The organism is Streptomyces sp. NPDC093089, from assembly GCF_044754405.1.
GTDB lineage: Bacteria > Actinomycetota > Actinomycetes > Streptomycetales > Streptomycetaceae > Streptomyces.
Window position 1 is genome coordinate 421,999 of the sequence record NZ_JBIVPA010000001.1, and the last position, 56,482, is coordinate 478,480.

55 protein-coding genes and 3 tRNA genes (1 of these 58 cut by a window edge) are annotated in these 56,482 nt (G+C 70.7%); 27 read left to right on the forward strand and 31 right to left on the reverse strand.

Annotated features, from left to right (window positions below):
* Nucleotides 1-370, forward strand: the final stretch of a protein-coding gene (gene paaN / locus ACIQFX_RS02005; protein WP_402457877.1) for a phenylacetic acid degradation protein PaaN. The gene continues 1,328 nt to the left of window position 1, outside the view; the window shows 370 of its 1,698 coding nt (coding positions 1,329-1,698); its start codon lies off the left edge, out of view; the stop codon is at nt 368-370.
* Nucleotides 371-414: 44 nt separating this feature from the next.
* Here paaN and ACIQFX_RS02010 read toward each other — a convergent pair whose 3' ends face one another.
* The 3 genes from ACIQFX_RS02010 to ACIQFX_RS02020 are packed head-to-tail and all read right to left on the reverse strand — an operon-like array spanning nt 415 to nt 3,205.
* Nucleotides 415-1,101 (reverse strand): TrmH family RNA methyltransferase, encoded by a 687-nt coding sequence (locus tag ACIQFX_RS02010; RefSeq protein WP_402457882.1) that lies wholly within the window; start codon nt 1,099-1,101, stop codon nt 415-417.
* Nucleotides 1,098-2,441, reverse strand: coding sequence for an HTTM domain-containing protein (locus ACIQFX_RS02015; protein WP_402457885.1), 1,344 nt, complete (start codon nt 2,439-2,441; stop codon nt 1,098-1,100). The genes ACIQFX_RS02010 and ACIQFX_RS02015 overlap by 4 nt, the downstream gene beginning before the upstream one ends.
* Nucleotides 2,438-3,205, reverse strand: a complete 768-nt coding sequence (locus tag ACIQFX_RS02020) for a DUF5819 family protein (RefSeq protein ID WP_402457888.1) — start codon at nt 3,203-3,205, stop codon at nt 2,438-2,440. Before ACIQFX_RS02020 ends, ACIQFX_RS02015 begins: the two co-directional genes overlap by 4 nt.
* 112 nt (nt 3,206-3,317) lie before the next feature.
* Between ACIQFX_RS02020 and paaA the strand changes: the two genes are divergently transcribed.
* The 6 genes from paaA to ACIQFX_RS02050 all read left to right on the forward strand — a co-directional run bounded on the left by paaA (nt 3,318) and on the right by ACIQFX_RS02050 (nt 8,337).
* Nucleotides 3,318-4,334, forward strand: a complete 1,017-nt coding sequence (gene paaA / locus ACIQFX_RS02025; protein ID WP_033201485.1) for a 1,2-phenylacetyl-CoA epoxidase subunit PaaA — start codon at nt 3,318-3,320, stop codon at nt 4,332-4,334.
* Entirely contained in the window at nt 4,331-4,618 is a 288-nt protein-coding gene (paaB, locus tag ACIQFX_RS02030) for a 1,2-phenylacetyl-CoA epoxidase subunit PaaB (RefSeq protein ID WP_399223620.1), read from the forward strand. The genes paaA and paaB overlap by 4 nt, the downstream gene beginning before the upstream one ends.
* On the forward strand, nt 4,615-5,352 hold the full coding sequence (gene paaC, locus ACIQFX_RS02035; RefSeq protein ID WP_402457891.1) for a 1,2-phenylacetyl-CoA epoxidase subunit PaaC: 738 nt from the start codon (nt 4,615-4,617) through the stop codon (nt 5,350-5,352). The genes paaB and paaC overlap by 4 nt, the downstream gene beginning before the upstream one ends.
* Entirely contained in the window at nt 5,346-5,843 is a 498-nt protein-coding gene (gene paaD, locus ACIQFX_RS02040) for a 1,2-phenylacetyl-CoA epoxidase subunit PaaD (protein ID WP_402457894.1), read from the forward strand. The genes paaC and paaD overlap by 7 nt, the downstream gene beginning before the upstream one ends.
* Nucleotides 5,844-6,932: a 2Fe-2S iron-sulfur cluster-binding protein gene (locus ACIQFX_RS02045; protein WP_402457897.1), complete on the forward strand. Its 1,089-nt coding sequence runs from the start codon at nt 5,844-5,846 to the stop codon at nt 6,930-6,932.
* A 271-nt stretch (nt 6,933-7,203) separates the two neighbouring features.
* Nucleotides 7,204-8,337 carry an acyl-CoA dehydrogenase family protein gene (locus ACIQFX_RS02050; protein ID WP_402457900.1) on the forward strand — a complete coding sequence of 378 codons (1,134 nt, stop codon included), beginning with the start codon at nt 7,204-7,206 and terminating at the stop codon, nt 8,335-8,337.
* Nucleotides 8,338-8,496: 159 nt separating this feature from the next.
* Here the strand turns inward: ACIQFX_RS02050 and ACIQFX_RS02055 are convergent, their stop codons facing one another.
* The 4 genes from ACIQFX_RS02055 to ACIQFX_RS02070 form a co-directional block, all read right to left on the reverse strand.
* Nucleotides 8,497-8,841 carry a rhodanese-like domain-containing protein gene (locus tag ACIQFX_RS02055; RefSeq protein WP_402457903.1) on the reverse strand — a complete coding sequence of 115 codons (345 nt, stop codon included), beginning with the start codon at nt 8,839-8,841 and terminating at the stop codon, nt 8,497-8,499.
* A gap of 55 nt (nt 8,842-8,896) precedes the next feature.
* Complete coding sequence (locus ACIQFX_RS02060; protein ID WP_402457905.1) at nt 8,897-9,715, reverse strand: hypothetical protein; 819 nt, start codon at nt 9,713-9,715, stop codon at nt 8,897-8,899.
* Nucleotides 9,716-9,761: 46 nt separating this feature from the next.
* On the reverse strand, nt 9,762-11,234 hold the full coding sequence (locus tag ACIQFX_RS02065) for a DUF2252 domain-containing protein (protein WP_402457908.1): 1,473 nt from the start codon (nt 11,232-11,234) through the stop codon (nt 9,762-9,764).
* Nucleotides 11,235-11,350: 116 nt separating this feature from the next.
* Entirely contained in the window at nt 11,351-12,448 is a 1,098-nt protein-coding gene (locus ACIQFX_RS02070; RefSeq protein ID WP_402457911.1) for a hypothetical protein, read from the reverse strand.
* Between the two features lie 102 nt (nt 12,449-12,550).
* Here ACIQFX_RS02070 and ACIQFX_RS02075 point away from each other — a divergent pair, with 102 nt between their 5' ends.
* Nucleotides 12,551-13,021 carry a MarR family winged helix-turn-helix transcriptional regulator gene (locus tag ACIQFX_RS02075; RefSeq protein ID WP_402457914.1) on the forward strand — a complete coding sequence of 157 codons (471 nt, stop codon included), beginning with the start codon at nt 12,551-12,553 and terminating at the stop codon, nt 13,019-13,021.
* 18 nt (nt 13,022-13,039) lie between these two features.
* On the opposite strand, the gene ACIQFX_RS02080 is transcribed toward ACIQFX_RS02075, so the two are convergent.
* The 3 genes from ACIQFX_RS02080 to ACIQFX_RS02090 form a co-directional block, all read right to left on the reverse strand.
* Nucleotides 13,040-13,699, reverse strand: a complete 660-nt coding sequence (locus ACIQFX_RS02080) for a response regulator (RefSeq protein WP_402457917.1) — start codon at nt 13,697-13,699, stop codon at nt 13,040-13,042.
* A 37-nt stretch (nt 13,700-13,736) separates the two neighbouring features.
* Nucleotides 13,737-15,512 (reverse strand): sensor histidine kinase, encoded by a 1,776-nt coding sequence (locus ACIQFX_RS02085; protein ID WP_402458557.1) that lies wholly within the window; start codon nt 15,510-15,512, stop codon nt 13,737-13,739.
* A gap of 318 nt (nt 15,513-15,830) precedes the next feature.
* Nucleotides 15,831-15,917: transfer RNA gene (locus tag ACIQFX_RS02090), tRNA-Leu, on the reverse strand.
* Nucleotides 15,918-16,340: 423 nt separating this feature from the next.
* Here ACIQFX_RS02090 and ACIQFX_RS02095 point away from each other — a divergent pair.
* From ACIQFX_RS02095 to pknB, 6 genes are all read left to right on the forward strand, one after another.
* Complete coding sequence (locus tag ACIQFX_RS02095; RefSeq protein WP_402457919.1) at nt 16,341-17,186, forward strand: FhaA domain-containing protein; 846 nt, start codon at nt 16,341-16,343, stop codon at nt 17,184-17,186.
* Nucleotides 17,187-17,196: 10 nt separating this feature from the next.
* Nucleotides 17,197-17,715, forward strand: a complete 519-nt coding sequence (locus ACIQFX_RS02100) for an FHA domain-containing protein (protein WP_033201477.1) — start codon at nt 17,197-17,199, stop codon at nt 17,713-17,715.
* 179 nt (nt 17,716-17,894) lie between these two features.
* Entirely contained in the window at nt 17,895-19,391 is a 1,497-nt protein-coding gene (locus ACIQFX_RS02105; RefSeq protein WP_402457923.1) for a Stp1/IreP family PP2C-type Ser/Thr phosphatase, read from the forward strand.
* A gap of 26 nt (nt 19,392-19,417) precedes the next feature.
* Nucleotides 19,418-20,857 carry an FtsW/RodA/SpoVE family cell cycle protein gene (locus ACIQFX_RS02110; RefSeq protein WP_402457926.1) on the forward strand — a complete coding sequence of 480 codons (1,440 nt, stop codon included), beginning with the start codon at nt 19,418-19,420 and terminating at the stop codon, nt 20,855-20,857.
* Nucleotides 20,854-22,320, forward strand: a complete 1,467-nt coding sequence (locus tag ACIQFX_RS02115) for a peptidoglycan D,D-transpeptidase FtsI family protein (RefSeq protein ID WP_402457929.1) — start codon at nt 20,854-20,856, stop codon at nt 22,318-22,320. Before ACIQFX_RS02110 ends, ACIQFX_RS02115 begins: the two co-directional genes overlap by 4 nt.
* A 155-nt stretch (nt 22,321-22,475) precedes the next feature.
* Entirely contained in the window at nt 22,476-24,488 is a 2,013-nt protein-coding gene (gene pknB / locus ACIQFX_RS02120; RefSeq protein ID WP_402457932.1) for a Stk1 family PASTA domain-containing Ser/Thr kinase, read from the forward strand.
* A gap of 129 nt (nt 24,489-24,617) precedes the next feature.
* Here the strand turns inward: pknB and ACIQFX_RS02125 are convergent, their stop codons facing one another.
* The 6 genes from ACIQFX_RS02125 to ACIQFX_RS02150 form a co-directional block, all read right to left on the reverse strand.
* Nucleotides 24,618-25,295, reverse strand: a complete 678-nt coding sequence (locus ACIQFX_RS02125) for a class E sortase (RefSeq protein WP_402457935.1) — start codon at nt 25,293-25,295, stop codon at nt 24,618-24,620.
* A gap of 37 nt (nt 25,296-25,332) precedes the next feature.
* Nucleotides 25,333-26,631, reverse strand: coding sequence for a class E sortase (locus ACIQFX_RS02130; protein WP_402457938.1), 1,299 nt, complete (start codon nt 26,629-26,631; stop codon nt 25,333-25,335).
* Nucleotides 26,628-27,266: an aminodeoxychorismate/anthranilate synthase component II gene (locus ACIQFX_RS02135; protein WP_402457940.1), complete on the reverse strand. Its 639-nt coding sequence runs from the start codon at nt 27,264-27,266 to the stop codon at nt 26,628-26,630. Before ACIQFX_RS02135 ends, ACIQFX_RS02130 begins: the two co-directional genes overlap by 4 nt.
* Complete coding sequence (locus ACIQFX_RS02140; RefSeq protein ID WP_017240377.1) at nt 27,263-27,424, reverse strand: hypothetical protein; 162 nt, start codon at nt 27,422-27,424, stop codon at nt 27,263-27,265. The genes ACIQFX_RS02135 and ACIQFX_RS02140 overlap by 4 nt, the downstream gene beginning before the upstream one ends.
* Nucleotides 27,425-27,488: 64 nt before the next feature.
* Entirely contained in the window at nt 27,489-28,181 is a 693-nt protein-coding gene (locus tag ACIQFX_RS02145) for a class E sortase (protein ID WP_402457943.1), read from the reverse strand.
* Between the two features lie 23 nt (nt 28,182-28,204).
* Nucleotides 28,205-28,972, reverse strand: a complete 768-nt coding sequence (locus ACIQFX_RS02150; RefSeq protein ID WP_402457946.1) for a DUF881 domain-containing protein — start codon at nt 28,970-28,972, stop codon at nt 28,205-28,207.
* A 140-nt stretch (nt 28,973-29,112) separates the two neighbouring features.
* Between ACIQFX_RS02150 and crgA the strand changes: the two genes are divergently transcribed.
* The gene (crgA, locus tag ACIQFX_RS02155; RefSeq protein ID WP_376601051.1) at nt 29,113-29,367 is read left to right on the forward strand and encodes a cell division protein CrgA; all 255 of its coding nucleotides are present in this window, start codon (nt 29,113-29,115) and stop codon (nt 29,365-29,367) included.
* A 294-nt stretch (nt 29,368-29,661) separates the two neighbouring features.
* Here the strand turns inward: crgA and ACIQFX_RS02160 are convergent, their stop codons facing one another.
* Nucleotides 29,662-30,552: a rhomboid family intramembrane serine protease gene (locus ACIQFX_RS02160; RefSeq protein WP_402457949.1), complete on the reverse strand. Its 891-nt coding sequence runs from the start codon at nt 30,550-30,552 to the stop codon at nt 29,662-29,664.
* A 22-nt stretch (nt 30,553-30,574) separates the two neighbouring features.
* The gene (locus tag ACIQFX_RS02165; RefSeq protein ID WP_402457952.1) at nt 30,575-31,102 is read right to left on the reverse strand and encodes a peptidylprolyl isomerase; all 528 of its coding nucleotides are present in this window, start codon (nt 31,100-31,102) and stop codon (nt 30,575-30,577) included.
* Between the two features lie 195 nt (nt 31,103-31,297).
* On the opposite strand from ACIQFX_RS02165, the gene ACIQFX_RS02170 reads away from it, so the two are divergent.
* Nucleotides 31,298-32,026 carry a DUF5324 family protein gene (locus ACIQFX_RS02170; RefSeq protein WP_402457954.1) on the forward strand — a complete coding sequence of 243 codons (729 nt, stop codon included), beginning with the start codon at nt 31,298-31,300 and terminating at the stop codon, nt 32,024-32,026.
* Between the two features lie 144 nt (nt 32,027-32,170).
* Here ACIQFX_RS02170 and ACIQFX_RS02175 read toward each other — a convergent pair whose 3' ends face one another.
* A complete protein-coding gene (locus tag ACIQFX_RS02175) occupies nt 32,171-32,548 on the reverse strand; it encodes a DUF6344 domain-containing protein (RefSeq protein WP_402457957.1) in 378 nt (125 codons plus the stop codon).
* A 263-nt stretch (nt 32,549-32,811) separates the two neighbouring features.
* A tRNA-Ala gene (locus tag ACIQFX_RS02180) sits at nt 32,812-32,884 on the reverse strand.
* A 128-nt stretch (nt 32,885-33,012) separates the two neighbouring features.
* Here ACIQFX_RS02180 and ACIQFX_RS02185 point away from each other — a divergent pair.
* Both ACIQFX_RS02185 and ACIQFX_RS02190 read left to right on the forward strand, forming a co-directional pair.
* Nucleotides 33,013-33,561, forward strand: a complete 549-nt coding sequence (locus tag ACIQFX_RS02185; RefSeq protein WP_402457960.1) for a helix-turn-helix domain-containing protein — start codon at nt 33,013-33,015, stop codon at nt 33,559-33,561.
* 64 nt (nt 33,562-33,625) lie between these two features.
* A complete protein-coding gene (locus tag ACIQFX_RS02190; protein ID WP_402457962.1) occupies nt 33,626-34,930 on the forward strand; it encodes a protein kinase in 1,305 nt (434 codons plus the stop codon).
* Nucleotides 34,931-35,041: 111 nt separating this feature from the next.
* Here the strand turns inward: ACIQFX_RS02190 and ACIQFX_RS02195 are convergent, their stop codons facing one another.
* The 11 genes from ACIQFX_RS02195 to dnaA form a co-directional block, all read right to left on the reverse strand.
* Complete coding sequence (locus ACIQFX_RS02195) at nt 35,042-36,340, reverse strand: hypothetical protein (RefSeq protein ID WP_402457965.1); 1,299 nt, start codon at nt 36,338-36,340, stop codon at nt 35,042-35,044.
* 106 nt (nt 36,341-36,446) lie between these two features.
* Nucleotides 36,447-36,581 (reverse strand): DLW-39 family protein, encoded by a 135-nt coding sequence (locus tag ACIQFX_RS02200; protein WP_003958712.1) that lies wholly within the window; start codon nt 36,579-36,581, stop codon nt 36,447-36,449.
* A gap of 158 nt (nt 36,582-36,739) precedes the next feature.
* Nucleotides 36,740-36,813 (reverse strand) — tRNA-Ile (locus ACIQFX_RS02205).
* 99 nt (nt 36,814-36,912) lie between these two features.
* Nucleotides 36,913-37,494, reverse strand: a complete 582-nt coding sequence (locus ACIQFX_RS02210) for a DUF3566 domain-containing protein (protein WP_402457968.1) — start codon at nt 37,492-37,494, stop codon at nt 36,913-36,915.
* 106 nt (nt 37,495-37,600) lie between these two features.
* Nucleotides 37,601-40,213: a DNA gyrase subunit A gene (gene gyrA / locus ACIQFX_RS02215; protein WP_402457970.1), complete on the reverse strand. Its 2,613-nt coding sequence runs from the start codon at nt 40,211-40,213 to the stop codon at nt 37,601-37,603.
* Between the two features lie 41 nt (nt 40,214-40,254).
* Nucleotides 40,255-42,285 (reverse strand): DNA topoisomerase (ATP-hydrolyzing) subunit B, encoded by a 2,031-nt coding sequence (gene gyrB / locus ACIQFX_RS02220; RefSeq protein WP_402457973.1) that lies wholly within the window; start codon nt 42,283-42,285, stop codon nt 40,255-40,257.
* 555 nt (nt 42,286-42,840) lie between these two features.
* Nucleotides 42,841-43,392: a DUF721 domain-containing protein gene (locus ACIQFX_RS02225; protein ID WP_402457976.1), complete on the reverse strand. Its 552-nt coding sequence runs from the start codon at nt 43,390-43,392 to the stop codon at nt 42,841-42,843.
* Entirely contained in the window at nt 43,389-44,510 is a 1,122-nt protein-coding gene (gene recF / locus ACIQFX_RS02230; protein WP_402457978.1) for a DNA replication/repair protein RecF, read from the reverse strand. Before recF ends, ACIQFX_RS02225 begins: the two co-directional genes overlap by 4 nt.
* Nucleotides 44,511-44,568: 58 nt before the next feature.
* Nucleotides 44,569-45,447, reverse strand: coding sequence for a phosphogluconate dehydrogenase (NAD(+)-dependent, decarboxylating) (gene gnd / locus ACIQFX_RS02235; protein ID WP_026058396.1), 879 nt, complete (start codon nt 45,445-45,447; stop codon nt 44,569-44,571).
* Nucleotides 45,448-45,557: 110 nt separating this feature from the next.
* Nucleotides 45,558-46,688, reverse strand: coding sequence for a DNA polymerase III subunit beta (gene dnaN / locus ACIQFX_RS02240; protein WP_015034855.1), 1,131 nt, complete (start codon nt 46,686-46,688; stop codon nt 45,558-45,560).
* Between the two features lie 817 nt (nt 46,689-47,505).
* The gene (gene dnaA, locus ACIQFX_RS02245) at nt 47,506-49,281 is read right to left on the reverse strand and encodes a chromosomal replication initiator protein DnaA (protein ID WP_402457982.1); all 1,776 of its coding nucleotides are present in this window, start codon (nt 49,279-49,281) and stop codon (nt 47,506-47,508) included.
* A gap of 395 nt (nt 49,282-49,676) precedes the next feature.
* On the opposite strand from dnaA, the gene rpmH reads away from it, so the two are divergent.
* The 9 genes from rpmH to ACIQFX_RS02290 all read left to right on the forward strand — a co-directional run bounded on the left by rpmH (nt 49,677) and on the right by ACIQFX_RS02290 (nt 56,418).
* Nucleotides 49,677-49,814: a 50S ribosomal protein L34 gene (gene rpmH / locus ACIQFX_RS02250; protein WP_005482975.1), complete on the forward strand. Its 138-nt coding sequence runs from the start codon at nt 49,677-49,679 to the stop codon at nt 49,812-49,814.
* Nucleotides 49,815-49,835: 21 nt separating this feature from the next.
* Nucleotides 49,836-50,207, forward strand: a complete 372-nt coding sequence (rnpA, locus tag ACIQFX_RS02255; RefSeq protein WP_366303017.1) for a ribonuclease P protein component — start codon at nt 49,836-49,838, stop codon at nt 50,205-50,207.
* A complete protein-coding gene (yidD, locus tag ACIQFX_RS02260) occupies nt 50,204-50,530 on the forward strand; it encodes a membrane protein insertion efficiency factor YidD (RefSeq protein WP_352018112.1) in 327 nt (108 codons plus the stop codon). The genes rnpA and yidD overlap by 4 nt, the downstream gene beginning before the upstream one ends.
* A gap of 3 nt (nt 50,531-50,533) precedes the next feature.
* Entirely contained in the window at nt 50,534-51,835 is a 1,302-nt protein-coding gene (gene yidC / locus ACIQFX_RS02265) for a membrane protein insertase YidC (protein ID WP_402457986.1), read from the forward strand.
* A 29-nt stretch (nt 51,836-51,864) separates the two neighbouring features.
* Nucleotides 51,865-52,377, forward strand: coding sequence for a protein jag (locus ACIQFX_RS02270; protein WP_376483791.1), 513 nt, complete (start codon nt 51,865-51,867; stop codon nt 52,375-52,377).
* A 117-nt stretch (nt 52,378-52,494) separates the two neighbouring features.
* Nucleotides 52,495-53,211: a 16S rRNA (guanine(527)-N(7))-methyltransferase RsmG gene (gene rsmG, locus ACIQFX_RS02275; RefSeq protein ID WP_402457989.1), complete on the forward strand. Its 717-nt coding sequence runs from the start codon at nt 52,495-52,497 to the stop codon at nt 53,209-53,211.
* Between the two features lie 236 nt (nt 53,212-53,447).
* Nucleotides 53,448-54,554, forward strand: coding sequence for a ParA family protein (locus tag ACIQFX_RS02280; RefSeq protein WP_402457992.1), 1,107 nt, complete (start codon nt 53,448-53,450; stop codon nt 54,552-54,554).
* Nucleotides 54,551-55,639: a ParB/RepB/Spo0J family partition protein gene (locus tag ACIQFX_RS02285; RefSeq protein WP_402457995.1), complete on the forward strand. Its 1,089-nt coding sequence runs from the start codon at nt 54,551-54,553 to the stop codon at nt 55,637-55,639. Before ACIQFX_RS02280 ends, ACIQFX_RS02285 begins: the two co-directional genes overlap by 4 nt.
* A 161-nt stretch (nt 55,640-55,800) precedes the next feature.
* Nucleotides 55,801-56,418 (forward strand): GNAT family N-acetyltransferase, encoded by a 618-nt coding sequence (locus tag ACIQFX_RS02290; protein WP_402457997.1) that lies wholly within the window; start codon nt 55,801-55,803, stop codon nt 56,416-56,418.
* Nucleotides 56,419-56,482: the final 64 nt, after the last annotated feature.

Sequence of the window (56,482 nt, forward strand, 5' to 3'; positions counted from 1 at the left end):
GGACGGCTCCAAGCCGGACGCCCAGGCCGCGTACTTCTCGGAGTGCTTCGGCCCGGTCTCCTTCGCCGTCTCGGTGGACTCCACCGCAGACGCCCTGGAGCTGCTCCGCCGCACGGTCCGCGAGAAGGGCGCCATGACCGTCGGCGCCTACACGACCTCGGCGGACACCGAGCGTGCGGTGGAGGAGGTCTGCCTGGAGGAGTCGGCGCAGCTGTCGCTGAACCTCACGGGCGGCGTGTTCGTGAACCAGACGGCCGCGTTCTCCGACTTCCACGGCTCCGGCGGCAACCCGGCGGCGAACGCGGCGCTGTGCGACGGCGCCTTCGTCTCCAACCGCTTCCGGGTGGTGGAGGTCCGCCGCCAGGCCTGAACCGGCGGGCCGGTGCGGAGGCCCTCAGGGCCTCCGCACCGCCCTCAGGGGGTCTCGATCTCCGCGTACCGCTGCACCCAGGCGTGCATGGCGACGGCGGCGGCCGCCCCCGCGTTGATCGACCGGGTCGAACCGAACTGGGCGATCGAGCAGACCATCTCCACGTGCGCGCGGGCCTCCTCGGTGAGGCCGGGGCCCTCCTGCCCGAAGAGCAGCACACAGCGGCGAGGCAGCACGGTCCGCTCCAGCGGCACGGCGCCCGGCAGGTTGTCGATCCCGATGACGGGCAGGCCTTCGGCCGCCGCCCACGAGGTCAGCGACTCGGTGTCCGGGTGGTGCCGCACGTGCTGGTAGCGGTCGGTGACCATGGCACCGCGCCGGTTCCAGCGCCGGCGGCCCACGATGTGGACCTCCTTCGCCAGGAACGCGTTGGCGGTCCGCACCACCGACCCGATGTTGAAGTCGTGGCCCCAGTTCTCCACCGCCACGTGGAAGTCGTGGCGCCGGGTGTCCAGGTCGGCGACCACCGCTTCGTGCGTCCAGTACCGGTAGCGGTCCACGACGTTGCGCCGGTCGCCCCCGGCGAGCAGCTCGGGGTCGTACCGCTCGCCCTCGGGCCACGGGCGCGGGTGCGGCCCGACGCCGACCTCGGGGCCGAACCCCTCGTCGTACTGGACCGGCTCGGCGGTCCCGGCCCGCTCGGCTCCTGGCTGCTCTTCGGTGGTGCTCACCCGACGAGGGTACGGGGACCCCGGTCCTCACCCGTACGGCGCTGCTCGGGCACCGCCTCCGCGGGAGCCCGCTTCAGGAGCCGGTCCCGGCCCCGGGCCACCCGGGCGCCGAGCGCCACCAGGAAGGCCGTGGGCAGGAACACCGCGTCGGCGGAGATCATCGCGAGTGAGAAGACCGGCAGCCCGAGGAGCACGGCGATCCCGGCGTGCTCCAGCATCATCGCGACCAGCAGGACGTTCTTGACCCTGCGGTTGAAGAGCGTGAACGGGAAGGCGACCTGGACGACCACCGTGCCGTAGGTCAGCAGCATCACCATGATCCCGCTGGCGCCGAGCAGGCCGGAGAGGGCGGGCCACGGCGAGAAGTAGTCGAGGTGGAGCGGGTAGAACAGCGCGGTGCCGTCCTGCCAGCGCGAGCCCTGGATCTTGTACCAGCCGGCCGTGGCGTAGATCAGGCAGACCTCGGCCATGATCACGGCGAGGGTGGCGTTGTGCGCGAGGTGGGCGAGGGCGTCGAGCAGGACACGCGGCTCCCCGGGCGCGTTCCGGCACACCACCCACCAGAGCGCGTTCCCGAGCCACAGCACCCACATCAGCACCAGCAGCCACCACTCGCCGGTGACGTCCGCGAACCAGGTGGCGGCGAGGAGGAAGCCGCCGAGCACGGTCCACAGCAGCGGACCGACGAGATCGCGGCGCTCGGGTCCGCCGGCCTCGGCCACCCGTGCCTCGCGGGCCGCCCGCCGGGCGTCGAGGGACCAGACCTGGCCGCAGCGGGTCAGCACGAGGTAGATCGCGACGAGGTGGAGGACGTTGTCGCCGCCGTCGCCCACGAAGACGGAGCGGTTCTGCAGCGAGAGGACCCCGACCATGAACACCACGGACACGGCCCGGGTGCGCCAGCCCACCAGGAGCAGCCCGGCGGAGAGCACCGCGAGGCCGTAGACCACCTCGAACCAGATCCGCCCGTCCGACCACAGGAGCACGCTGAAGGCGTGGTTGCCGGACATCAGCCGGCGGGCCATGTCCCAGGACCACGGGCCGTCGGGCCCGTACAGCTCGTTCCGGTGCGGGATCTCACGCAGCAGGAAGAGCAGCCAGGTCAGCGAGAAGCCGATCCGCACGATCGCGGTCTGGTACGGGCCGAGGGAACGGCCCGTGACGGTCTGGACGGCCCGTGCGAGCCGCCGGTCGAAGGGTTCCCCCGTACGCGCGCGCGTGGCGACGGAAACGCCCGCCGACCCGCTCGCCGACATCGGCACGTCCGCCGACATCGGCCCATTCACCGGCGTCGGTCCGCTCACCGGCGTCGGCTCGTCGATCGGCGTCGGTTCGCTCATCGGCCCGTCTCCGTGCTGCTCCGGTCGGTTCCGGCGGGGCGGTCGGCGTCGGTGACCCGCCACCACGGGAGGTCGCGGTGGGACGGCGTGGCGTCGGTCTTCTCGCTGCTCCAGTCGGGGGCGGGCACGGGGCGGACGACGGTGCGCAGCTGGATGCGCCGCACGTCGGAACCGTGGAGCGACGGGTCGGAGTCCAGGCGGAGCAGCGCGATCCGGTGGATGTACCGCTCCGAGAGGCGGCCGCGCAGCCCGTTGGGGCGGTTGTCGTCGGAGTGCGAGCTCCGGTAGAAGTCCACCGCCCGGCGGAGCTCGTTCTGCTGTGAGTGGCTGGGGACCGGGTTGTAGCGGATCGCCGTGATGTCCTGGGCGGTCAGGTCGATCCAGTCGGTGGTGCGGAGCTCCCCGCCCTCGCCGGCGATCTCGGCGCGCACCTCCACGGCGAGGTTCTGCTGGAGCGGGTTCGGGGCGAAGAGCTTCCAGTTCTGTTCGAACTCGGGGTAGATCCAGTCGTCGACGGCCTGGCCGTGCCGCTGGGTCAGCGTGTTGGACGGCGCGACGTGCAGGAACACCATCGCCAGGTGGACGCAGGCGAACACCCCGACGACGGCGAGCGCCACGGCGACGACGACCTGGTACGGCAGGGACAGGGCCGTGATCCCGGTGCCAGGACCCGCCCCGGCACCGTCCTCCCGGCGTTCCGCTTCCTCGGGCCCGGGCCGGTCCTCGCCCGCCTCGACCGAGTCCATTTCCACGTACGGGTCCATCCCGATCCGACCCCCAACGGCCCACCTCGGTCCTTCACAGGGTTGACACCATACGGGCCGCCGACCCACCATTGAAGTGATTCAACCGAACGATCGGTCGGTAGGGGGTCCGATGACCGCAGTGACGGCAGGGACGGCAGAGAGCACGGGCGCGCCCGGCGGCTCGGACGCGGCCGTGGCGGCGGAGCAGGCCGCCTACGAGGCCGTGTTCGACGCCGCCGTAGCCGCCGACGAGCGGATCGAGCCGCGCGACTGGATGCCCGAGGCGTACCGCGCCTCGCTCGTCCGGCAGATCGCGCAGCACGCCCACTCCGAGATCATCGGCATGCAGCCGGAGGCCAACTGGATCACCCGCGCGCCCTCGCTGCGGCGCAAGGCGATCCTCATGGCCAAGGTCCAGGACGAGGCCGGCCACGGCCTGTACCTGTACAGCGCGGCGGAGACCCTCGGCACCAGCCGCGACGAGCTGCTCGACAAGCTCCACTCCGGCCGCCAGAAGTACTCCTCGATCTTCAACTACCCCACGCTGACCTGGGCCGACGTCGGCGCCATCGGCTGGCTGGTGGACGGCGCCGCGATCACCAACCAGGTCCCGCTGTGCCGCTGCTCCTACGGGCCGTACGCCCGCGCGATGGTCCGCGTCTGCAAGGAGGAGTCCTTCCACCAGCGGCAGGGGTACGAGGCCCTGCTCGCCCTCTCCCGCGGCACCGAGGCGCAGCACGCCATGGCGCAGGACGCGGTGGACCGCTGGTGGTGGCCCTCGCTGATGATGTTCGGCCCGCCGGACGCCGAGTCGACCCACACCGCCCAGGCCATGGCCTGGAAGATCAAGCGCCACTCCAACGACGAGCTGCGCCAGCGGTTCGTCGACATCGCCGTGCCCCAGGCGGAGGCCCTCGGACTCACCCTCCCGGACCCCGACCTGCGGTGGAACGAGGAGCGCGGGCACTACGACTTCGGACCGATCGACTGGACCGAGTTCTGGGACGTCCTCAAGGGGAACGGCCCCTGCAACGACCAGCGGCTGAGCAAGCGGCGCCAGGCCCACGAGGACGGCGCCTGGGTCAGGGAAGCAGCCGCGGCCTACGCGGAGAAGCACACCGGCACGCACGGAGAGGCACAGGCATGACGAGCGACGGTTGGCCGCTGTGGGAGGTGTTCGTGCGCTCGCGCCGCGGACTGTCCCACACCCACGCGGGCAGTCTCCACGCGCCCGACGCGGAGATGGCCCTGCGCAACGCCCGCGACCTGTACACCCGCAGGAGCGAGGGCGTGTCGATCTGGGTCGTCCCCTCCGCGGCGATCACCGCCTCCTCGCCGGACGAGAAGGACCCCTTCTTCGAGCCCGCCGCGGACAAGCCCTACCGCCACCCGACCTTCTACGAGATCCCGGAGGGGGTGAAGCACCTGTGAGCACCCCGACCACCCGCGAGGCCGCCGCGTTCACCGGAGCCGCCCTCGCCCTCGGCGACGACGCCCTCGTCCTCTCCCACCGCCTGGGGGAGTGGGCCGGCGCCGCCCCCGTCCTGGAGGAGGAGGTCGCCCTGGCCAACATCGCCCTCGACCTCCTCGGCCAGGCCCGCGTCCTGCTCTCCCTCGCCGGCGACGAGGACGAACTGGCGTACCTCCGCGAGGAGCGCTCCTTCCGGAACGTCCAGCTGGTCGAGCAGCCCAACGGCGACTTCGCCCACACCATCGCCCGGCAGCTGTACTTCTCCACCTACCAGCGGCTCCTGTACGGACAGCTCGCCGCCGGCGACGGCCCCTTCGCCGGCCTGGCCGCGAAGGCCGTCAAGGAGGTCGCCTACCACCAGGACCACGCCGAGCACTGGACCCTGCGCCTCGGCGACGGCACCGCCGAGAGCCACGACCGGATGCAGCGCGCCTGCGACGCCCTGTGGCGGTACACCGGCGAGCTGTTCCAGCCCGTCGACGGCATCGACCTGGACCACGCGGCCCTGGAGAGCGCCTGGCTCGCCTCGGTCACCGATGTCCTCGGCCGGGCCACGCTCACCGTGCCCGGCGGGCCGCGCACCGGCGCCTGGGCGGCCGGAGCGGGCCGGCAGGGCCTGCACACCGAGTCCTTCGGCCGGATGATCGCCGAGATGCAGCACCTGCACCGCAGCCACCCGGGTGCGTCGTGGTGACCACGACCGCCCTGGAGGAGGAGCTGGGCCGGATCGCCGGCGCGGTCCTCGACCCCGAGATGCCGGTCCTCACCCTGGAGGAGCTGGGCGTCATGCGGGGCGTCCAGGTCCTCGGCCCCGGACGCGTCGAGGTCTCCCTCACGCCGACCTACACGGGCTGCCCGGCGATCGAGGCGATGACCTCCGACATCGAGCGCGCGCTCCACGAGCACGGGGTGCCGGAGGTCTCCGTCGTCACCGTCCTCGCCCCCGCGTGGTCCACCGACGACATCAGCGAGGAAGGCCGGCGCAAGCTCGCCGAGTTCGGCATCGCACCGCCCCGCCCCCAGGGCCCCGCGGGCGGCCCGGTACCGCTGACCCTCGCGATCCGCTGCCCCCACTGCGGCTCCACCGAGACCGAGCTGCTCAGCCGCTTCTCGTCCACGGCGTGCAAGGCACTGCGCCGCTGCACCGCCTGCCGCGAACCGTTCGACCACTTCAAGGAGTTGTAGATGGCGTCCTCAGGCTCCGGGCGGGCCGGATTCCAGTCGCTCCGGGTGAGCGAGGTCGAGCAGCTCACGGACGACTCCGTGGCCGTCTCCTTCGCGGTCCCGCCCGAACTCCACGACACCTACCGCCACCTCCCCGGCCAGCACCTCGCCCTGCGGCGCACCGGCGAACAGGGCGAGGAGATCCGGCGCACGTACTCGATCTGCGCCCCCGCGGCCCCGGCCGGCGAAGCCCCCGTCCTGCGCGTCGGCATCCGGCTCGTCGACGGCGGCTCGTTCTCGACGTACGCGCTCAAGGAACTGGCCGTCGGCGACGTCGTCGAGGTCATGGAGCCCATGGGCCGCTTCACGCTCGCCCCGCGCCCCGGTCACTTCGCGGCCGTCGTCGGCGGCAGCGGCATCACCCCGGTCCTCTCGATGGCCGCCACCCTGCTCTCCCGTGAGCCGGAGGCCCGGTTCTGCCTGGTCCGGAGCGACCGCACCGCCTCGTCCACGATGTTCCTGGACGAGGTCGCCGACCTCAAGGACCGCTACCCGGACCGCTTCCAGCTGGTCACCGTCCTCTCCCGGGAGGAGCAGCAGGCGGGTCTGCCGTCCGGCCGCCTCGACCGCGAGCGGCTGGCCGGGCTGCTGCCCGCGCTGCTGCCGGTCGGCGAGATCGACGGCTGGTTCCTCTGCGGCCCGTTCGGGCTCGTCCAGGGAGCCGAGCAGGCCCTGCGCGGCCTCGGGGTGGACCGCTCCCGGATCCACCAGGAGATCTTCCACGTCGACGACGGCTCCGCGCCGGCCCCGGCCCCCGTGGCCGACGCCCCCGCGCACGCCACGCTCACCGCGACCCTCCACGGCCGCTCCGGCACCTGGCCGGTCGACCGGGGCGAGACGCTGCTCGACACGGTGCTCCGGGCCCGCGCCGACGCTCCGTACGCCTGCAAGGGCGGGGTGTGCGGCACCTGCCGGGCCTTCGTCGTCGGCGGAGAGGTGCGGATGGACCGCAACTTCGCCCTGGAACCGGACGAGACCGACGCCGGCTACGTCCTGGCCTGCCAGTCCCATCCCGTCACCCCGGACGTGGAGCTCGACTTCGACCGCTGACACCGGCCGCCACCACCGGCGGCCGCCATCACGGCGGTCGGCACCACCGGGGTCGGTACCACCGGCGACCGGCACCACCGGGGTCGGCACCACCGGCGACCGGCACCGCCTGTCGACACCACCCGCCGGCACCGCCGTCGGCGTCGGCCGCCGGTTCCGGCGGCCGACGAAGTCCCGCGCCGCCATTCCCTTCACCTAGAACCTGTTCTATCTTGACGGTCCGTCAGGACCGCCGGGGCGGCGGCAGGGACGGCAACGGAAGGGCAGGGCAGTGGACTTCACCTTCACCGAAGAGCAGCAGGCGGCCGCCGAGGCGGCCAAGGCGGTCTTCGCGGACGTCGTACCCGACGCGGTACCCAGCCCCGCCCTCACACCGGGCGCCGTGTCCGACGACCTCGACCGACCGCTCTGGTCCCGCCTCGCCGCCGCCGACCTGCTCGGCCTCGTCCTGGCCCCCGAGCACGGCGGCGCCGGCCTCGACGCCGTCGCGCTCTGCCTCGTCCTGCGCGAAGCCGGCCGCGTCCTCGCCCGCGTCCCGCTCCTGGAGACCAGCGCGGTCGCCATGACCGTCCAGCGGTACGCCGCCCCGGAGACGGCCGCCGCCCTGCTCCCCCGTGTCGGGCGCGGCGAACTCGTCCTCACCGCAGCCTCCCAGGGGCGCACCGGCCACGACTCCGCGGAACTGGCCGTCACCGCACACCGCGACGGCACCGACTGGCTCCTCGACGGCGTTCAGACCGCCGTCCCGTGGGCCCACGGCTGCGACCTCGTCGCCGTCCCCGCGCACACCTCCGACGGCCGCACCGTCCTCGCCCTGGTGCCCCGGACCCACGAAGGCCTCTGCCTCACCGAGCAGTACTCCACCAGCGGCGAACTCCTCGCCGAACTACGGCTCGACGAGGTCCGCCTCGCGGACGCGGACGTCATCGACGCCGACGGCGCCTGGGAACAGCTGCGCACGATCCTCACGACCGGCACCTGCGCGCTCGCCCTCGGCCTCGGCGAGGCCGTCCTCACCATGACGAGCCAGTACACCGGCAAGCGCGAGCAGTTCGGCCACCCCGTGGCGACCTTCCAGGCCGTCGCCGTCCAGACCGCCGACCGCTACATCGACCTGCGCGCCATGGAAGCCACCCTCTGGCAGGCCGCCTGGCGCGTCTCCACCGGGGCCGACGGGGCGCTCCCCGCCGCCGGGGACGTCGCCGTCGCGAAGATCTGGGCGTCCGAAGGCGTACGACGCGTCGTGCAGACCGCCCAGCACCTGCACGGGGGCTTCGGCGCCGACACCGACTACCCCCTGCACCGCTACCACGCCTGGGCCAAGCACCTCGAACTCTCCCTCGGCCCCGCCGCCGCCCACGAGGAGGCACTGGGCGACCTCCTGGCCGCCCACCCGCTCGGCTAGGGGCTGTCCGGCCCCGATCGCGGCACGGCTCCACCGGGGAGGCTCCCCCGGTGGAGCCCGCCGACCGGGTCAGAGCCGGACGGATGCCGGTGCCGACACCGGCACCAGGTCAGCGGACGGGCGCTTCCACGCGGTCGGTGGACGGGCGCCCGCAACGGGTCAGCGGACGAAGGCCGCGCCGCCGCCGTCCGAGACCATCGGGCGACCGGCGCCGGCCCAGTCGAGCATCCCGCCGTCGACGTTCACCGCGTCGATGCCCTGCTGCACCAGGTACTGCGTGACCTGGGCGGAACGGCCGCCGACCCGGCACATCACGTACGCGCGACCGCGCTCGGCCACGGCCTCGGTCACCTCACCGAAGCGGGCCACGAAGTCGCTCATGGGTACGTGCAGCGCACCCTCGACGTGACCGGCCTCCCACTCGTCGTCCTCCCTGACGTCCAGCACCAGGGCATCGACCGGCACGGAAGCCGCGTCCACCGAGGGCAGCGGGGAGAAATTCATGGGAACGGCCTTCTCTCGTCAGTACCGCCCGAGCGGTCTCGAGCGCACGGAAAACCTACTCCACCAGCCCCGTCAGCTGGGCCTCCCGCTCGGAAACCTGCGCGAGCAGCTGCTCGGCGATCTCCTCCAGGAGTCGGTCCGGATCGTCCGGCGCCATCCGGAGCATCGCGCCGATCGCGCTCTCCTCCAGTTCCCGCGCCAGCGCCGACAGCATGTCCTTGCGCTCCGCCAGCCACTCCAGGCGCGCGTACAGCTCCTCGCTCTCGCTGAGCCGCTCCTCGGCCGACGCCGGTCCGGCCTCCCACTCGGCGGAGAGCTCCCGCAGGAGCGCCTCGTCGCCCCGGGCGTAGGCGGCGTTCACCCGGGTGATGAACTCCTCGCGCCGCTTCCGCTCGTCCTCCTCGCGGGCCAGGTCGGGGTGGGCTTTGCGGGCCAGCTCGCGGTAGAGCCTGCGCGCCTCCTCACCGGGCCGGACCCGCTTCGGCGACTGCACGGGACGGTCGGTGAGCATCGCGGCGGCCTCGGGGGAGAGGCCGTCGGAGTCGATCCAGTCGTGGAACAGCTCCTCCACTCCCGGCATCGGCATGACCGCGGCCCGTGCCTCCTGCGCCTTCCGCAGGTCCTCCGGATCGCCGCTGCGCGCCGCCCGGGCCTCCGCGATCCGCGCGTCGAGCTCGTCGAGCCGCGCGTACATCGGACCGAGCTTCTGGTGGTGCAGCCGCGAGAAGTTGTCCACCTCGACCCGGAAGGTCTCGACGGCGATCTCGAACTCGATCAGCGCCTGCTCGGCCACCCGCACGGCCTGTTCGAGACGCGCCTCGGGCCGCTCGTCCCCGGGTTCCTCGTTCCTGCCCTGGTCCACGCTCACGTCCACGCCCGCCCAGTCCTCGTTCCGCCTCGTCCCGTCCAGCCTACGGTCCTCAGGCGCCCGGCTCCGCCACGATGCGACCGGTGCGGATCGCGGTGAGGAGATCGGCGTGATCGGCCTCGGTGCGGTCCGCGTATCCGACCGCGAAGGACGCGACGGCGTCGTCCAGCTCCTCGTTCTTCCCGCAGTAGCCGGCTATCAGGCGCGGGTCGGCACTGTGGGCGTGGGCCCGGGCGAGCAGGGCGCCGGTCATCCATCCGTAGTCGTCGACCTGGGCGGGAGTGAGGGCCGCGGGGTCGACGCTGCCCTTGCGGTTGCGGAACTGGCGCACCTGGAAGGGGCGCCCGTCGACGGTGGTCCAGCCGAGCAGGATGTCGCTCACGACCTGCATGCGCTTCTGTCCGAGGACCACCCGCCGTCCCTCGTGGCCGGGGTCGGGCGCGGTGAAGCCGGCGGCGGGCAGGTGGGGGAGCAGCGCCGACGGCCTGGCCTCCTTGACCTGGAGCACCAGCGGCTCGCCCCGGTGGTCGAGGAGCAGCACGACGTAGGAGCGGGTGCCGACGCTGCCGGTGCCGACGACCCGGAAGGCGACGTCGTGGACGGCGTACCGCGCGAGGAGCGGCAGCCGGTCCTCGGACACGGTCTCCAGGTACGCGCCGAGGGAGAGGGCGACCTCGGCCGCCTCGGCGTCGGGGATCCGGCGCAGCACGGGGGGCGCGTCGACGAACCGGCGGCCGCCGCCCTCCTCGTCGGTGACGGCCTCGGTCGACCGGGCGGCGAAGCGGGCGCTGGTGTTGTTGCGGGCCTTGGCGGAGACCCGCTCCAGGGTGCCGACGAGGTCGATGGCGTCGGTGTGGGAGACGAGCTCCTCGTCGGCGATGGCGTTCCAGGCGTCGTGTGCGGGGAGCCGGGCGAGCAGGCGCATGGTGCGCCGGTAGGCGCCGACGGTGTCGAAGGCGGCGGCCCGGCACGTCTCCTCGCTCGCGCCGACCTCGCGTCCGGCGAGGACGAGGGAGGTGGCGAGCCGCTTGAGGTCCCATTCCCAGGGGCCGACGACGGTCTCGTCGAAGTCGTTGAGGTCCATGACGAGCCGGCCGCGAGCGTCGCCGTAGAGGCCGAAGTTGGCCGCGTGGGCGTCGCCGCATATCTGGGCGGCCATGCCGGTGACGGGTGTGACGGCGAGGTCCTGGGCCATGAGTCCGGCGGAGCCGCGGAGGAAGGCGAAGGGGCTCGCCGCCATCCTGCCCACGCGCAGCGGCGCGAGCTCGGGGACGCGGCCCCGGTTCGACTCCTCGACGGCGCGGACGGCGTCGGGGCGGTCGGCGGCGAGGGCGGGCCGGTCGTGCGAGGAGCGCGGGACCGTCTCGCGCAGTCGCCTGCCCAGCTCCTTGGGGGAGGCCCCGCCGCTCGCGTCCGCGCCGACGGCGGCGCGGCGCGCGAATCCCGGCACGTGCGGGACGCGCGAGCCCGCGGGCCCTCCGTCCGTACCGCGCTGTTCCGGTACGACGACCCTGTTCTCGTCCATGGGACGCCCTCCCCCGATGCGATGGTCCAACATCATCCGGCCCTGACCGTACAGCCGTCCCCGATCGGCCGTCTCCCCCTGTGGACAAGGCCCTGTGGACAACGTGCGGGCGGTGCTCAGACCGCGACCGCCTCCGCCATCTCCTCCTCGGTCTCCTGCGCCGTCTCCCCCTCGGTCTCCGTCTCCGTCTCCGTCGCCTCCTCGGTCCCGGCCGGGCTCGCCGCGGCGTGCGGGCCGTTCGCGGGCTTCCGGCGGGCTTCCGCGAGGCCGGCAGCGACGACGAGGGCGATGCCGGCCAGCAGCCAGAGGGAGAGGGTGAGGAGGTGTCCGCCGACCGCGTGCCCGTCGAAGTGGACGTGGCCGCGGACGCCTTCGACGAAGCCGGCGCCGTTCCAGAAGGCGTGCAGTGCGCCGAAGAAGCCGGGCTGGAGTTCGGGCCGGTAGATGCCGCCGGAGCTCGTGAAGTTGAGCATGACGAAGAGGACCATGACGCCGAGGGTGGTCCAGCGGCGCAGGAAGGTGTGCAGGCCGACGCCGACGAGCAGGATGCCCGCCGCGTACAGCCAGGACATCGCCCACACCCCGCCGAGTCCGCGGTCGACGAGGTGGAAGACGGGTCCGGCGAAGAGGGTGCCGACGAGGCTGACGACGAGGGACGTCCCGGCGGCGAGGAGGGCCCTGATCCGCATGGGCAGGACGGCGCCGGCTCCGCCGATGACGGCGACCGAGGCGTACGCGCCGATGCTGAGGGCGACGAGCAGGAAGAAGACGCCCTGTCCCGTGGGGTCGCCGGAGGCGACGGGGGCGACGTCGGTGACCTTCAGCGGGGCGTCCTGGCCGGCCGCGACCTTGGTGAACACCTTCTCGACGGCCATGGCGGTGGTGTCGGAGGAGGCCGAGGCGACGAGCAGCTCGGGCTTCTCGCCGGGTATGTAGGCGCCGAAGCTGTCCTGTGTGCGCAGGGCGGTGACGGCGGTCGCCCGGTCGGCGACGGTGCGGACGTCGAGGGCGCCCGCGCCCTTGTCCTGGAGGGTCTGCGCGAGGACCTGGGTGGTGGGGCCCGAGCCGACGACGTCGACACGCAGATCGTGGGGTGCGGGGGCGTGGAAGGCGCCGAGGTAGGCGAGGCCCATGCCGACGCACATCAGCAGGGGGGTGAGCAGATGTCCGAGGACATGCCGCAACGCACCGGTGGTGTTCGGTCCTGCGGACACGAGACCTCCATGGTTGGCTTTTACAACTACACAACCGTTGTACTATACAACTGAAGGGGGAGGGCGGGCGAAAGCGCCCGTCCACGGCAGAGGGAGCGCATCATGACCGGCGGCGAAACACAGCCACCACGCGAGGAGTCGGTGGACGTCATCCAGCGCGAACTGACGGCCTTCGCACGCCGGGCCCGCGCCGCGGCGGCCCGGGTCCATCCCGAGCTCCCGCTCGTCTCGTACACGCTCCTCGCCCACATCGAGGAGCAGCGCGGCTGCCGGGCCACCGACCTAGCGGCCCACTACCTGCTGGACAAGTCGACGGTCAGCCGGCAGGTCGCCGGCCTGGAGAAGCTCGGCCTGGTCGAGCGCCGCCCGGCCCCCGAGGACCACCGCGTCCACGTCCTGCACCCCACCGAGGCGGGCTCCAGGATCCTCGACTCGGCCCGGACCAGCCGCCGCGCCGCCTACCAGGAGCGCCTCAAGGACTGGTCGGCCGACGACCTCGCCCACTTCGCCGCGTACCTGCTCCGCTACAACGCCGCGGGCACCGGCGGCCTCCCCGACGGCTCCCCGGGCTGAGGCGTCCCCGCGGGACGCCTACAGTCCGGCGTCCCGCGCCAGCAGCGCCGCCTGGACGCGGTTCTCGCAGTCCAGCTTGGCGAGGATCCGGCTCACGTACGTCTTCACCGTGGCCTCGCTCATGTGCAGCCGCTTGCCCGCGTCCGCGTTGGACAGCCCCTCGCCGAGCAGCGCCAGCACATCGCGCTCCTTCTCGCTCAGCGCCGCGACCCGCCCCCGCGCCTGCTCGGCGCGGACGGCCTCCCGGCCCGTGGCGAGCCGCTCCACGACGTGCCGGGTCGCCGCGGGCGACAGGTAGGCGTCCCCCGCCGCGGCCGCCCGCACCGCCCCGATCAGCTCGGCCGGCGCCGTGTCCTTGAGCAGGAAACCGGCACCCCCGTGCTCCAGCGCCCGCAGCACGTTCTCCCGCTCCCCGAAGGTCGTCAGGACGATCACCCGGGCCGCCGGCGCCGCCCGACGGAGCTCCGGCAGCGCCGAGAGGCCGTCGAGCACCGGCATCTGGATGTCGAGCAGCACCACGTCGGCGGCGTGCGCCCGCGCCGCCTCGACCGCCTCCCGGCCGTTGGCGGCCTCCGCGACGACCTCGATCTCCGGGTCCGAGATGAGGATCATCCGGATCCCGGCCCTGATCAGAGGCTCGTCGTCGGCGATCACGACCCTGATCGGCTGCCCTGCCACAGCTACTCCCCCACCACTCCGGTACGGGCGATCAGCGCTACCGCTGCGTGACCTCGTACGACTTCTTCTCGATCAGCTTGCCGTCCTTGAAGCAGAACCGGAAAACGGGCTCCTTTTCGAAGCTCTCGCCGACCGCCGAGGACATCAGCACGAGGCACGACGCGCCCTCCGGCCGCGCGGGCCCGTCCTTGTTCAGACCCACCGTGGCTATCGAGTCGCCCGACGGCAGCTGATCCCTGACCTCCTTCTCGGGCATCCCGACCTCCACCGCGTCGTACTGCTCGGGATCCATCATCCCGTCCTGCACGGAGCCCATCAGGAAGTAGAGGCCGAAGCCCGCCGCGACCACCAGCAGGACGAGCGCGGCGAGCGCTATCCCGCAGCCCAGCGCGATCGCACCGCCCGTGCTGCTGCTCTTTCCCCCGCGTACCGCCATCGCCAACTCCCGCTCCGTGACAGTCCAGTCGACCGGTCCGACCGCGACCGGACGACCATCCCCCGCGAGCGGCCTCGTGGTCTGCTGCCGGAAGTCGTCGGCCTCGTCGACCAAAGGCGCTGCCTCCGCGACCGGCGCCGCCCCGTACGGCAGCATCCCGGCCACCCGGAACCCACCGCCGTCGGCCGGACCCGCGTGGCACATGCCGCCGACCAGGCGGGCCCGCTCGGCGAGCCCGGTCAGCCCCTGGCCGCCGCTCACCACGTCCGCGGCGGGACCCTCCGACGGCTCCTCGTTGAGGATCTCCACGACGAACGTGTCCGGCTCGTAGCGCAGTTCGACGCCGATCGACGCCCCCGGCGCATGCTTGTAGGCGTTGGTGAGGGCCTCCTGCACGATCCGGTACGCGGCGTGGTCGGCGGCGGGCGCCAAGGACCGCTCCTCCCCGATCCGGCGCAGCCCGACCGCGGTGCCGGCCGCCCGCGCCGCCTCCACGAGCCCTTCGATGCCAGCGATGCCCCGCGCCGCCCTGCCCGTCTCGTCCCCGACCCGGGCGGGCGCCGCCGGACCGCTCGGGGCCTCGATGCCGTCGCGGAGTATCCCGACGACCTCCCGCAGTTCGTGCATCGCGGTCACCGACGCGTTCCGCAGGACGCCGACCACCTCGCGCTGCCGCTCGCCGAGCTCCCGGTCGACCTCCAGGGCGCCCGTGTGCACGGCGATCAGGGCCAGTTGGTGCCCGAGGCTGTCGTGCATGTCCTGGGCGATCCGCTGCCGCTCCCACAGCCGGGCCTGCCAGGCCACCATGGTCCGCTCGCGCAGCAGTTGGGCGTTGCGCTCCTGAAGCGCGTGCAGCAGGGTCCGCCGCTGGGTCCAGTAGCGGTGGGCGAGGCCGGGGGCCAGCGTGGTGCCCAGGTAGTAGAGGGTCGCGATGAAGGCGACGATGAGCATCCGCTGCCGGTCCCCGGACTCCAGGAGCGTCCCCCCGACGTTCAGGACGAAGGCGGCGATGTACGCCGTCAGCGCGTGCCCGGCACCCACGATGTACCGGCCGGACGACCAGCCGACCACCAGCAGCAGCGGCCCCAGACCGGGCACGAAGGGCGTGAGTCCGGCGGCCACGACCAGCGTGCTCGCGGGGAGTCTGCGCCGCACCAGCGACAGTACGGCGGAACCGGCGGCGACCGCGGCCAGCCGCCATCCCTCGCCGCCCAGGAGCTCCTCGGTACCGGCGGCAAGCAGCGCCACGACCACGGCGAGCGCCACCTCACCGGTGGTCCTGCGCCCCGACCACTGCCCGGGCACCAGGAACCAGGCCCACCCGTCGGCGACCCGGGCCCCGATCGTGCCCGCGCCCCGACTCCCCGACTTCGCCATCTCGTCCACGCTCGCACCCTAGGCATCGAGCCCCGGCCCCGGCTCCACTCTTTCGTCGCCCCTGCCGACGACCAAAGTCTCACCCTCGCACCCGGCCCCGCGGCCCCGCGGCCCCGCGGTCTCCGGCCCTCGGCCCTCGGCCCTCGGCCCTCGGGAGCACCGGACCACCGAACCACCGGACCGCCGGACCACCGGGCCACCGGGCCACCGGACCACCGGAAGCGGCGTACGTCACACCTCGCGGCCCGGAGGACCTGCGGACCTGCGTATACAAAGCGAGACGGTCGGCATCGTGTTCACGATGCCGACCGTCTCGACTGGTGCGCGAGGGGGGAGTTGAACCCCCACGCCCTTTCGGGCACTGGAACCTGAATCCAGCGCGTCTGCCTATTCCGCCACCCGCGCATTGGGTGTGCTCCGGGCCCTCTCGCTTTTCAGCGGGACTGCCTGGCGACATCTGAAGATTAGCACGTCGGAGACCGTGGATTCACATCCGTTGTTTCGGCTCCACTCGCGCAGAACAAGGTGAGGTGCGTGGAGGGAGGGGAAGCCGGGGAAGGAGAGGGAGCGGAAGGCAGGGGAGAAGGGTGGAGGAGGAGGGACGAAGGGGATGGACAGCACCGTCGTCCCGCACGGACCTCGGGACCGCGCCCCGGTAACGCCGCCGGGTGCGGGACACTGTCCACAGGCCGCCTCTACGATCCTTGGGGGAAGCCTGTGAGAGGTGACACTCGTCCACAGGGCAGAGAAGGGGAACCAGCCGATTTCCCGACGCGTGGATACGATCAGTAAGCAGTACCAGGACGACAACGACGGAGGAGGTGCCCCATGGGAGTCCTGAAGCGATTCGAGCAGCGCCTCGAAGGTCTGGTCAACGGCACCTTCGCCAAGGTCTTCAAGTCCGAGGTCCAGCCCGTCGAGATCGCCGGCGCGCTCCAGCGCGAGTGCGACAACAACGCGACGATCTGGAACCGCGAGCGGACCGTCGTCCCCAACGACTTCATCGTGGAGCTGAGCACGCCGGACTTCGAGCGTCTCAGCCCCTACTCGGGCCAGCTCGGCGACGAGCTCGCCGGCCTGGTCAGGGACTACGCCAAGCAGCAGCGGTACACCTTCATGGGCCCGATCAAGGTCCACCTGGAGAAGGCCGAGGACCTCGACACCGGCCTGTACCGCGTCCGGAGCCGCACGCTGGCGTCGAGTACGTCACAGCAGCAGCCCCCGGCGGGACAGCAGCAGGGCCAGGGACGCGGCGGTTACGGGTACCCCCCGGCCGGCGCCCCGCCCATGCCCGCCTCCCCGCCGCCCGGCGCTCCCGGCCACCGGCCGACCGCGCCCGGCGGCCGCCCCCAGGGCGGTCCCGTCGCCGTGCCCGGCACCGGTGCGGGCGCCGGGACGCGCCGCTGGATCGAGATCAACGGCAACCGCCACCAGATCTCCCGCCCGACCCTGGTCCTCGGCCGCAGCACCGACGCGGACGTGAGGATCGACGATCCCGGCGTCTCCCGCCGGCACTGCGAGATCCGGACCGGAACGCCCTCGACGATCCAGGATCTCGGATCCACCAACGGCATCGTGGTGGACGGGCAGCACACCACCCGCGCTACGCTCCGCGACGGCTCGCGGATCGTCGTGGGCAGCACCACCATCGTTTACCGGCAAGCCGAAGGGTGAAGCGGGGGCAATGTCAGAGCTGACCCTGACGGTCATGCGGTTGGGTTTCCTGGCCGTTCTGTGGCTGTTCGTCATCGTGGCCGTCCAGGTCATCCGCAGCGACCTCTTCGGTACGCGGGTCACCCAGCGCGGTTCGCGGCGCCAGGAGGCGCGGCCGCAGCAGGCCGCGCGCCAGGCCGCCGCTCCTCCGCAGCAGCGCGGCCAGCAGAGCGCTGGCGGCCGCCAGCGCCGAGGCGCCCCGACCAAGCTGGTCGTCTCCGAGGGCACCCTCACCGGCACGACCGTCGCCCTCCAGGGCCAGACGATCACGCTGGGCCGGGCGCACGACTCGACGATCGTGCTGGACGACGACTACGCCTCCAGCCGTCACGCCCGGATCTACCCGGACCGCGACGGCCAGTGGATCGTCGAGGACCTCGGGTCCACGAACGGCACCTACCTCGACCGGACCCGACTCACCACCGCCACGCCGATTCCGCTGGGCGCGCCGATCCGCATCGGCAAGACCGTCATCGAGCTTCGGAAGTAGTGCTACATCATGGATAGGCACGAGCGGAGCGAGCGAGCCGGGACGGTCCCCGCCAAAGGCCGTGCCGCGCTCCCGACCGGAGCGACTGAAGCGACCGGCGTGACCGGAGCGACCGGAGGGTGGGCAGTGTGGGTCGAGACCGGCTGTACCCCGATGCAGCGGCGACAGGGCAGGTGCGCATGACTCTGTCCCTGCGATTCGCCGCGGGCTCGCACAAGGGCATGATCCGCGAGGGCAACGAGGACTCGGGCTACGCCGGTCCCCGGCTGCTCGCCATCGCCGACGGCATGGGCGGCCAGGCCGCCGGCGAGGTCGCCTCCTCCGAGGTGATCTCCACCCTGGTCACCCTCGACGACGACGTCCCCGGCTCCGACATCCTCACCTCGCTCGGTACGGCCGTGCAGCGCGCCAACGACCAGCTCCGGATGATGGTCGAGGAGGACCCGCAGCTGGAGGGCATGGGCACCACGCTCACCGCCCTGCTGTGGACGGGCCAGCGGCTCGGCCTCGTGCACGTCGGAGACTCGCGCGCCTACCTGCTCCGCGACGGCGTCCTGACCCAGATCACCCAGGACCACACCTGGGTCCAGCGCCTCGTCGACGAGGGCCGGATCACCGAGGAAGAGGCCACCACCCACCCGCAGCGCTCGCTCCTCATGCGCGCGCTCGGCAGCGGCGACCACGTCGAACCCGACCTCTCCATCCGCGAGGTCCGGGCCGGCGACCGCTACCTGATCTGCTCCGACGGCCTGTCCGGCGTGGTCTCGCACCAGACCCTCGAGGACACCCTCGCGAGCTACCAGGGCCCCCAGGAGACCGTGCAGGAGCTGATCCAGCTCGCACTGCGCGGCGGCGGCCCCGACAACATCACGGTGATCGTCGCCGACGTCCTCGACGTCGACGGCGGCGACACCCTCGCCGGTCACCTCAGCGACACCCCGGTCATCGTGGGCGCGGTCGCCGAGAACCAGGCCGTCCAGCTGAACGACGGCGGCGCGATGCAGACCCCGGCCGGCCGCGCCTCCGGCCTCGGCCGCACCGCACCCCACCAGCAGCCGCCCGCCGGCGGCTTCGGCCCGCCCGGCAGCGGGGACGACCACGGGTACGGCGGCATGCCGCCGCAGGGCTCCTTCGACGCGTACACGGACGACGACTTCCAGAAGCCGCGCACCGGCCGCAAGTGGCTCAAGCGCTCCTTCTTCCTCCTCCTGATCCTCGCCGTCGTCGGCGGCGGGGCCTACGGCGGCTGGCGCTGGACGCAGACGCAGTACTTCGTCGGCGCCAAGGACCAGCACGTCGCGCTGTACCAGGGCATCAGCCAGGACCTGGCGTGGATCTCGCTCTCGAAGGTCGAGAAGGACCACCCCGAGATCGAACTCAAGTACCTGCCCGCCTACCAGCAGAAGCAGGTCGAGGACACGATCGCGGGCGGCAGCCTCGCCAAGGCCCAGACGAAGATCGCCGAGCTCTCCGTGCAGGCCACGGCCTGCAAGAAGACCGAGCAGCGCCGTGAGGCCGCGGAGAAGGCCGCCGCCGACCGCGCGGCCAAGCCGCCGACCCAGAAGCCCGGCGAGCCCGCCGCCCCCGACTCCAAGCCCACCACAGCCGCTCCCTCCCCGGGTCCCACCCTCACCGCCGAGGAGCAGAAGCTGGCCTCGAACTGCGGCAAGCAGTAAGCACCCGTAGGGGGCCTTTCACCACCATGAGCGTTGTCACCAACACGACCACCATCGGCGCCATCGAGGCGCCGAGCCGCCGCAACACCGAACTGGCGCTGCTCGGCTTCGCCGTCATCATCCCGGTGTTCGCGTACCTCAACGTGGGCTTGGCCATGGACGGCAAGGTCCCGGCCGGCATGCTGGGATACGGACTCGGCCTGGGGCTGCTCGCCGCCGTCGCCCACCTCGTGGTGCGCAAGTGGGCCCCGTACGCGGACCCGCTGCTGCTGCCCCTGGCGACCCTGCTCAACGGCATGGGCCTGGTGCTGATCTGGCGACTCGACCAGTCGCCTCGGCTGATCGCCACGTCGATGAACCGCTTCGGCAGCTTCAGCCCCGACGCGCCCAGTCAGATGATGTACTCGGCAATCGGCATCGCCATGTTCGTGGGCGTGCTGCTGCTCCTGAAGGACCACCGCGTCCTGCAGCGCTACACGTACATCTCCATGGTGGTCTCGCTCATCCTGCTGCTGCTCCCACTCGTCCCGGGCCTCGGCGCGGATGTCTTCGGCGCCAAGATCTGGATCCGTATCGGCGGCTTCTCGATCCAGCCCGGTGAGTTCGCCAAGCTGGTCCTGGCGGTGTTCTTCTCCGGCTACCTGATGGTGAAGCGGGACGCGCTGGCCCTGGCCAGCCGCCGCTTCATGGGGCTCTACCTGCCGCGCGGCCGCGACCTCGGCCCGATCCTCACGATCTGGGCGGTCAGCCTCCTCATCCTGGTCTTCGAGAACGACCTCGGTACGTCGATGCTGTTCTTCGGCATGTTCGTGATCATGCTGTACGTGGCGACGGAGCGGACCAGCTGGATCGTCATGGGTCTGCTGATGGCAGTCGCCGGTGCGGCGGTCGTCGGCTCCACGGCCAGCCACGTGAAGTCCCGTGTGGCGGCCTGGCTCGACCCCTTCGGCTGTCTGGAGACGGCCACCGACCAGAACATGCTGAACGCCTGTGACCAGATGACGCAGGTGCTGATGTCCTTCGGCTCCGGCGGCATCCTCGGCACCGGTCTCGGCCAGGGCAACTCCGACCTGATCCAGTTCGCCGCCAACTCCGACTTCATCTTCGCCACCGTCGGCGAGGAGCTCGGACTGGCCGGCGTCATGGTCTTCCTGCTCCTCTACGGACTGATCGTCGAGCGCGGCATCCGCACCTCCCTCGCCGCCCGCGACCCCTTCGGCAAGCTGCTCGCGATGGGTCTCTCCGGCGCGTTCGCGCTCCAGATCTTCGTCGTCGCCGGCGGTGTGATGGGGCTCATCCCGCTCACCGGTATGACGATGCCGTTCCTCGCGTACGGCGGATCCTCGGTGATCGCCAACTGGGCTCTGATCGGCATCCTGATCCGGATCAGCGACACCGCGCGCCGCCCGGCGCCCGCGCCCGCCCCGTCCCCCGACGCCGAGATGACCCAGGTGGTCCGTCCGTGAACAAGCCGCTTCGCCGGGTCGCGATCTTCTGCGGCCTGCTCATCTTCGCCCTGCTCGTGCGCGACAACTGGCTCCAGTTCGTCCGTGCTGACGAGTTGAACGCCCACCCGAAGAACACGCGCGTCCGGATCGAGCGCTACGCCAACGAGCGCGGCAACATCATCGCCGACGGCAAGCCGATCACCGGCTCGGTCGACTCCGGCGACGAGTACTTCAAGTTCAAGCGCACCTACACCGACGGCCCCATGTGGGCCCCCGTCACCGGTTACGCCTCGCAGGCCTACGACGCCAACCAGATCGAGAAGATCGAGGACGGCATCCTCACCGGCAACGACGACCGGCTGTTCTTCGACCGGACGCTCGCGATGTTCACCGGTGAGAAGAAGAAGGGCGGCGACGTCGTCACCACCCTGAGCGGCGCGGCGCAGAAGGCCGCGTTCGAGGGCCTCGGGAGCAAGACCGGTGCCGTCGTGGCGATCGAGCCGAAGACCGGCAAGATCCTGGCGATGGCGTCGACGCCCTCGTACGACCCCTCCTCGTTCGCCGGCTACTCCCGCAAGGACGAGAAGGCCTGGGTCGCGCTCGAGAAGGACAAGAACAAGCCGAAGCTGAACCGCGCGATCCGTGAGATCTACCCGCCCGGTTCCGTCTTCAAGGTCGTGACCGCCGCCGCGGCGCTGGAGAACGGCAAGGTCACCGACATCAACGCGCCGACCGACACCCCCGACGGCTGGAAGATCCCCCTCTCCACCAAGGAGATGGTCAACCACGCCCAGGGCTGCGCGAAGGCCAGCCTCAACCGGGCGCTGGAGATCTCCTGCAACTCGGTGTTCGCGAAGCTCGGCGACGACGTCGGCCGCGAGAAGATGGTCGAGATGGCCGAGAAGTTCGGCTTCAACGCCGAGCAGTTCACCCCGGTTCGCTCCGCCGCCTCCGTCTACGACAAGAAGGCCGACCGCGGCGGCAACGCACTCTCCTCGATCGGCCAGTTCAACACGGCGACCACCCCGCTCCAGATGGCGATGGTCACGGCCGCGATCGCGAACGACGGCAAGCTGATGAAGCCGTACATGATCGACGAGCTGCGTGCTCCGAACCTCGATCTGATCAAGAAGAACGAGCCGGAGGAGATGAGCCAGCCGGTCTCTCCGAAGAACGCGCAGCTGCTCCAGGAGATGATGGAGCAGGTCGTCTCCACCGGCACCGGCGGCAAGGCCGACCTGAACATGGACGGCGTGAAGGTCGGCGGCAAGACGGGTACGGCCCAGCACGGCGAGAAGAACGCCAAGCGTCCGTACGCGTGGTTCATCTCGTACGCGAAGACCTCCGAGGGCTCTCCCGTCGCGGTCGCCGTGATCGTCGAGGACTCGGCGGGCACCGACCGCGAGGACATCAGCGGTGGCGGTCTGGCGGCCCCGATCGCGAAGGCCGTCATGAAGGCGGTCGTGAAGAGCCGGGGCTGATCTCCGGACCCGGTACGCGTCAGGTACCGGTCGGGTATCAGCTGGCGGCCCCGGGCGGAACACATTCCCGGGGCCGGTACCGTATCCGCGAACAGCACACACCGCCGGACCACCCATGGGTGCGGTCGGGACAGACGGAGAGGGCTGGATTAGCTATGGAAGAGCCGCGTCGCCTCGGCGGCCGGTACGAGCTGGGCTCGGTGCTCGGCCGTGGTGGCATGGCCGAGGTGTACCTCGCCCAGGACACCCGGCTCGGCCGCACCGTCGCCGTGAAGACGCTGCGGGTCGACCTGGCCCGCGACCCGTCCTTCCAAGCCCGGTTCCGCCGTGAGGCACAGTCCGCCGCCTCGCTGAACCACCCGGCGATCGTCGCCGTGTACGACACCGGCGAGGACTACGTCGACGGGGTCTCCATCCCGTACATCGTGATGGAGTACGTCGACGGGTCGACCCTGCGTGAGCTGTTGCACTCCGGGCGCAAGCTGCTGCCCGAGCGCACCCTCGAGATGACGGTCGGCATCCTCCAGGCGCTGGAGTACTCGCACCGCGCCGGCATCGTGCACCGCGACATCAAGCCGGCGAACGTCATGCTGACGCGCACCGGCCAGGTCAAGGTCATGGACTTCGGCATCGCGCGCGCCATGGGCGACGCGGGCATGACCATGACGCAGACCGCCGCGGTGATCGGCACGGCCCAGTACCTCTCCCCCGAGCAGGCCAAGGGCGAGCAGGTCGACGCCCGCTCCGACCTGTACTCCACCGGCTGCCTGCTGTACGAGCTCCTCACGGTCCGGCCCCCCTTCATCGGTGACTCCCCGGTCGCGGTCGCGTACCAGCACGTCCGCGAGGAGCCGCAGCCGCCGAGCAACTTCGACGGTGAGATCACGCCCGAGATGGACGCCATCGTCCTGAAGGCGCTGGTCAAGGACCCCGACTACCGCTACCAGTCCGCCGACGAGATGCGCGCGGACATCGAGGCCTGCCTCGACGGCCAGCCGGTCGCCGCGGCCGCCGCGATGGGCATGGGGATGGGCATGGCGGGCGCGCCCGCGTACGGCGGGGGCTACGGCGGCTATCCGCCGGAGGACCAGCCGACCACGGCCCTGCGCCAGGCCGACCCGGCCGGCCAGACGTCGATGATGCCGCCGATCAACGCGGACGACAACGGCGGCGGCTACGGCTACGACGACCGCCCGGACCGCCGTCGCGGTGGCCAGAAGAAGTCGAACACCTCGACGATCCTGCTGGTCCTCGCGGGCGTCCTGGTGCTCGTCGGCGCGATCTTCATCGGCGTCTCGCTCTTCGACAAGCAGGAGGGCACGCAGCAGGTCACCGTGCCCCAGCTGGTCGGCCAGGACATGAAGTCGGCGACGACGCTCGTGGGCAATGCCCAGGTGAAGGTCCAGCAGGCCGGCACCGAGCGCTGCGACCAGCCCAAGGGCCTGATCTGCCGGCAGAACCCGGTCGCGGACAACGTGGCCAAGATGGACGTCGGCGGCACGGTCCAGGTGTACGTCTCCGAGGGTGCACCCCTCGTGGAGGTCCCGGACGTCGTCGAGCAGTCCGCGGAGCGCGCCCGGGAGAGCCTGGAGAGCAAGGGCTTCAAGGTCAAGGTCGAGCAGCAGGAGTCGGACGAGGACCCGGGCACGGTCCTCAGCCAGAACCCGCAGAGCAACACCAAGGCGGAGAAGAACTCCGAGGTGACGATCACCGTCGCGAAGCAGAACCAGGTCACGGTTCCGCCGGTCGTCGGCAACCAGCTCGCCCAGGCCGAGCAGCAGCTCAAGGACCTCAAGTTCGTCGTGGTCACCGAGTACATCGACTCCGACCAGCCCAAGGACCAGGTCCTCTCCCAGACCCCCGACGGCAACGGCAAGGCCGCCGAGGGCTCCGAGGTCAAGCTGCGCGTCTCCAAGGGCCCGCAGCAGACCCAGGTCCAGATCCCCGCGGGTCTGACCGGCAAGAAGTTCAAGGAGGTCAGGGACCAGCTCCAGGGCCTGGGCCTGACGGTCATCCAGCAGAACTCCGACAAGGAGGACGCCATCGTCCTCGGCACCACCCCGCCGGAGGGGTCGATGGTGAACACCACCGACCCGGTCACCGTCATCACGGTGGGCGGCGGCGACGGCCGCAACGGGGACGGCCGGGACGGCGGCTTCTTCGGCTGACGGCCGGGCGCCCCGCGGGTCGTCCCGCGCACGAGAACGGGAGAGCCCCGGCATCCAGGACGGATGCCGGGGCTCTCCCGTCGGCGCGTCGGGCGCGTTCTCCGCGCCCGCCCGCCCGCTCGACTCGGCTCAGCTCAGCTCCGCCGGCGGGGTGCGGTCGCGGTCGACCTTCTCCGCACGCTCCAGCTCGCCCCAGACGATGTAGCGGTAGTCCGAGGTGTACATGGGGGTGCAGGTGGTCAGCGTGATGTAGCGGCCGGGCTTGGTCCTGCCCGACTCCTCGGGGACGGGCTGGAGGACGTCGACGTTGTACTTCGTCGTCTCGGGCAGGGTCTTGTAGACCTTGTAGACGTACCAGGTGTCCTTGGTCTCGAAGACGATCGGGTCCCCGGCCTTGAGCTTGTGGATGTTGTGGAACTTGGCGCCGTGGCCGTCCCGGTGCGCGGCCAGCGTGAAGTTGCCCTGCTTGTCCTGCGGGAGCGCGGACTTGATCGGGTCGGTGTAGTAGCCGGCGACGCCGTGGTTGAGGACGTCGGTGCCGGTGCCCCGCTTCACCAGGACCTCGCCGTTGTCCATGGCGGGGACGTGGAGGAAGCCGATGCCGTCCTTGGTGTCGAGCGCGCCGGGACCCTGGTCGGCCCACTGGTCGCGGACCTGGGCGCCGTCCTTGTCGGCGGCGCGGTCGGCGAGGACGTTGGTCCACCACAGCGAGTAGACGACGAACAGTCCGAGCACCAGGCCCGCTGTGATGAGGAGTTCGCCGAAGGCGCTGATGAGCCCGGCGATCCGGTTGCGCGCGCGTGCCACTAGGTCGTCCCGTCGTCCCGTCCGGAGGTGTGGGGTCTCAGCCTACGAGCGCTTCCGGCTTTCCCTTGCTGCGCGGGCGTTCCTCGACCAGCTTGCCCCACACGATCATGCGGTACGTGCTGGTGAACTCGGGCGTGCAGGTGGTCAGCGTGATGTAGCGGCCGGGCTCGGTGAAGCCCGAGCCCTTCGGGACCGGTTCGATGACCGAGATGTTCGACGGCGAGGTCTGCGGCAGGATGCTCGCCATCTCGTACGTGTAGTACGCGTCCCGGGTCTCGACGACGATCGGGTCGCCGGGGTTCAGGCGGTTGATGTAGCGGAACGGTTCACCGTGCGTGTTGCGGTGGCCGGCGACGGCGAAGTTGCCCTGCTCGTCGCCGGGCATGGCCGTCTTGAGCTTGCCCTCGCCGTAGTGGCCGACCATGCCCTTGTCGAGGACCTTGGCCTTGTCGATGCCCTCGGCGATGGGGGCGACGACGTCCAGCTTGGGGATGTACATGATGGCGAAGCCCTCGCCGGCCTCGAACGCCCCGGGCTTGTCGTCGTCCTTCTTCTTGTCGGCGTCGCCCTTGGCCCAGGTGTCCTCGATCTGCGCCTTGGCCCGGTCGGTCTCCTGGCCGGCGAGGACGTTCGTCCACCACAGCTGGTAGGTGACGAAGAGGAGCATGACGACGCCGAGGGTGATGAAGAGCTCGCCGACGACCCGGCTGGCGACGACGCCGACGCTTTCCTTGGCGGCGCGGGCGGCGCGGCGGGCCTCGACGCGGGAGAGCGGCCGGGCCTCGGCGGGTGCCTCCGCGGCGGCGGGGGCGGCGCCCCGGCTCCTGCCGCGACCGCCCTTGGCGGCGGCACGGCGCCGCTCGGCCCGCCCGGGCCCGGGAAGGGGCTCCACGGCCCGTAGGGGCATCGTCTCGTCGCGCCGGGCCCGCGGGGGCTCCGCGGGCTCCTCCGCCGCGTACGGCTCGTCCACGGGCGCGCGCGGGGCCTCGTAGCCGGCCTCCGCCTCGTACCCGTCCCCGTAACCGGCCCGCGGCTCGCGCGGGGCTTCGTGCGGGACCTCGTGAGCGGGCTCGTACGGGGTCGCCGGCTGGGGTGCGTACGGAGTCACCGGCTCGGGCGCGTACGCCTGCTCGTAGGCCGAAGGCTGCGACTCGTAGGCCGACGGCTGCGGATGCGCCTCGTAGGCCGACGGCTGCGGCTGCGGCTCGTAGGCCGAAGGGTGGGGCTGGGGCTGGGGCTCGTACGGGGCGGGCTGTCCGTACCCGTACGGGTCAGCTGGTATCGGCTCGGGTTCCGGCGCGTCCGACGCGCGGAACCACGGCGAGCCCGTCGTCACGCGACGGCCTTGCCCACCACCGGCGCGAGCCCTGCCGACCGGCCGACCGCCCCCTTGTCGCCGCACTGCTCCAGCCAGTTGGCGAGCATCAGGTGACCGTGCTCGGTGAGGACCGACTCGGGGTGGAACTGGACGCCTTCGACGGGGAGTTCGCGGTGGCGCAGGCCCATGATGATGCCGTCCTCGGTCCGCGCGGTGACCTCGAGCTCGGCCGGCAGCGCGGCGGGCTCGGCGGCCAGCGAGTGGTAGCGGGTCGCGGTGAACGGCGACGGCAGGCCGGTGAAGACGCCCAGGCCCTCGTGCGTGACGAGCGAGGTCTTGCCGTGCAGCAGCTCGGGGGCCCGGTCGACGACACCTCCGTACGCCACGGCCATCGACTGCATGCCGAGGCAGACGCCGAAGACGGGCACACCGGTGGCGGCGCAGTGCCTGACCATGTCGATGCAGACCCCGGCCTGCTCCGGGGCGCCCGGGCCCGGCGAGAGCAGGACGCCGTCGAAGCCGTCCTGGGCGTGGCTCAGCTCGACCTCGTCGTTGCGGAGGACCTCGCACTCGGCGCCGAGCTGGTAGAGGTACTGAACGAGGTTGAAGACGAAGCTGTCGTAGTTGTCGACGACGAGAATTCGCGCGCTCACTGGCCGTCCACCGTCACATCGTTGAACGGAAGCAGCGGCTCCGCCCAGGGGAACACGTACTGGAAGAGGACGTAGACGACCGCGAGGACCAGCACGATCGAGAGCAGCGCACGTACCCACGCGTTGCCCGGCAGATGCCGCCAGATCCAGCCGTACATGACGTCGACCGCCCCTTCCGTTCGTTACGGGGACCAGAGTACGGGTCGCCGGGGCCGTCCAGGGTCAGCTGTCCAAAGCCTGTGGACGACCGTCGGTCACCGGCTGGGTGGCGTCGAGGTGCGCCCAGACGACCAGCCGGTGGCTGCTGCCCCACTCGGGGTCGCAGGTGGTGAGGGTGAGGTAGCGGCCGGGCCCGTCGAAGCCGGACTTCGCGGGGACGGGGTCGACGACGGCCACGTCGCCGGGCACGGTCCGGTAGGGGCCTCGGTCGATCCGGTACGTGAACCAGGTCGTCCCGTCGGTGAGGACGACCGCGTCGCCGGCGCGCAGCCGCGGGAAGTCCTTGAAGGGATCGCCGTAGGTGCGGCGGTGGCCGGCGACCGCGAAGTTGCCGGTCGCGCCGAGTCGCCCGGCGGCCGCGTAGTGCCCGAGGCCCTTCTTGAGGACGGCGGTCCCGGTGCCTTCGAGGACGGGCCACTTCCAGTCCGCGCCGAGCCGGGGGACGTACATGACGGCGATGCCCTTGCCGGGGACGTACGGCGGCGCCACGCGCGCGGGTGCGGGGGCGGCCGGGGCGGCGCCGACCGGGACCGGGAGGGGAGCGGCCGCCCATTCCCGCTGGAGGGTGTCGATCTGGGCGGCGCCGGCGATGCCGGCCTGGACGCCGGTCCAGTACAGGACGTACGCGACGAAGAGGACGATGAGGGTGCCGACGGTCAGGCACAGCTCGCTGAAGGTCCTCACGACGAGACGCAAGCGGCCCTCCCGCTCTCCCGCTGTCAGCTCACCGGCTGCGCGTAGTGGAGGTCCACTGTGCCCGAGTAGCCGGGAAGAGTCACCGCCCTGTGCTCGTCGACTTTCCAGCCGAGCCCGTACGCCTTCACGTACAGCTGGTAGTTCTGGATCGCCGGGGACTCCGCGAGCGCCTTCGTCAGCTTCCCGCGGTCGCCGACGGCGGTGACCTTGTACGGGGGCGAGTAGACGCGGCCCTGGAGGATCAGGGTGTTGCCGACGCAGCGCACCGCGCTGGTGGAGATGAGCCGCTGGTCCATGACGCGGATGCCCCTGGCGCCGCCCTGCCACAGGGCGTTGACGACGGCCTGGAGGTCCTGCTGGTGGATGACCAGGTCGTTCGCCTGCGGCTCGGGGTAGCCGGGGGCGGCCTGGGCGTTGGGCGGGGCGTCGTTGAGGGTGACGGTGAGACCGGAGCCGGAGACCGGGGTGGTCCCCGCGGCCGCTTCGAGGGCGCGGAGTCTCGCGTCCTCCGCGCGGGTGGATCCGTCGTCGCGTGCGGCGAGGGCGTCGACCTCGGAGCGGAGGGCGGCGGTGGAGTCGTCGAGGCCGGCGTTCTTGTGGCTGCGTTCCTCGATCAGGTCGGACAGCCTGAGCAGGGAGGCGTCCGTGCGGATGTTGGTGCCCTTGGCGGTGTTGAAGCTGGTGACGAAGATCAGTCCGGCCAGGGCGAAAACGGCAAGGGTCAGCACCCGGACGGGGCGCCACCTCGAGGTGCGACCCGGCCTTTCGGGAGTGTCGGCGGAATTGCTCAACGTACCCTGATCCCCTTCGGTGCCGCGGAACCACTACGCTAACGGACGCCCGGGGGACGCAGTCGTCCTCCTTCGTCACATCCCGGCGCCAGCCACAGTTCCCTGCGCGGTCACGCAGCGCATCGACAGGAGAGTTCCTCGTGCCGAAGTCACGGATCCGCAAGAAGGCCGACTTCACGCCCCCGCCCGCCAAGCAGGCGACCAACATCAAGCTGACGAACCGCAGCTGGGTGGCGCCTGTGATGTTGGCGCTGTTCGCCATCGGACTGGTGTGGATCGTGGTCTTCTACGTCACCGACGGCTCCCTGCCGATCGAGTCGATCCGGAACTGGAACATCGTGGTGGGCTTCGGCTTCATCGCGGCCGGCTTCGGCGTCTCCACGCAGTGGAAGTAGCGGCGATCTAGCGGCCGTACCGGCTGCTCGTCAAGCTCTCCCCTGAACTTATCCACAGCGTTGTGCACAGCACTGGATAACTTACGAAGATCTGTGGATAACTCACACGAGGTTGACGCCGGTATGACCGGAATCACCCCCTGTGTAATGCGCCGCGCCCCTCGCCTCTCTGGAGAAACGCCAGGTCAGAGCCGAGGGGCGCAGTCTTTCCCCATGACGGGGGATAGATTCGCCACACACTGTGGATAACTCTGGGGAAAGCTCACGGAAGAGCTCGTCCACAGCCCTGTGCGCTCAGGTGAGCGCCGCTGAACGGGCGAGCACGATCCCCAGGTCGAGCACCAGCACCGCGCCGCAGGCCGCGTACTGCACGAGGTCCCGGCGGGCCCGGGGCGCGTGCACCATCGCGTACGTGACGAGGGCGCCGGCGACCAGGCCGCCGACGTGCGCCTCCCAGGAGATCCCCGGACGGGTGAAGGTCATCAGCAGCGACAGGGCCACGATCAGGACCACCGGCCGCATGTCGTGGCGCCGCCGGCGGGCGAGCACCACCCAGGCGCCGATCAGGCCGTAGACGACGCCGGAGGCGCCGAGCGAGGGCTGGTTGGGCTCGGCGAGCAGATAGGCCAGGACACAGCCCGAGAGCCCGGAGAGCAGGCACAGCGCCGCGAACCGGATCCGGCCGAGCTCGGGCTCGACGATCCCGCCGATCACCCACAGCCCGATCACGTTGAAGAGGATGTGCCAGACCGCCTGGTGCAGGACGGCCGCGGTCAGCAGCCGGTACCACTCGCCGTCCGCGACGCCGACGACCTCGCCGAGCACCGGGCTGTAGGCGTAGCCGATGAGCTCCAGCTCGGCGACGAGCCGGTCCCCGACCAGCAGCACCGCCAGGAAGACCGCGAGGTTGATCCCGATGAGGATCTTGGTGACGAGGCGGTCGTCCGCGTCCGCCGCCACCCGGCCGCCCGCGAGCGTCCGGGGCTGGTTGGCGTCGGCCGCGTGACCGGTCCCCGAACCGTTGCGCACACAGTCGGGGCACTGGAAGCCGACGGAGGCGGAGATCATGCACTGCGGGCAGATCGGCTTCTCGCAGCGCGTGCAGCGGATGCCGGTCTCGGTCTCCGGATGGCGGTAGCAGCGCGGCAGGCCGGCGTGCGGTGTCCCGGAAGGTCGCGGGTCCATGGGAGGTGCCGTCCCTTCCGCCTCAGCGCTTCTCGATCACCACGGACTCGACGACCACGTCCTGGAGCGGACGCTCGGTGTGCGGGTCGGTCGCGGTGGCCGCGATCGCGTCCACGACCTTCCGGCTCTCCTTGTCCACGACCTCTCCGAAGATGGTGTGCTTGCGGTTCAGCCAGGTCGCGGGGGCGACGGTGACGAAGAACTGCGAGCCGTTGGTGCCGGGGCCGGCGTTGGCCATGGCGAGCAGGTAGGGGCGGTCGAAGAAGAGCTCCGGGTGGAACTCGTCGGCGAACTCGTAGCCGGGGCCGCCGGTGCCGTTCCCCAGCGGGTCGCCGCCCTGGATCATGAAGCCCTTGATCACCCGGTGGAAGGCCGTGCCGTCGTAGAGCGGGTCCGAGGAGACCGTGCCGGTGGCGGGGTGTGTCCACTCGCGCCCGCCGGTGGCGAGCTCGACGAAGTTCCGGACCGTCTTCGGGGCGTGGAACGGCATCAGCCGCACCTCGATGTCGCCCAGGCTCGTCTTGAGGATCGCGTACTGCTGCTCGGCCACGGTCGCCTTCCGTCCACATCGGGTCGCGTCATGTCACGTCTGTCTCGCGACTCCGATCCTCGCATGCCCCGGTCGCCCGGCAGCCATGCCCCGGATGCCCGCCCCGCATGCCGGACCACGATCCGGGGGGCATGATTCCAAAAAGGATGGAAAGGTGAAAAACCGACATCGTCGCCACCGAGGAGGAGGAATCCCGTGACCCGCATGGAGAGCGTGCGCGCCGCGACAGATTCGGCGAAGGAGAGCGCCCTGCACGCCGCGGAAGTGGTGGCGCCGTACGCCGGCACGGCCAAGGACCAGGCCACGCACTACGCGCACGAGGCGCGTGCCGCGCTCGCGCCGAAGGTCTCGAAGGCCGCTCGGGTGTGCCGAACACAGGCCCGTGCGCAGTACGACTCGTATGTCGCACCGCACGTACCGCCGCGGGTCGACGCGGCCGCACAGCGTGCGGCGGTCAAGACCCGCCAGGCCGCCCGTCAGGCAGCCGACTACACCGTTCCGCGTGTCGAGCACGCGGTCGCCGCGACCGGTCCCGTCCTCGAGGAGGCCGGGGCGCGTTCCACGGCCGCCTGGGCCGCGCTGCGCGGTCAGGTGACGCCGAGGGAAATCCAGAAGATCGTGAGGAAGCACGAGCGCCGGGCCAAGGCCGGACGCCTCGCCAAGGGAGTGCTCGTCCTCGGCGTGGTGGTCGGCGGCATCGTCGCCGCCTGGATGTGGTGGGACAAGCAGGCCAATCCCGACTGGCTGGTCGAACCGCCCGCTCCCACCGAGGTGGACGAGGAGGGGGCCGTACTGACGTCCGTCGAGGACAGTGGCAGTTCTCTCGACCCCGAGGTGGAGGCCAAGGAGACCGAGGCCGCGGCCGAGGCCGAGGCGGAGGCGGAGGCGGAGGCGGAAGGCACCGAGCGCGACAAGCGCCGCTGACCGACCGGGTTCCTGTCGGGTGTTGCCGAGATCCCGCGAGGCGAGATCCTGCGAAGCCGGGTCCTGCGAGGTACCGCTGGTCCTGCCGGAGCGAGGTCGAGCGGAGTACGGGTGCGGGGAGTACGCGTGTCGTCTCCCCGCACCTCACGCCGCCGCTGCGGCGAGGGCCAGGTCCGTCAGCGCGGCCGGGTCGGCCTCGGTCACGGCCGTGGCGGACGACCGCTGGCGCGCGGAGGGGGAGGAACCGTGGGCCTCGGCCGCGATGCGCTGCTTGATGGTGGGCGGCAGCGAACGGTCGCCGACGAGCGGCCACAGGTGCGTCCGCTGTGCCGGTACGGAGGCGAGAGCCCGTTCGCCCGTGGCGGCGGGTGCGGGGGCGGCGGGGCCGGCCGGCTCCTCCGGCTGCTGCACGGCGGGCTGCTGGGCCGCGGCGGCGGTGCCCGCCAGGCCGACGGAGGCGAGCAGGGCGAAGAGGACGGAGATGAAGGCGGTCCAGAACTGCTTGACCTTGGCGGTGGCCATGGCCCCTCACTTTCGTGATGGTCTCGGATGGTTCATTTCGGATTGCGCGCTTTCCGTACTTTCCTCATGATGTGGATGCGCGCCCGTTTTCCGTGGACCGACGCCGTCGCTGCGCAGTTCTTCCGATGAACACCACCCGTACGGACCAGCACGGGCCCCTGGGCACGGGGCGCCGCCGCCACCCGCCGTCGGGCCGCCCCGGAGAACAGGGCAAAAAAATACCCCCCGACCGCGTTCCCGCAGGTCAAGGGGGTTTTTCCGAGTGGAGCCTAGGGGAGTCGAACCCCTGACATCTGCCATGCAAAGACAGCGCTCTACCAACTGAGCTAAGGCCCCGGAACGAGGACAGCGTACCCGGTCACCCCCCATGTCCGGCAAAAGGATTGGGACTCCCGGTCGGCGACCACTCTCCGTAAGATGCTGACCAGGTTCGCAGTGGCGAACCGCAGGGATGGGGAGAAGTGATGGACGCAGCGCAGCAGGAAGCCACGGCAAGAGCCAGAGAGCTTCAGCGCAGTTGGTACGGGGAGCCGTTGGGGGCGCTCTTCCGCCGGCTGATCGACGACCTCGGGCTCAACCAGGCCAGGCTCGCGGCCGTGCTCGGGCTCTCCGCGCCCATGCTGTCCCAGCTGATGAGCGGCCAGCGGGCCAAGATCGGCAATCCCGCCGTCGTCCAGCGTGTCCAGGCCCTCCAGGAACTCGCCGTCCAGGTCGCCGACGGCAGCGTCAGCGCCGCCGAGGCCACCGACCGGATGGACGAGATCAAGAAGTCCCAGGGCGGCTCCGTGCTCACCAGCACTAATCAGCCCACCCCCGGTGCGGGCGCTCCGACCGTCCGCCGGGTGGTCCGCGAGATCCAGTCCCTGCTGCGCTCCGTGGCCGCCGCGGGCGACATCATCGACGCGGCCGACTCCCTCGCCCCCGCCCACCCGGAACTGGCAGAGTTCCTGCGGGTGTACGGCGCCGGGCGCACCGGGGACGCGGTCGCGCACTACGAGTCGCACCAGAACTGACGCGGTTCCCGGCAACCGGGCCGGCACCGCCGAGAGACGACGTACGGGGAGCGGGCGCAGCGCGATGGGTGAGGTCTTCGCGGGTCGGTACGAGCTGATCGACCCGATCGGACGCGGTGGGGCGGGCGCGGTGTGGCGGGCCTGGGACCACCGGCGCCGCCGATACGTGGCGGCCAAGGTGCTCCTCCAGAGCGACGCACACACGCTGCTGCGCTTCGTCCGCGAGCAGGCGCTGCGGATCGACCATCCGCACGTCCTCGCCCCGGCCAGCTGGGCCGCCGACGACGACAAGGTCCTCTTCACCATGGACCTGGTGGCCGGCGGCTCCCTGGCGCACGTGATCAACGACTGCGGCGCGCTGCCGCCCCGTCTCGTCTGCACCCTGCTCGACCAGCTGCTCTCGGGTCTGGCCACGGTGCACGCCGAAGGCGTCGTCCACCGGGACATCAAGCCCGCGAACATCCTCATGGAGGTCACGGGGACGGGCCGACCGCACCTGCGGCTGTCCGACTTCGGCATCTCCATGCGCAAGGGCGAGCCGCGGCTCACCGAGACCAACTACGTGGTGGGGACGCCCGGTTATTTCGCGCCCGAGCAACTCATGGGCGCCGAGCCGGACTTCACCGCCGACCTGTTCGCCGTCGGCCTGGTCGCGCTCTATCTGCTCCAGGGCCGCAGGCCGGACTCCCAGGCCCTGGTCGAGTACTTCGTCGCCCACGGCACCCCGGGTGCCCCCGAGGGCATTCCGGAACCCCTGTGGCAGGTGCTCGCCGGGCTGCTCCAGCCCGACCCCCAGGCCCGGTTCAGGACGGCCACGGGCGCGCGCAAGGCGCTGAGCGCCGCCGTCGAGATGCTCCCCGAGCCCGCTCACGGCGAGCAGCCGATCGAGATCCGCGACCAGCTCGGCCCGCTGCCCGCCGGCTTCGGCCCGCTGGGTCCGACGGGCCCCGCCGGACCCGAGACCCCCGTCGTGCCGGCCGGCAGGGCGGACGCGCCTCCCGTCCCGGCGACCGTGCCCGGCCCCGTACAGGCTCCGCAGCAGCCCTACCAGCAGCCCCAGGCCCCGCTCCAGCCCCCGCAGCAGCCGCTGGGAGGTGCCTCCGAGACGGGCAGCTTCCACCTGCCCCCGCCGGTCACGCATCCGACCCCCTCCTTGGACCAGGCCCCCACGTCCGCGGCGCCGTACGGACGAACAGCCCCTACTCATCCATACACCGCTCGACCCGTTCAGGTTCCCGGTCCGCCGGCCGAGCCCGCGCCCCTCGCCCCCGCACGCCGACCGGGACCGCCCCCGAAGGTGACGGTCCCGGTGCTGCTGCTCGCCCTGGTCTGCTTCGCGGTCGGCTTCTGGGCCCTCGCCCAGACCTGAGGCCCACCGGACGGGCTCGGGGAGCCGGACGGGCTCGGGGAGCCGCCCTGAGCCTTCCAGAGCCGTTCAGAGCCGCCTGGTGGGCCGCTCCGAGCAGCCCCAGGAGGGCCGCTAAGCCGCCGTCCGCCTCCGCGCCGCCAGCGTCCACGTGCCGAGCCCGAGGAGCAGGACGGTCCCGCTGCCGATGCCGGCCGCCGCGACGAGCCGCATGGAGGCGCTGTCCTCCGCCGCGAGGGCCCCGCTGGAGCCGTTCACGGCCGCTTCCCGGTCGTCGGCGGTCACCGCGAACGGCCCGGCGTCGCCGTCGTACCCGGGCTCGGCCTTCTTGGTCCCCGTGAGGTTCACCCGCAGCGTCAGCGGCACCGGCTTGTCCCCGTAATCCTGGGCGATCTCCGGGTTGAGCGTGGCCGACAGGTAGTACCAGCCGGCGAAGCGCATGCCGCTCGTGGAGTCGTCGGACGCGGTCCGGTTCTCGTGGGCCACCGGCCGCTGCGGGCCCAGGTCGACCGTCGCGGGCTTCCCGTTGTAGCTCCCGGTGTTCTCGTCGACGTGCCCGAGCGCCGGGTTCTCCAGGGAGAGCACGAGCGCGTAGCTGACGTACTCGTCGCCGGCGGCACTGCTGCCGAGCTCGGCGGTGGCGTAGAGCTGCTGCCCCCAGTCGACGGGCACCCGGTAGAAGAGCGTCTGGCCGGGCCGGATGTCGGACCGCCACTCGCCCTGCGTGAGCGAGGTGGCGTCGTACATGCCGGAGCCGCCCTTCCGCGGCTTGGGGCCGCCCGTCGGGGGCGCGGGCGTGGCCGAGGGCCAGGAGGACGGGAGGGAGGTCGGCCCGGCCTTCTTGAGGGGCGGTTCGGACAGGTGCCGGATCTCCAGCTCCCAGTCGTCCGCTGAGGACGTCGCCTTGGAGTCCCGCTCGACGAGCACGTAGAAGGCGCCCGCCTTCTGGCAGGTGGAGCTGTCCGCGTCGATGATGCGGCGGGAGGCGTACGCGGCGAGGGGGCGCGGGTAGGCCGCCGACGAGAAGGACACCTGCTGGTAGCCGCACTCGGTGCCGGTGCCGTCCTGCAGGCTCACCCGGAAGCCGTCGCTGTACTCGACCTTGCCGCCGACCTTCGGGACGGCGACCACGGAGACGTACGCGTTCCGCTTGTCGTCGAGGTCGACCCGGTAATAGACCTTGCCGTCCTTCTTGAGGGTGCCGCGGTAGGTCCGGCCGGTCTGCAGCTGTGCCGCGTCCGAGCTGGAGAGGGCTCCCTGGACCCGCTGGGCGGTGCTGTCGAAGGTGTACGGCGGCAGTGCGGGCCCTTCGGCCGCCTGCGCCTGCCCGGGCAGCGCCGCCACGGCGCCCACCGCGGTGGCCGCCGTGAGCAGGGCCCCCGCCCTCCGGCCGAAGCCGGCCTGCGTCTTCACACGAGCTCCTTCTCTTCACTCAAGCAAGTGATCGCATTGCTCAGGCAAAGCAAAGCCCCGGCCCGCTCTCGCGCGGCCGGGGCGTCACCCACAGACGGTCTTCGTCTCAGACACCGGAACCTGCGGGCACGGAGTCGGTCGCCTCCGTCCACAGGTCCTGCTCGGCGCGATCCGCCTGGATCTGGCGGTACACGAGGAGCCCGCCGATGGCGGCCAGTGCGACCAGGAGAAGCTTCTTCACCGCGCGACCTCGTCTTTCGTTGACGTAGGAGACTTCTGACGCCCACTCTACACATCGACCGATACCGATCGGTGACCTGTGGGAGCTTCAAACCTCCGACCGGCCCCGGACAAACAAATCGGCCCGGACGGAGTAACCGTCCGGGCCGATCTTCATTGTGGGGCTAACAGGATTTGAACCTGTGGCCTCATCCTTATCAGGGATGCGCTCTAACCAACTGAGCTATAGCCCCGCCGCGCTTTGCGGTGTGTGTCCCGCGCGCTGACTCCTGAACATTAGCGCACGTGGGGGCCAGTCCCAAAATCCGAATCCCGGGACGGCCCCCCGCGGCCTATTCGTCCTCGGCGAGCGTGAGCTCGACACCGCCCACGAAGCCGGCCGACAGGTTGTAGATGAACGCGCCCAGCGTCGCCAGGGCGGTCATCAGGACCACGTCGATCACGGCGATCACCGAGGTGAACATCAGCACCCGCGGCAGCGACAGGAACGACTGCAGGTCGAAGCCGTTGGACTCGTTCGAGCCCGTGGCCTCGCTGATCGTGCCGCCGACCGTCGAGAAGACGCCCATGGCGTCCATGACCATCCACAGCACGGCCGCGGCCACGACCGTGCAGATGCCCAGCGCGATGGAGAGCAGGAAGCTCACCTTCATCACCGACCACGGGTCGGCCTTGGCCACCCGCAGCCGCGCCTTGCGCGTACGGGGCGTGGTGCGCGCCCCCGTGCGCGGCCGGCGCACGGCACCGGTCTGGCCGCCCGCCGTACCGCCCGGCCGCCCGGCCGGCGCCGGAGCGCCGTACGCCTGCGGAGGGTGGTAGGCGCCGCCCTGCTGCTGCGCTCCCGCGCGCTCGCCGGGCAGCGGCCCGTTGTACGTCTCGTACGACGAGGGCTGCTGCCCCCGAGTGTCCGTCACCGCAACCCCCTGGGAGTCCGTGGCGGGGCCACGGGCGCCGTTCGCTCCAGCACCAGCAGAAGCTCCGGCGGCCGCCGATCCGGCGCCCGTGGCTCCACTCACGCTCTTACTCCTCGTGCTCCCCGGCGGAGGGCTCCGTGCCCTCTGCCTCGCCTGCCTCGGCTTCGACCACCGCTGCCTCGGTCGCCTCGACGGCGCCCTCGGCATCGTCGTCGACGTCATCGTCGCCGCCGGCCTCGGCGTTCCGTGCGATGCCGACGACGGCATCGCGCTTGCCCAGGTTGATCAGCTGGACGCCCATGGTGTCACGGCCGGTCTCCCTGACTTCGTTGACTCGCGTACGAATCACACCGCCGGACAGCGTGATGGCGAGGATCTCGTCGGTCTCCTCGACCACCAGCGCGCCCACGAGCGAACCACGGTCCTCCACGATCTTGGCGGCCTTGATACCCAGGCCGCCTCGGCCCTGGACGCGGTACTCGTCGACGGGGGTGCGCTTCGCGTACCCGCCGTCGGTCGCGGTGAAGACGAAAGTACCGGGCCGGACGACATTCATCGAGAGCAGTTCGTCGTCCTCGCGGAAACTCATGCCCTTGACGCCCGACGTGGCACGTCCCATCGGACGCAGCGCGTCGTCCGTGGCGGTGAAGCGGATCGACTGCGCCTTCCTGCTGACCAGCAGCAGGTCGTCCTCGGAGGAGACCAGCTCGGCGCCGATCAGCTCGTCGTCGCTGCCGTCCTCCCGCTCGCGCAGGTTGATGGCGATGACGCCGCCCGAGCGGGGCGAGTCGTAGTCCTTCAGCGCGGTCTTCTTCACCAGGCCGGCCTTGGTGGCGAGCACCAGGTAGGGCGCGGCGTCGTAGTCGCGGATCGCCAGGATCTGGGCGATCTGCTCGTCCGGCTGGAAGGCCAGCAGGTTGGCCACGTGCTGGCCGCGCGCGTCCCGTCCGGCGTCCGGCAGCTCGTACGCCTTGGCCCGGTAGACCCGGCCCTTGTTCGTGAAGAAGAGCAGCCAGTGGTGGGTGGTGGAGACGAAGAAGTGGTCGACGATGTCGTCCTGCTTCAGCTTCGTGCCCCGCACGCCCTTGCCGCCGCGCTTCTGCGAGCGGTAGTCCTCGGTCTTCGTGCGCTTCACGTAGCCACCGCGCGAGATGGTGACGACGATGTCCTCCTCGGCGATCAGGTCCTCGATGGACATGTCACCGTCGAAGGGCACGAGCTTGGAGCGGCGGTCGTCGCCGAACCGCTCGACGAGGGCGGCGAGCTCCTCGCTGACGATCGACCGCTGGCGCTCCGGCGAGGCCAGGATCGCGTTGTACTCGTTGATCTTCGCCTGGAGCTCGTCGTGCTCTGCGACGATCTTCTGGCGCTCCAGGGCGGCGAGCCGGCGGAGCTGCATCTCCAGGATCGCGTTCGCCTGGATCTCGTCGATCTGCAGGAGGTCCATCAGGCCGCCGCGGGCGACCTCGACCGTGTCACTGCGCCGGATGAGCGCGATGACCTCGTCGATGGCGTCCAGCGCCTTGAGGAGGCCGCGCAGGATGTGGGCGCGCTCCTCGGCCTTGCGCAGCCGGAACTTCGTCCGGCGGACGATGACCTCGATCTGGTGCGTCACCCAGTGGCGGATGAACGCGTCGAGCGAGAGGGTGCGCGGCACGCCGTCGACGAGCGCCAGCATGTTCGCGCCGAAGTTCGTCTGCAGGTCGGTGTGCTTGTACAGGTTGTTCAGGACGACCTTGGCGACGGCGTCGCGCTTGAGCACGATGACCAGGCGCTGGCCGGTCCGCGACGAGGTCTCGTCGCGGACGTCGGCGATGCCGCCGACCTTGCCGTCCTTCACCAGGTCGGCGATCTTCTGCGCGAGGTTGTCGGGGTTGGTCTGGTACGGCAGCTCCGTGACCACCAGGCACTGGCGGTTCTGGATCTCCTCGACCTCGACGACCGCGCGCATCGTGATCGAGCCACGGCCGGTGCGGTACGCCTCCTCGATGCCCTTGCGGCCGACGACGAGCGCGCCGGTGGGGAAGTCCGGGCCCTTGATCCGCTCGATCAGCGCGTCGAGGAGCTCCTCGTGGCTGGCGTCGGGGTGCTCGAGCGCCCACTGGGCGCCGGCCGCGACCTCGCGCAGGTTGTGCGGCGGGATGTTGGTGGCCATACCGACGGCGATGCCGGCCGAGCCGTTGACCAGCAGGTTCGGGAACCGGGCCGGGAGGACCGTCGGCTCCTGGTTGCGGCCGTCGTAGTTGTCCGTGAAGTCGACGGTCTCCTCGTCGATGTCGCGGAGCATCTCCATCGACAGCGGCGCCATCTTGCACTCGGTGTAGCGCATGGCGGCGGCCGGGTCGTTGCCCGGGGAGCCGAAGTTGCCGTTGGAGTCGACGAGCGGCATGCGCATCGACCAGGGCTGGGCGAGGCGGACGAGCGCGTCGTAGATCGAGGAGTCGCCGTGCGGGTGGTACGTACCCATGACGTCGCCGACGACGCGGGCGCACTTGTAGAAGCCCTTCTCGGGCCGGTAGCCGCCGTCGTACATCGCGTACAGCACGCGCCGGTGGACGGGCTTGAGGCCGTCACGGACGTCGGGGAGCGCGCGGGACACGATGACGGACATCGCGTAGTCGAGGTACGAGCGCTGCATCTCGGTCTCGAGCCCGACGGGCTCGATCCGCAGCACGGGCTCCTGCTCTTCGGTGGTGCCAGGGGTGTTTTCGTCGGCCATTGCTGGTCGTCAGTCCTTTCGTACGGTCAGCTGAGACCGACTCAGATGTCGAGGAAGCGAACGTCCTTGGCGTTGCGCTGGATGAACGAGCGCCGTGCCTCGACGTCTTCGCCCATCAGCACCGAGAACAGGTCGTCGGCCTGGGCCGCGTCGTCCAGGGTGACCTGGCCGAGAACGCGGTGCTCGACGTCCATCGTGGTGACACGCAGCTCCTCGGCGTTCATCTCGCCGAGGCCCTTGAAGCGCTGGATCGAGTCTTCCTTGATCCGCTTGCCGTTCTGCTTGCCCAGCTCGACGAGCGCGTCCCGCTCCCTGTCCGAGTACGCGTACTCGAAGTCGTCCCGGCCCCACTTGATCTTGTAGAGCGGCGGGCGCGAGAGGTAGACGTGGCCGGCCTCGACCAGCGGCCGCATGAAGCGGAAGAGGAAGGTCAGCAGCAGGGTGTTGATGTGCTGGCCGTCGACGTCGGCGTCCGCCATCAGGATGATCTTGTGATAGCGGAGCTTCTCGATGTCGAAGTCCTCGTGCACACCGGTGCCGAAGGCGGAGATCAGCGCCTGGACCTCGGTGTTCTGCAGGATCTTGTCGACGCGGGCCTTCTCGACGTTCAGGATCTTGCCGCGGATCGGCAGGATGGCCTGGTACATCGGGTTGCGGCCGGACTTGGCCGAGCCGCCGGCGGAGTCACCCTCGACGATGAAGATCTCGCACTTGGCGGGGTCGTTCGACTGGCAGTCGGACAGCTTGCCCGGCAGCGACGCCGACTCCAGGAGGCCCTTGCGGCGGGTCAGGTCGCGCGCCTTGCGCGCGGCCACGCGCGCGGTGGCGGCCTGGATCGACTTGCGGATGATGTCCGCGGCCTCGTTCGGGTTGCGGTCCAGCCAGTCGTTGAGGTGCTCGTAGACCGCCCGCTGGACGAAGGTCTTGACCTCCGTGTTGCCCAGCTTGGTCTTGGTCTGGCCCTCGAACTGCGGCTCGCTCAGCTTGACCGAGATGATCGCCGTCAGACCCTCGCGGATGTCGTCGCCCGTGAGGTTGTCGTCCTTCTCGCGGAGCAGCTTCTTGTCGCGCGCGTACTTGTTGATCAGCGAGGTCAGCGCCGCACGGAAGCCCTCCTCGTGCGTGCCGCCCTCGTGGGTGTGGATGATGTTGGCGAACGAGTAGACGCCCTCGCTGTAGCCGCTGTTCCACTGCATCGCGACCTCGAGGGACAGGTTCTTGTCCTTGTCCTCGGCGTCGAGGTCGATCACGGTGGGGTGGATCAGCTCGCCCTTGCGCGAGTTGAGGTACTTCACGAAGTCGACGATGCCGCCCTCGTAGTGGTACCTGACCGTGCGGGCGCTCGGCTCGGCCGCCGCCTCGGCGTCCGGGTCGTCGGCGCCGACGGTCGCCTTCGCGGACTCGCGCTCGTCGGTGAGCGTGATCGTGAGGCCCTTGTTGAGGAAGGCCATCTCCTGGAAGCGCCGCGAGAGCGTCTCGAAGGAGTACTCGGTCGTCTCGAAGATGTCCGGGTCGGCCCAGAAGGTCACCGACGTGCCGGTCTCGTCGGTCGCCTCGTGCTGGGCGAGCGGCGCCGTCGGGGCGCCCATCTTGTAGTCCTGCGTCCAGCGGTGGCCGTCCGTCTTGATCTCGACGGAGACCTTCGTGGACAGGGCGTTCACGACCGACACGCCGACGCCGTGCAGACCGCCGGAGACGGCGTAGCCGCCGCCGCCGAACTTGCCGCCCGCGTGCAGCACGGTCAGCACGACCTCGACGGCCGGCTTGCCCTCGGAGGCCACGATGCCCACCGGGATGCCGCGGCCGTTGTCGACGACGCGCACCGCGCCGTCGGCCAGGATCGTCACGTCGATGGTGTCCGCGTGCCCGGCCAGGGCCTCGTCGACGGAGTTGTCGACGACCTCCTGCACCATGTGGTGCAGACCGCGCTCACCGGTCGAGCCGATGTACATGCCAGGGCGCTTGCGCACGGCATCCAGGCCTTCGAGGACCTGGATGTTGCTGGCGGTGTACTGGTTGTTCTCGTTGGGGTCGCCGGAATCGGCCACGAAGCGCCCTTTCTGGCACAGCACAGGCCGTTCTCCGGGCATACGGGAGCGGCTGCGTCGTTCGACTTGTTCCGCAGGGTGGCGGGATTGTCTCCCAGTCTACCGGTAGCGCCGACAGTCATGGGGGTTTGCCGGTACCTGAGTCCGCATGTGCCGCCCTGCGCGGGCGCGAGACGACTCCCCATATCCGGATAGGGGCTCCAGACGCCCCTGAAGGCCACCCAGCGCTTCGAGCCGTAGCGCGCAGTGGGCAACCCGGATCCGACCGCTCCGCCGCGTCGTCGGCATGCGTTCCGCAAGGGCGGAACGGGTGGGCACGACGCCCCGCGCGACGGCGCTCTCCACGGGACCCGCGCCCTCCGCCCCCGGCCCCCCGGCCTCTCGGCCGCACCGCCCGAGACCCGCCCGCCCGAGCACCGTCCGCCCGATGCCCGAGCGCGCCCGCCCGCGGCACCGCGCGCCCCGCACCCGAGCCTCATGCGCCCAAGCCGCACGGCGCCAGAGCCGCACGCCCCCGAGCGCACACGCCCAAACCGCCCGACGGCCCCAGCAGGGCACGCCCGAGCCCGCCCCGGCGCCCTAGCCGTACGTGTCGCCCGGCCCCACACTGCCGGGGGCCCTCAGCGGCCCGTAGCCCCGCCGCGGCGCCCCCGGCCCGAGCACCTTGATCATCCGCACGGTCCCGTGCCCCAGGTCCTCGTTGAGCCGCGCCACCAGCCTCGGCGCCAGCAGCCGCAGCTGCGTCGCCCACGCCGTCGAGTCGCACTGCACGGTCAGCACCCGCGCGTCCGGCTCGTCGTCGAACTTCAGCGGTACGCAGTGCTTCGCCAGGTCCTCGCCGACGATCTGCGGCCAGCGGCCCATGACGCCGCCGACCGCGGCGGGCGTCTCCCAGCCGCGCTCGGTGATCAGCCGGTTGATCGCGGCGCCGAGCGCCATCGGGTCGCGGCCGTCGGCGCGGGCGCCGGAGCGCAGTCCGCCGCCCCGCCGGGCCTGCTTCTTCTGCTGGGCGGCCGCGCCCCGCGCCTTCGCCTGCTCCTTGGCGGCGCGCAGCGCGACCCGCGCGAGGTCGACGCCGGAGTGTTCGGGGACGGCGGGCGCCGCCGCCTTGTCCCCGGGCTGCTCGCTCATACCCGCTCCACCGTCCCGCCGGCCACCCCGTACCGCGTGCCCGCCAGGACCCCCGGCACGTCGTCGTCCACCGCGGCCGTCACGAGGACCTGCTCGCCGTGCGCGACCAGCTCCGCGAGCCGCTCGCGTCGCCGCGCGTCGAGTTCGGCGAAGACGTCGTCGAGGACGAGGACCGGTTCGTTGCCCTCGGAGCGGAGCAGGTCGTACGAGGCCAGCCGCAGCGCCAGCGCGTACGACCAGGACTCGCCGTGGCTCGCGTACCCCTTCGCGGGCAGGTCGCCGAGCTTGAGCAGCAGCTCGTCCCGGTGCGGTCCGACGAGCGTGACGCCCCGCTCGATCTCCTGCTTGCGGACCTCGGCGAGGGCGGCGATCAGCTGCTCGTACAGCTCCTCGCGGGTGTGTCCGGTGCCCGGCGCGGAGGGCCGGTACTCCAGGAGGATCGGGCCGCCGCCGGGGGCGAGCTGCTCGTACGCCTTGTCGGCGAGCGGCTGCAGTACGCCGATGAGGTCGAGGCGCTGGGCGAGCAGCTCGGCGCCCGCCCTGGCCAGGTGCTGGTCCCAGACGTCGAGGGTCGACAGGTCCATGCCGCGGCCGCCGTGCCTGCGGGCCATCGCCGCCGACTTGAGGAGCGTGTTGCGCTGCTTGAGCACGCGCTCGTAGTCGGAGCGCACGCCCGCCATGCGCGGCGTGCGGGCCGTGATCAGTTCGTCGAGGAAGCGCCGGCGCTCGCCGGGGTCGCCCTTCACCAGGGCGAGGTCCTCGGGCGCGAACAGCACGGTCCGTACGATGCCCAGCACGTCACGCGGTCTGACCTGCGATGACCTGTTGATGCGGGCGCGGTTGGCGCGTCCCGGGTTGAGTTCGAGCTCGACCAGCTGGGAGCGCTCGCCCTGGGTGACGGCGGCGCGGATGACCGCGCGCTCCGCCCCCATCCGGACGAGCGGGGCGTCGGAGGCGACGCGGTGGCTGCCGAGGGTCGCCAGATAGCCGACGGCCTCGACCAGGTTGGTCTTGCCCTGGCCGTTGGCGCCCACGAAAGCGGTGACGCCCGGGTCGAGCGGAACCTCGACCCGGGCGTACGAGCGGAAGTCGGCCAGCGAGAGATGCGTGACGTGCATGGTGGGCGCCGACCTTCTTCCCCGGCGGCTGTGCACCGCGGGGTGCACAGCCTGTGGATTACTTCTTCGTCTCGACCGCGTGGCCACCGAACTGGTTGCGCAGCGCGGCGATCATCTTCATCTGCGGGGAGTCGTCCTGTCGCGACGCGAACCGCGCGAACAGCGACGCGGTGATCGCCGGCAGCGGTACGGCGTTGTCGATGGCGGCCTCGACGGTCCACCGGCCCTCGCCGGAGTCCGACGCGTAGCCGCGCAGCTTGTCCAGGTGCTCGTCCTCGTCCAGCGCGTTCACCGCGAGGTCCAGCAGCCAGGAACGGATGACCGTGCCCTCCTGCCAGGAGCGGAAGACCTCGCGCACGTCGGTGACGGAGTCGACCTTCTCCAGGAGCTCCCAGCCCTCGGCGTAGGCCTGCATCATCGCGTACTCGATGCCGTTGTGGACCATCTTCGCGAAGTGGCCGGCGCCGACCTTGCCCGCGTGGACCGAGCCGAACTCGCCCTCGGGCTTGAGGGCGTCGAAGATCGGCTGGACCCGCGCGACGTCCTCGGCGGAGCCGCCGTACATCAGCGCGTAGCCGTTCTCCAGGCCCCAGACACCGCCGGAGACGCCGCAGTCGACGAAACCGATGCCCTTGGCGGCGAGCTCCTCGGCGTGCTTCTCGTCGTCGGTCCAGCGCGAGTTGCCGCCGTCCACGACGATGTCGCCGGGGGAGAGCAGATCGGCCAGCTCGTCGATGGTGGACTGGGTCGCGGCGCCTGCCGGGACCATGACCCACACGACGCGCGGACCCTTGAGCTTGCCCACAAGCTCTTCGAGGCTGTGGACATCGGCGAGGTCCGGGTTGCGGTCGTATCCGATGACGGTGTGGCCTGCGCGGCGGATGCGCTCGCGCATGTTGCCGCCCATCTTGCCGAGACCGACGAGACCGAGCTCCATCAGAGATTCCTTAAGCGTCGTGTGCGGTTTACCCGGGTCCGAGCCTACGCCCGGACCCGGGTGCACACCTGTGGGGTCAGCCGCTCAGGCGATGCCCCGGAAAAACGGGATCAACCGGACAGGCGAACCGGCATGATCAGGTACTTGTACGCCTCGTCCGCCTCGGCGTCCAGGGCGGGCTTGCCGCTCAGCAGGGCCGGCTTCGTGGAGGTCGTGAAGGAGAGCTGGGCGACCGGGGAGTCGATGGCGCTCAGGCCGTCGAGCAGGAAGGTCGGGTTGAAGGCGATCGAGATGTCGTCGCCCTCCAGCTGTGCGTCCACGCGCTCCACAGCCTGTGCGTCGTCGCTGGAGCCGGCCTCCAGGATCAGGACGCCCTGCTCGAAGCTCAGCCGGACCGGGGTGTTGCGCTCGGCCACCAGGGCCACACGCTTCACGGCCTCGACGAAGGGGGCGGTCTCGATCACCGCGACCGAGTTGAACTCGGTGGGGAAAAGCGTCCGGTACTTCGGCAGGTCGCCCTCGAGCAGGCGGGTGGTGGTGCGGCGGCCCGCGCCCTCGAAGCCGATGAGGCCCTCGCCCTTGCCGGAGCCGGAGAGCGCCAGGGTGACCGTGTCGCCGCTGGTGAGCGCCTTGGCGGTGTCCAGGAGGGTCTTCGCGGGCACCAGGGCGACCGCGGAGGCGTCCGGGGACTCCGGCTTCCACAGGAACTCGCGGACCGCGAAGCGGTAGCGGTCGGTGGAGGCCAGGGTGACCGTGTCGCCCTCGATCTCGATGCGCACACCGGTGAGGACGGGCAGCGTGTCGTCACGGCCGGCGGCGATGGCCACCTGGGCGGCGGCGGAGGCGAAGACCTCACCGGGGACGGTGCCGGTCGCGGTGGGCATCTCCGGCAGCGCCGGGTACTCCTCCACAGGCAGGGTGTGGAGGGTGAAGCGGGAGGAGCCGCAGACGACGGTCGCCCGTACACCGTCTGTGGAAATCTCCACCGGACGGTTGGGGAGGGCGCGGCAGATGTCGGCGAGCAGCCGGCCGGAGACGAGGACGGTGCCGTCCTCCTCGACCTCCGCCTCGACGGAGACCCGGGCCGAGACCTCGTAGTCGAAGCTCGAGAAGCTCAGCGCGCCGTCCTCGGCCTTCAGCAGAAGGCCTGCGAGCACGGGAGCCGGCGGACGGGCGGGGAGGCTGCGGGCCACCCAGGCCACCGCCTCGGCAAGTACGTCGCGCTCCACCCGGATCTTCACCGGAACCGCCTCCTGCTTGTTGCTGGCTCTTCGTCGACTGCGGGAACCAGTCTGACGTACGCCGCCGACACTCGGTGCTGCTCGGGGTCAAGTCGCGACAAGAGCGCGTCGGAGCTCCGGCGCCGAGTTGTGCACAGGCCCCACTTCGAAGCGGATTCCTAGCTAACTCTAAGTGGGAGTAGTAGTAGGGCCTGTGGAAACGGTGGATAACGTCGTTTTCGCAGGTCAAGCGCAGTTTTTTGTCCACCGACCCTGTGGGTGGAACCCGTGGAAAACCAGGGGTCTCTGTGGACACGGGAAAGTTCTGCACACCCCATACACAGGCCACGGGGAGTTCTCCCCAGCGCTGTCCCCAGCTTTCCCCAGGTTCCCCACAGCCCAAACGTCTCCCTTGGTGTGACCGCTTTCACTCGGCCTGGTGAGAGGGGGCGTTTTGTTGCCGAACAGTGGACAGCGGTGTGGAGAAGCTGTGGGCAACCAGCCGTCCCCTGTGGGCAGCCAGTGGACAACTCTCTCGGCCCCCTGTGGACAGAAGTTTTATCCACAGGCTGTGGGGATCGGTTGCCAACAATTCCACAGGGGCCTGACCTGGCGTGATGGTCTGTCAACAGCACCGCCTGTGGACAGGTTCCGGATAACTTGGCAGTCCCCACCCTGTGGACGGGAGATCATCCCCCAATCTGTGGAGAACCTTCCACCGGAACGGCGTAATCGAACAGCGGACCCGCGTCCCCGGCCCGCCGCCGGTCCCCGGAAACGCCGAAGGGCGCCCCGGGAGGTGTCCCGGAGCGCCCTTCGGAGGCCGTCGAGGCCCGCGTCAGCCGTTCTTGATGCGGTTCGTGAGCTCGGTGACCTGGTTGTAGATGGAGCGTCGCTCCGCCATCAGGGCGCGGATCTTGCGGTCCGCGTGCATCACCGTCGTATGGTCCCGGCCGCCGAACTGCGCGCCGATCTTCGGCAGCGACAGGTCCGTGAGCTCACGGCACAGGTACATGGCGATCTGCCGGGCCGTCACCAGCACGCGGCTGCGGGAGGATCCGCAGAGATCCTCCACCGTCAGACCGAAGTAGTCGGCCGTGGCCGCCATGATGGCGGGCGCGGTGATCTCCGGGGAGCTGTCCTCGCCGCCGGGGATCAGGTCCTTGAGGACGATCTCGGTGAGCCCCAGGTCCACCGGCTGCCGGTTGAGGCTCGCGAAGGCCGTCACCCGGATCAGCGCGCCCTCCAGCTCGCGGATGTTGCGGGAGATCCGCGAGGCGATGAACTCCAGTACCTCCGGCGGGGCGTTGAGCTGCTCCTGCACCGCCTTCTTGCGGAGGATCGCGATGCGCGTCTCCAGCTCCGGCGGCTGCACGTCGGTGGTGAGGCCCCACTCGAAGCGGTTGCGCAGCCGGTCCTCCAGGGTCACCAGCTGCTTGGGCGGCCGGTCGGAGGAGAGCACGATCTGCTTGTTCGCGTTGTGCAGGGTGTTGAAGGTGTGGAAGAACTCCTCCTGCGTCGACTCCTTGCTCGCCAGGAACTGGATGTCGTCGACGAGCAGGATGTCCACGTCGCGGTAGCGCTTGCGGAACGCGTCGCCCTTGCCGTCGCGGATCGAGTTGATGAACTCGTTGGTGAACTCCTCGGAGCTCACGTACCGCACGCGCGTGCCCGGGTAGAGGCTCCGCGCGTAGTGTCCGATCGCGTGCAGCAGGTGGGTCTTGCCGAGACCCGACTCCCCGTAGATGAAGAGCGGGTTGTACGCCTTGGCCGGCGCCTCGGCCACCGCGACGGCGGCCGCGTGCGCGAACCGGTTCGAGGAACCGATGACGAAGGTGTCGAAGAGGTACTTGGGGTTGAGCCGCGCGTGCTGCTCGCCCGGAGCGCCGGCCCCGCCGCCCTGTCCGGACGACGAGCCGTGACCGCCCGGGCCGCCCACGGGACCGGGGACCGGGCCGCCGCCCGGCCGGGGACCGGGCCGGGCGCCGTGGTTCTGCGGGTCGGGCAGCTCGGCGCGCTCGGGCCGCTGCTGCTCGTAACCCCGCGACGGCTCGTCGTAGCGGGGCTGCCGCGACTGGTCCGGTCCGGTGTACGGGGCGCGCTCCTGGTAGCCGCCGCCCCGCGGCTGCTGCCAGGAGAGGTCCTCCTGGGTGCGCGGCCAGGCACCGGGGTCGGGCCGCTGCTGTCCGTAGTCCGGATAGGCGGGGCGCGCCGTGGGCAGACCGTCACCGGGCATCGGCCGGTGGCCGTACCCGTCGTACTTCTCGTACGGCTCGGGCTGCGCGCGCTCGTCGTAGCGGGGCGGCTGCTGTGCGGCGGGCGCGGGCGGTGTCGGCTCGCCGACGGAGTCGTCGACGGTGATCGCGATCCGGATCGGCCGGCCGCACTCGCGGCTGAGCGTCTCGCTGATCAGCGGGGCGAGCCGGCCTTCGAGGACGCGCTTGCCCCATTCGTTCGGCACCGCGAGGAGTGCGGTGTCCGCAACCAGGGCGAGCGGCTGGCAGCGCTCGATCCACTGCTTGTCCTTGGGCTCGATGCCCTGCTGGCCTTCGGCGAGAAGCTGCTCGAGGACCCGTGGCCACACTGCGGCAAGATCGGCAGGTACGTCAGCCACAGGGCACGCTTTCTCGCAGGTCCCACGAGGTGTGCTTCTCGGGAACAGGGGGTCGAAGTCCGTGAGGACGTGTCCGTTGAGGACAGGTGGGACAGAACGGCAAAAGATTGTGGAGACCGTCCACGGTAGTCGGGCCGACTGACGTGGTTCAAGTTGTTGTCCACAGCCTGTGCACAATGGGGGGTGACGGCAGGCCGGTTTGACCGGATGGCGTAGCCGCGCGTACCGTAACCAGGTCGAGTTGTCGATGGCTGCTGCCGCCTGCCTCCGATGGGCGAAGATCACGATTTGTGGTCGCCAAGCGGTGCACTCGAGCGAATACGAGCTACTCGTGGGCGCACGGTGACAGCCAGGCGATGTCCCGCCACCACCCGAATCATTTCTGGAGCCCCCGAGTGAGCAAGCGCACCTTCCAGCCGAACAACCGTCGTCGCGCGAAGACCCACGGTTTCCGCCTGCGCATGCGTACCCGTGCCGGCCGCGCCATCCTGGCGAACCGCCGCAGCAAGGGTCGCGCGAGCCTGTCCGCCTGATCCACTTAAACAGGTCATGACGTGCTGCCTACCGAGAATCGGCTGAGGCGGCGCGAGGACTTCGCAACCGCGGTACGCCGAGGTCGCCGGGCCGGTCGCCCGCTCCTCGTCGTCCACCTACGCAGCGGTGCAACGGACCCGCACGCGCCTGGGGAGAGCGCTCCCCCGTCGCGTGCGGGTTTCGTCGTGAGCAAGGCCGTAGGAGTTGCGGTCGTACGCAACAAGGTGAAGCGACGCCTGCGCCACCTCGTTCGCGACCGACTCGCCGAGCTGCCCCCCGGTAGCCTGGTGGTCGTACGGGCGTTGCCCGGAGCCGGCGACGCCGACCACGCACAGCTGGCCCGAGACCTGGACGCCGCTCTCCAGCGGCTGCTGGGAGGGGGCACGCGATGAAGTACCCGCTGCTGGCTCTCATCAAGCTGTACCAGTGGACGATCAGCCCGCTTCTCGGGCCCGTCTGCCGGTACTACCCGTCGTGTTCCCACTATGGATTCACGGCCATCGACCGGCATGGCGCGATCAAGGGCACGGCCCTGACCGCCTGGCGCATCCTGCGGTGCAACCCGTGGTCGCCCGGCGGTGTGGACCACGTACCTCCGCGCAAGCGCCCCCGCTGGCACGAGATGCTGCGGAACGCGCTGCGCGGCGACAAGGGCGGGTCCCCCGCCGAGACGAGCCCGGCCGCCGAGACCTCGCCCAATGCTCAAGGAGCCTGATTAGTGGACACGATTGCCAGTCTGTTCAGCTTCATCACCTGGCCCGTTTCCTGGGTCATCGTCCAGTTCCACAAGGTGTACGGAGCGATCTTCGGCCCTGACACGGGCTGGGCCTGGGGCCTGTCCATCGTGTCCCTCGTGGTGCTGATCCGCATCTGCCTGATCCCGCTCTTCGTGAAGCAGATCAAGTCGACGCGGAACATGCAGGCGCTCCAGCCGAAGATGAAGGCGATCCAGGAGCGCTACAAGAGCGACAAGCAGCGTCAGTCCGAAGAGATGATGAAGCTGTACAAGGAGACGGGTACCAACCCGCTCTCCTCGTGCCTTCCCATCCTGGCGCAGTCGCCGTTCTTCTTCGCTCTGTACCACGTGCTCTCCTCGATCGCGGAGGGCAAGGAGATCGGTGTCCTCAACCAGCAGCTGGTCGACAGCGCTCGTCAGGCGCACATCTTCGGTGCCCCGATCGCCTCGAAGTTCATGGACTCCCCCGAGGCCGTCGCGGCCCTCGGCGCCTCGCTGACCGATGTCCGCATCGTCACCGCGATCATGATCGTCCTGATGTCGGCCTCGCAGTTCTTCACCCAGCGCCAGCTGATGATGAAGAACGTCGACCTCACGGTGAAGACGCCGTACATGCAGCAGCAGAAGATGCTCATGTACATCTTCCCGGTGATCTTCGCCGTCATGGGCATCAACTTCCCCGTCGGTGTCCTCGTCTACTGGCTGACCACCAACGTGTGGACCATGGGCCAGCAGATGTACGTGATCAACCAGAACCCGACCCCGGGCAGCAAGGCGCAGGACTCCTACCTCCAGCGGCTCCTGAAGAGCATCACGCAGCACGGTGAGGTCCGCGGCCGCCGCCGCAAGGCCATCGTCAAGGTGATCGTCGCCAAGGGCAGCGACCGCAACGAGAACGAGCGCCGCTTCTTCGTGGGCCTCTCCAAGGCCGGCTTCGCGGCCCAGGCCGACGGCACCGTGATCAAGGGCGACACGATCGAGGCCGAGGCCGAGGGTGGTGCCGCGGCCAAGCGCCAGCAGCCCAAGCGCCAGACCAAGGCCCAGCGCCAGGCATCCGCCCCGCAGGCCGCGGTCAAGGACACCGAGGAAGCCCCCGAGCCGGCCGCCGAGCAGGCGACCACCTCGCTGGAGAAGAAGCCGCAGGGCCAGGCCGAGGCCAAGGGCGAGGCACAGGGCGACAAGCCCGCGCGTCCGAGCCGTGCCAACTCCGGAGGCTCCCGCCAGGGCAAGTCCGGCCAGCGCAAGGGCCAGCAGCGGCCCAAGCACCCGTCGTCCAAGAAGTAAGCCTCCACGAAGCAAGAAGGAGTCCATCCGTGACGGAAGGCACCACCTCCGCCGCCGCCGAGGGTGGCGACACCCTGACCCGCCTGGAGCAGGAGGGTGAGATCGCGGCCGACTACCTCGAAGGCCTGCTCGACATCGCCGACCTGGACGGCGACATCGACATGGACGTCGAGGCGGACCGGGCAGCGGTCTCGATCATCAGCGACTCCAGCAGCCGTGAGCTGCAGAAGCTCGTGGGTCGCGACGGTGAGGTCCTGGAGGCTCTCCAGGAGCTGACGCGCCTGGCCGTGCACCGGGAGACCGGTGACCGCAGCCGACTGATGCTCGACATCGCCGGCTTCCGTGCCAAGAAGCGCTCCGAGCTTGCCGAGCTGGGCGCCAAGGCGGCGGACGAGGTGAAGTCCACCGGCCAGCCGGTCAAGCTGGACCCGATGACGCCGTTCGAGCGCAAGGTCGTGCACGACGCGATCGCCGCGGCCGGTCTGCGCAGCGAGTCCGAGGGCGAGGAGCCGCAGCGCTTCGTCGTCGTGCTCCCCGCCTGACCCCTCACGTAGTGTCGGCCCCGCCTGTTCGCAGGCGGGGCCGATCTTTGTCAGCCTGATAGTCAGCCATCACAGTGCGCTCGCACGTGAAGCGTGCGGTACGGAAGGACGGTTCCCGTGACGGAGGCAGCGGAGCTCCCCGAGGCGCCGGAGCAGGCGCGAACAGTCTTCGGTGAGTACTTCCCGGAGGCCGTGCGCTACGCGGAGCTCCTCGCGGACGCGGGTGTGAAGCGCGGTCTGATCGGCCCGCGCGAGGTCCCGCGGCTTTGGGAACGCCACCTGCTGAACTGTGCCGTCCTCGCGGAGGCCGTCCCTGAGGGCGTCACCGTCTGCGACGTGGGCTCGGGCGCCGGCCTTCCCGGCATCCCCCTGGCCCTGGTCCGGCGCGACCTGAAGATCACGCTCCTGGAGCCGCTCCTTCGCCGGACGAACTTCCTCCAGGAAGTCGTCGAACTGCTCGGCCTCGACCACGTGACCGTGGTCCGCGGACGGGCCGAGGAGATGCTCGGCAAGATCACCCCCGTGCACGTGGTGACCGCCCGCGCGGTGGCTCCTCTGGACCGGCTGGCGGGCTGGGGCGTTCCCCTGCTGCGCCCGTACGGCGAGATGCTGGCGCTCAAGGGGGACACCGCCGAGGAGGAGATCAACGGTGCCCGTGCCGCCCTCTCCCGGCTCGGTGTGGTGGAGACCTCGGTGCTCCAGGTCGGCGAGGGGATCGTCGACCCGATGACCACCGTCGTGCGCGTGGAGGTCGGTGAGAGCCCGGGCGGCGTGCGTTTCGCGGCCAAGCGGGCCAAGGCGGCCCGTACGAGCAAGACCCGTCGGCGCCGCTGAGCGTCGGATACGCCCCATTTCGGAGTGTCGAGCGGTCCTGGCCGGGCAGCAGGGGCATGGTGTTTCACGTGAAACGTCGCTCACTGCTGCAGGGGATCATCAGCCGCGGTCGCGCGGCCACCACGCCCCGGGACCGCGGCCCCCGCATGAAGCCACTCGCGAGGGTTACGGAGTTGTCCACAGAGGTGGATTCGCCCACAGAACCACCGACCTCGCTGGTTCACGACCCCGAAAGCATGGCAGGCTCTCCTCATCGCGAGCCTGAAGCCGAGGAGAGTGAATCCTTGCGGTCCGACGCCAACATCGCGGGACCGATGACCGATCCGGTCCCCGGTCCCCGAACCGAATCGGTGGGGGAGGATGTTTCACGTGAAACACCGCCCCCGATGGACGACACCCCCATTGGTCGTGCTGCCCAACTGGCAGTAGAAGCCCTGGGTCGTGCCGGTGAGGGGCTTCCCCGACCGGCCCAGACTCGCGTGATGGTGGTCGCCAATCAGAAGGGCGGCGTGGGCAAGACGACCACGACGGTCAACCTTGCCGCGTCCCTGGCCCTGCACGGGGCACGGGTCCTGGTCATCGACCTGGACCCGCAGGGCAACGCCTCCACGGCGCTCGGCATCGACCACCACGCCGAGGTCCCTTCGATCTACGACGTCCTGGTCGACAGCAGGCCGCTCTCCGAAGTGGTGCAGCCCGTCCTGGAAGTCGAGGGCCTCTTCTGCGCTCCCGCCACCATCGACCTCGCGGGTGCCGAGATCGAGCTCGTGTCGCTGGTGGCCCGTGAGAGCCGTCTGCAGCGGGCGATCCAGGCGTACGAGCAGCCGCTCGACTACATCCTGATCGACTGCCCGCCCTCGCTCGGTCTCCTCACGGTCAACGCCATGGTGGCGGGTGCCGAGGTGCTGATCCCGATCCAGTGCGAGTACTACGCGCTGGAGGGGCTCGGACAGCTCCTGCGGAACGTCGACCTGGTGCGAGGACACCTGAACCCCGGGCTTCACGTCTCGACGATCCTGCTCACCATGTACGACGGCAGGACGAGGCTCGCCTCCCAGGTCGCCGAAGAGGTGCGCACCCACTTCAGCGAGGAGGTGCTGCGGACCAGCATTCCGAGGTCCGTCCGCATCTCCGAGGCGCCGAGCTACGGCCAGACGGTCCTCACCTATGACCCGGGCTCCAGCGGAGCCTTGTCGTATCTCGAAGCGGCCCGTGAGATCGCCCTGCGGGGGGCGGCCGTGTACTACGACCCCCAGCACGCCCACGGAGGGCACGCCCACAGCGGGCACGCCCAGGTAGGGCACCAGAACAACCAGCGCAGCATGTCGGAGGGGATCCAGTGAGCGAGCGACGTAGGGGACTGGGGCGCGGACTCGGTTCGCTGATTCCTACGGCTCCCCAGGAACGGCAGGTGCCGGTGGCCGGTGCCGGGGCGGGCGCGGCCTCCTCCGGCTCGGCCCCCGTCCTGACCGCGGAGCGCGGTGTGGCCGCCGCGAAGCTGGCGACGCTTCCCCAGAGTGCCCAGTCCCCGGAATCGATGGTGTCGTGGAACGAGCCGGAGGCGGTGGCCGCCCCGGCGTCCCCGGCCGGCGCACACTTCGCGGAGCTGCCGCTCGACTCCATCACGCCGAACCCGCGTCAGCCGCGTGAGGTCTTCGACGAGGACGCCCTGGCCGAGCTGATCGCCTCCATCAAGGAGGTCGGTCTCCTCCAGCCCGTGGTCGTGCGCCAGGCGGGCGCCGAGCGCTACGAGCTCATCATGGGCGAGCGGCGTTGGCGTGCCTGCCGCGAGGCCGGCCTGGAGAAGATCCCGGCCATCGTGCGGCACACGGACGACGAGAAGCTTCTCCTGGACGCCCTCCTGGAGAACCTGCACCGAGCTCAGCTGAACCCGCTGGAAGAGGCGGCGGCGTACGACCAGCTGCTCAAGGACTTCAACTGCACCCATGACCAGCTGGCCGACCGGATCGGACGCTCGCGCCCGCAGGTCTCCAACACGCTCCGGCTGCTGCGGCTCTCCCCGCCGGTCCAGAGCCGGGTTGCCGCCGGAGTGATCTCCGCCGGTCACGCCCGCGCCCTGCTGGGCGTCGAGGACCCGGAGGCCCAGGACAAGCTGGCGTACCGGATCGTGTCCGAGGGACTCTCGGTGCGTTCCGTCGAGGAGATCGTCACGCTCATGGGCTCGGAGCCCGGGGCCCCGGCCAAGCAGAAGGGCCCCCGCGCGGGAGCCCGGGTGTCGCCGGCGCTCTCGGATCTCGCGACCCGGCTGTCGGACCGCTTCGAGACCCGGGTGAAGGTCGACCTGGGCCAGAAGAAGGGCAAGATCGTCGTCGAGTTCGCCTCGATGGACGATCTGGACCGCATCCTCTCGACGCTGGCTCCCGGAGAGGGCCGCGTCATGGACAACAAGAGCGGCGAGCAGGGCTGACCCCTTCCGTTCCAGCACCTCCGCTCAGGGCGGGCCTCGCTCCGGGATTCACCGGAACGCGGCCCGCCCTTTGCCTGTGTGCGGTATCGCCCTGATAGCCCGATGGATACGATTCCGAGAGGCGTATTCGTACTCGATGGCGAGGGAATCGGGGAGAGGTCGTGGGGCGTCGGCTCGTACCGCTCACGCTGGACAACCTTCCGGATCTTCCCAAGCGGTGTCGCTCGTGTGTCTTCTGGGAGCTCGACCCGGTCAGTGGGGAAGCGGCGGTCAAGGCGGGTCGCCCGGAGCTCGAGAAGGAAGCCTGGATCTCGGCCGTTCTGCTGGAGTGGGGATCCTGCGGGCGGGTGGTCTACGTGGACGAGGTGCCCGTCGGCTACGTGCTCTACGCTCCCCCGGCCTATGTGCCGCGCTCCACCGCCTTCCCGACGAGCCCCGTGGCGGCGGACGCCGTCCAGCTGATGACGGCCTGGATCATGCCGGGCTACCAGGGGCAGGGGCTGGGGCGGGTGATCGTGCAGACCGTGGCCAAGGACGTGATGCGGCGGGGCTTCAAGGCGGTCGAGGCGTTCGGGGACGCCCGCTGGAAGGAACCCGCCTGCGTGCTGCCCGCCGACCATCTTCTCGCGGTGGGCTTCAAGACCGTCCGCCCGCATCACGCTTTCCCTCGGCTGCGACTGGAGCTCAGGACGACGCTCTCCTGGAAGGAGGACGTCGAGATGGCCCTGGACCGCCTCCTCGGCGCCGTACAGAAGGAGCCGGCCCTACGGCCGCTCTGAGCCGCGGACGACCCCCGTGTGGGCCGCGAACAACCCCCGGGTGGGCCTTGGTCGGGACCCTCGG

What these genes read in the sequence shown, in the direction of transcription:
- ACIQFX_RS02015 (WP_402457885.1), bottom strand. Translation starts at nt 2,441, where the DNA reads ATGAGCGAACCGACGCCGATCGACGAGCCGACGCCGGTGAGCGGACCG.
- ACIQFX_RS02020 (WP_402457888.1), bottom strand. Translation starts at nt 3,205, where the DNA reads ATGGACCCGTACGTGGAAATGGACTCGGTCGAGGCGGGCGAGGACCGG.
- paaA (WP_033201485.1), top strand. Translation starts at nt 3,318, where the DNA reads ATGACCGCAGTGACGGCAGGGACGGCAGAGAGCACGGGCGCGCCCGGC.
- paaB (WP_399223620.1), top strand. Translation starts at nt 4,331, where the DNA reads ATGACGAGCGACGGTTGGCCGCTGTGGGAGGTGTTCGTGCGCTCGCGC.
- ACIQFX_RS02045 (WP_402457897.1), top strand. Translation starts at nt 5,844, where the DNA reads ATGGCGTCCTCAGGCTCCGGGCGGGCCGGATTCCAGTCGCTCCGGGTG.
- ACIQFX_RS02055 (WP_402457903.1), bottom strand. Translation starts at nt 8,841, where the DNA reads ATGAATTTCTCCCCGCTGCCCTCGGTGGACGCGGCTTCCGTGCCGGTC.
- ACIQFX_RS02065 (WP_402457908.1), bottom strand. Translation starts at nt 11,234, where the DNA reads ATGGACGAGAACAGGGTCGTCGTACCGGAACAGCGCGGTACGGACGGA.
- ACIQFX_RS02075 (WP_402457914.1), top strand. Translation starts at nt 12,551, where the DNA reads ATGACCGGCGGCGAAACACAGCCACCACGCGAGGAGTCGGTGGACGTC.
- ACIQFX_RS02085 (WP_402458557.1), bottom strand. Translation starts at nt 15,512, where the DNA reads ATGGCGAAGTCGGGGAGTCGGGGCGCGGGCACGATCGGGGCCCGGGTC.
- ACIQFX_RS02095 (WP_402457919.1), top strand. Translation starts at nt 16,341, where the DNA reads ATGGGAGTCCTGAAGCGATTCGAGCAGCGCCTCGAAGGTCTGGTCAAC.
- ACIQFX_RS02100 (WP_033201477.1), top strand. Translation starts at nt 17,197, where the DNA reads ATGTCAGAGCTGACCCTGACGGTCATGCGGTTGGGTTTCCTGGCCGTT.
- ACIQFX_RS02105 (WP_402457923.1), top strand. Translation starts at nt 17,895, where the DNA reads ATGACTCTGTCCCTGCGATTCGCCGCGGGCTCGCACAAGGGCATGATC.
- ACIQFX_RS02110 (WP_402457926.1), top strand. Translation starts at nt 19,418, where the DNA reads ATGAGCGTTGTCACCAACACGACCACCATCGGCGCCATCGAGGCGCCG.
- pknB (WP_402457932.1), top strand. Translation starts at nt 22,476, where the DNA reads ATGGAAGAGCCGCGTCGCCTCGGCGGCCGGTACGAGCTGGGCTCGGTG.
- ACIQFX_RS02140 (WP_017240377.1), bottom strand. Translation starts at nt 27,424, where the DNA reads ATGTACGGCTGGATCTGGCGGCATCTGCCGGGCAACGCGTGGGTACGT.
- ACIQFX_RS02160 (WP_402457949.1), bottom strand. Translation starts at nt 30,552, where the DNA reads ATGGACCCGCGACCTTCCGGGACACCGCACGCCGGCCTGCCGCGCTGC.
- ACIQFX_RS02175 (WP_402457957.1), bottom strand. Translation starts at nt 32,548, where the DNA reads ATGGCCACCGCCAAGGTCAAGCAGTTCTGGACCGCCTTCATCTCCGTC.
- ACIQFX_RS02185 (WP_402457960.1), top strand. Translation starts at nt 33,013, where the DNA reads ATGGACGCAGCGCAGCAGGAAGCCACGGCAAGAGCCAGAGAGCTTCAG.
- ACIQFX_RS02190 (WP_402457962.1), top strand. Translation starts at nt 33,626, where the DNA reads ATGGGTGAGGTCTTCGCGGGTCGGTACGAGCTGATCGACCCGATCGGA.
- gyrA (WP_402457970.1), bottom strand. Translation starts at nt 40,213, where the DNA reads ATGGCCGACGAAAACACCCCTGGCACCACCGAAGAGCAGGAGCCCGTG.
- ACIQFX_RS02225 (WP_402457976.1), bottom strand. Translation starts at nt 43,392, where the DNA reads ATGAGCGAGCAGCCCGGGGACAAGGCGGCGGCGCCCGCCGTCCCCGAA.
- recF (WP_402457978.1), bottom strand. Translation starts at nt 44,510, where the DNA reads ATGCACGTCACGCATCTCTCGCTGGCCGACTTCCGCTCGTACGCCCGG.
- gnd (WP_026058396.1), bottom strand. Translation starts at nt 45,447, where the DNA reads ATGGAGCTCGGTCTCGTCGGTCTCGGCAAGATGGGCGGCAACATGCGC.
- yidD (WP_352018112.1), top strand. Translation starts at nt 50,204, where the DNA reads ATGAAGTACCCGCTGCTGGCTCTCATCAAGCTGTACCAGTGGACGATC.
- ACIQFX_RS02280 (WP_402457992.1), top strand. Translation starts at nt 53,448, where the DNA reads ATGGCAGGCTCTCCTCATCGCGAGCCTGAAGCCGAGGAGAGTGAATCC.